This is a genomic window from Gallintestinimicrobium propionicum (assembly GCF_025567525.1).
Lineage (GTDB): Bacteria > Bacillota > Clostridia > Lachnospirales > Lachnospiraceae > Gallintestinimicrobium > Gallintestinimicrobium propionicum.
Map to the genome: position 1 here is coordinate 1 of NZ_JAOQJY010000016.1, position 57,671 is coordinate 57,671.

Below are 57,671 nucleotides of genomic sequence, written 5' to 3' on the forward strand. Positions count from 1 at the left end.
CGTCCCTCTACCCGTTGATTACCTATTATCTGAACAGGCTGAATGACTGGGGGCTTTGCTTCCGGCGGTGCAAGGTCTGTGGAAAATATTTTCTGGCAAAGAGCCAGCGGTATGAGCTGTGCAGCGACAAGTGCCGAAAAGCACAGGCGCTTCAAAACAAGCGGGAATTTGACGAGAGGTCAAGAGAAAATAACTATGACCTGCTTTATAAAAATGAATGCCAGAACTGGCGCAACAAAATAAACCGGGTAAAAAATACCGCAGGCTTTCCGGCTGACCGTCTGGAAAAAATACAGGCTTCCTTTTCCGACTTTAAGAAAGAAGCCTTACAGAGAAAAAAGGCTGTAAAAACAGGAACGGCCAGCCCGAAAGAATTTACGGACTGGCTGTATCTGCAAAGTAATGTAATTGTGGAACTGACAGAATATTAAATTTTTTCTCGTTGTGAGGTTTCTGTGACATTTTGCTGATACTATAAAAAGAAAAAGGATGTGATACTATGCGAATACTGGTTGTTGAAGATGACCAGCTTTTGAATAAGACATTAAGCTATAATCTGTCGGCTGTCGGATATTCCGTGGATGGGGCTATGTCAAAGGCTGTTGCCATAAGATTTCTTGAAAAACAGGATTATGATTTAATCGTTTTGGATGTCAATCTGCCAGATGGGAACGGGTTTGATATATGCCATGAGGTAAAAGAACGCCGTCCTGATACCGCCGTGATTTTTCTAACCGCAAATGATATGGAAAGCGATATGCTGAAAGGATTTGAATTGGGCGCAGATGATTATGTAACAAAGCCCTTTCCTATCAGCGTGTTCCAAAAGAAAGTATCTGCTTTACTGAACCGCATTTCAGCACAATCCGGCGGCGATTTCTACGATGACGGGAATTTGTATATCAATTTTTCCGAATTATCAGCCTGTCTCGCAGGACAGCCGATTACCCTTACATCGTTGGAATATCGTTTATTAAAAGTGCTGACAAGAAATTCTCAAACTGTCCTGACACGTCAGGTATTGCTTGAAAAGCTGTGGGATGTAGATGAAAATTATGTGGATGAACACGCACTTACCACAACGATCAGCCGCATCCGCAGTAAAATTGAAACGAACCAGCATTCCTACATCAAAACCGTTTACGGTATGGGCTATATGTGGATTGGAGGAGCGCAAAAATGATTTCAAAAAAACTCTCCTTAAATAAAGTCTGCATAATACTGGCAACTACCATTTTACTTTTATCCGTGGTCATGTTTTCGGTTCTATATATCCTGACAAAAGAAATGTCTGTGGTATTTTGTAGCATGGCGTTCTGTCTGCTTTTTCTGCTTTGTGTTACTGTTTTTGTGATACTGATACGGCGAAAGCTGACTTTGTTTTCTGAAATACTTTGCTGCACCTTAGACGAAATGATGAATGGAAAAATAGATATATCACAAGTTGCCGAAGAAGAAAACCTATTTTATAAAATCAATCATCGGCTGGTGCGTCTTTATGAGGTTATGCAGGAAAGCAAAAACAGCGTTGCCAGTGAACGAGCTGACTTACAGGAATTGATTTCCGATATTTCTCATCAGGTAAAGACACCGATAGCAAACTTAAAAATGGTAAATGCCACCTTATTAGAACAAGAAGTGCCATCGGATAAACAGCGGGAATTTCTGCTTGCCAGTGGCACACAGCTTGATAAACTGGATTTCTTAATGCAGGCTATGATAAAAACATCCCGGCTTGAAACGGGTGTTATCTCACTTGAAAAGAAACAGCAGCCCATTTATGATACTCTTGCTATGGCTCTGGGTGGTATCTTTCTGAACGCTGAAAGGAAGCACATACAAGTTGAAGTAAACTGCCCGGAAACATTGGTTGTTTCCCATGACCGCAAATGGACGGCAGAAGCCCTATTTAACATATTGGATAATGCAGTTAAGTACACGCCGGAGTACGGTTCTATCCGTGTTTGCGTTGAAAGCTGGGAAATGCACCTGAAAGTCAGCATCACTGATACCGGCAAAGGTATTCCCGAAAACCAACAGGGAGCAATTTTTAGGCGCTTTTATCGGGAAGAAAATGTCCACGATATAGAGGGAATCGGCATTGGGCTGTATCTCGCAAGGGAAATTATTAGCTTGCAGAACGGTTATATACAAGTAACTTCTCAAGTAGGAACAGGCTCAACATTCTCCGTTTTTCTTCCCCATGAATAACCTGTTTTTTTGAAATGTCACAGGATTGTGACATTTCAGGGCAATTTATTATGTCGGCTGTGACATTTCTGTGAGGATTGCCCTTTATAATGAAGCCATCACAAGAAAGGATGGTGTTCTCTATGAGCATTTTAGAAACAAAAAACTTGAAAAAATACTATGGCACCGAGCCGAATATCACAAAAGCTCTGGATGGTGTAACTCTCACTGTCGAACAGGGAGAATTTGTTGCCATTGTGGGAACTTCCGGCAGCGGAAAATCCACATTGCTCAATATGATGGGGGGCTTGGATGTTCCCACTTCCGGTAATGTAAAGGTCAAGGGAAAAGATTTGTCAGGGCTGAACGATGAACAGCTTACGATTTTCCGCAGACGCAATATCGGTTTTATTTTCCAGAACTATAACCTTGTTCCCGTTCTCAATGTATATGAAAACATTGTTTTGCCCGTAGAATTGGATGGCGATACAGTAGATAAAAATTTCATGGACGAAGTTGTGCAAATGCTGGCACTCGGCGATAAGCTGCAAAATATGCCGAACAACTTATCCGGCGGTCAGCAACAGCGTGTAGCGATTGCTCGCGCCCTTGTCTCAAAGCCTGCCATTATATTAGCCGATGAACCAACGGGCAATCTTGACAGTAAAACAAGCAGCGATGTATTGGGACTGTTGAAAGTAACAAGCCAGAAATTTCATCAAACGATTGTGATGATTACCCACAATAGCGAGATCGCCCAGCTTGCAGATCGTATTGTCCGCATTGAGGACGGGAAAATTGCAGAATAAGGGGGGCAAAAACTATGAATGATATTTTATTTGGAAATAGCAATCGCCCTGTTATCAAAAAATTATCCAACCGTTATTTCAAAGCAGGAAAGAGTAGAAATATCATTGCAATTATTGCAATCGCTCTAACTACTATACTCTTTACAACCATTTTTACATTAGGCTCTGGTTTGATAGATACCGTTCACGACCAAAATATCAGAAAACAAGGTGGCGACGGTCAAGCGGTTTTGAATTATATAAGCGATGAGGTTTTTGATAATATAAAAGGCAATGAGATGATTGAACAGATTGCCTATACAAAGGCAGTGTCTTATCATATCAATAATCCCGGACTGGAAAAATGGCGTGCTGATATGTGGTTTATGGACGATACTGCTTTGAAGTTTGCACGGTATGAGCCAACAACGGGACACCGTCCTGAAGCAGAGAATGAAATTATGGCTGATACCAAAACGCTGGACGCACTTGGTATTCCTGCTGAAATCGGAGCAACCGTAACTTTGGACTATCAAATTAAAGGAATTTCATATTCAAAGAATTTTGTACTATGCGGATTTTGGGAAACAGACAGTCTAAGTAATATTGGACGACTTATTGTTTCTAAAGCCTTTGTTGACAATAATTCTGAACTTTTAACATACACCTATCCCGAAGATAATGACTATTCCGGCGTAGTCGCCGCTTATGTTATGTTTCATGGAAACGGAGCTATCGAATCAAAATTACATCAGCTTCTTGCTGAAACGGGCTATACTTGTGATACTATGGGCGGAAGTCCATCAGATGACAATTATGTGATCGCTCGTGTTAGTCCTGCATATCAAGGCAGTAACTTTTTAGAAAATCCAGCTTTATTGATTTCGGGGATTGTTGGCATACTTTTAATTATGATAACAGGGTATTTGATTATATATAATATTTTCCAAATCTCTGTCATTCAAGATATTCAATCCTACGGACAGCTTAAAACTTTAGGCACAACAAAACGACAAATAAAGAAACTTATCAGCAAACAGGCTATGTTACTTTCCTTTATCGGTATTCCATTCGGCTTGCTAATTGGTTTCTTTGTTGGACGAGCACTAGTACCATTTTTAATGAACGGCACAGTTTATGCTTCGGACGCAGGAGTAAAAGTAACTGCTAATCCAATTATTTTTATCGGAGCTGCTTTATTTGCACTTGTTACAGTGATTATTAGCGTAAATAAGCCTGCCAAAATAGCAGGTTCAGTATCGCCTATTGAAGCAATCCGCTATACCGAAAATGACGCAACAGCATTTCAAGGCAAAAAGACGTCTAATAAAAAGTCTATACATGGAGCCAAAATTCATCGCATGGCATTATCAAATCTTGGTCGGAACAAGAAACGTACAATTTTGGTTATTATTTCTATGACTTTGAGTTTGGTATTATTCAACACTGTATTCACACTTGCAAGCGGCTTTGATGTGGAAAAATATGTAGAGAAATTTGTAAACAAGGATTTCATCATCTCTACTGCGGATTACTTCAATTTTAAGTTTGGAAATAGCGACAGCAAAAATGACCTTTCCACTTCTTTTATTGAAGCAGTTAAGCAAAATCCGGCATTTGATGAGGGTGGCGAGTTATATACTACAAAGATTTTGGAAGAAGCATTTTCTGTCGAGAATGGAGTTACCTCAAATTATAACAAAGACGCTGAGGGAAATCCTTTGGTTCAATTATATGGAGCAGATGATTTTTTACTGAACTCAATGGATGTTATAGAGGGAACGATTGATTGGGAAGCATTAAAATCCGGGAACTATGTACTGTATGCCCTGACCGCTGATGACAATGGAAACATTATTGATGACCCTAATATTCATGTTGGCGATACACTTCACTTCAATCATGTACAAATGAACGGACTTTCCAGTAGTATAGATAATAACTTTGACTGCAAGGTTATGGCAAAGGTGCTAATCAATGAAAACACCGATACGATAAGAAGTACCGGATTTGCAAAGTTCTATATGCCGACGGATGTTTTCTTACCTCTTTGCGAGCAACCTCATTTGGTTAGCTTCCCATTCAATGTAGTTGACGGTATGGAAGCTGATATGGAGGAATTTTTGAGCAGCTATGTTGAGGACATTGAGCCGAGTATGAATTACGACTCTAAACAAACGTATATCAATTCCTTTAATGATTTAACCTCTCTGATTATTACCATAGGGGGAGCGTTAAGCATTATCATTGGCTTAATAGGAATTACAAATTTTGTAAACTCTGTTCTTACCAGCATTATTACACGAAGAAAAGAACTTGCCATGCTTCAAAGTATTGGTATGACAGGAAAACAGCTAAAGAAAATGCTGTCATTTGAAGGCTTATACTATGCTGCGGGAACAGTTGTTGCGTCAATCGTATTTGGTTCTCTGGTATCGGTTATCATTGTAAGAGCAATTTCAAATAGCATTTGGTTTTTCACTTATAAATTTGTTATTTTCCCTATGTTTGTTATCTATCCATTTTTGATTGCGCTAACGGTTATTATTCCGGCAATCATATATCGAAAGATCGCAAAAACAAGTATTATAGAACGGCTTCATCAAAACTAAATAATATAGAAAAGCTGGAAGCAAAATTAAGTCTGCTTCCAGCTTTTTTGTATTTGCTATTGTATGTGGTTGACTAAGGAATATTGTTTAAGCGTGAGTTTGTGATATTGGGTGTGGTATCTTTAACTATGGGAAACTCCTGTTTCGTATTTTGAAAGTGTCTGTCTGCTTATACCAATCTTTTCGGCCAGCTCATCCTGCGAAAATCCATGCATTTTACGCAGGGATACAAGGTTGTCTTTAAACATCTTTTTTCTCCTTTTTCAGTCCTAATACACACCAACAAATAATCGGTATCCTTCTGATGATTTCATACAAAAGCAATGCTCCTGCAAATGCACTGATTCCCACAACTATATAGACAATTCCTTCCGGAAGTTCTGATGTAAAACTTCTAAGGTAATAAGCTGCACAAGCTAATGGAAGATAATGAAAAACATAAATTCCCCAGGATTTTTTTAACATCCATCTTGATACTTTGTTTTCCGCATTCCCATATTTTTTCATAAATGCCAAAATCGCAAGAATTGAAAACCAACAATAAATACAGGCAGGCAGATTATTAAGCACAGGAGCTACCGCATAATTTTCACCAAAATAATATATTGTGTAGAATATTCCTGTTGCACCAGCCACAATCAAAAAAATCCCCCACCATTTACTTAAGCGTTCAACAACCTCATCATGTGAAAAAATAAAATAACCTGTAAAAAAACAGAACCCGTAAATTCCAAACCGGTACACAGTTACTACCGGCGTATTAAGAACTTGTGAGAATCCATATACACAGACAGTTAACAAAACCATCAGCCATACTGGTGTTTTTTCTCCTTTTTTCCAGATACGATCCCTTTCAAATTTTCTCACCAGCAGCAGAAGCATCGAAAAAATCCATAACACCTGTATATACCAAAGAACGCCGATTCCTGATATAGCCATGATCATATACCGAACTATTCCTGGAACTGACTCAAAACTTTCCAAAGCACCGTTGATTTTCATATTATAATATCCCAATATCCATTGAAAAACAAAAAGTCCAACGGTGGAAGGAACCAACAGCTTGCGTGTTTTATCTCGAATAAATTCTTTTACATTATGCTTTTCCATATAATATCTGACTGTCATACCAGACACCGTAAATAACAAAGCCATCATCCAGGGATATACAAAATATTGAAAAGCATCCTGCAGCTGCTGTTCTTTAAACGGACCGATTACTCCAAACGGCTGGACACCGTTATACATATAAATCACGTGATAAATTACAACAATGCAGACCGTGATCCAGCGAATATTATCCAGATATATTCTTCTTGTGTTATCCATATTTTTCCCACCTTTGCAATTATTTTTAACATATTTTAGCATATAAAAAGTGGCCTTACGACCAACTTCCCTTAACATTATCTACTCAATTTTGTTAAAAATCGTTGCATTATGCTATCCCTTTATTCACAGCTTATTCTATTTCTTCTCATAAAAAAGATGCCAGGATTTCTCCTGACACCTCACAGTTGGTCTTCTTGCCCTACCTACGGCTGCCTGTGAATGTCAGAAATCAACTTCTGTGCATCATAGGTCACTCCTCTTTCATTTGCGTGAAATTTTGTTTATCATATTCTGTTTGCCTTTCGTGTATGCGACCCTGTCATCTGCATACTTACTTTCAAGTTCTTCCTTTAATTTTTCATACTGCAATGCCACATTCTCATTGGCATTAAGATAATCCCTGAAATGAATATAATTCTTCCATTCGGTTCCGTTCCATTTTACAATATGAATATGATGTGTTCTGATATCCGCCTCCATATTACCCATTACATAGAGCAATTGACATTCTACATCTGAACCTCGATAAAATATTCCCTCTTGTTACTTCTGATCTATCTATTCTGACCATCCCTTATAAATGGTTCCTTGATTTCTTTACTTAACAACTGACTGTATGCTTCTACCTTACGAAATGTGTTTCCTAACATTTCCCGATTCCTATATTCTCTAATAGCTTCCATATCAAACTCCGCATATAAAATCCCCTCTGTCTTATCGTCAGCCAGCAAAACTGTGTTATCAACACAGTTTCCATTTCTATCCCAACAAATGGGATTAAATGCACAGGAACATCCAGCATTATCTCCATTCGGATTTGCCATAGCAACTGCGACCATATTTTCATATGCTCTTGTAGAAAGTGCACTTACTCTTGGCTGCATAGAACCACAATCATTCGGTACAAGAATAACCTCTGCACCTTTCAGCATCAGTATTTTTGCGCTTTCCGGATACTCTCTGTCATAACAGATCATAATGCCTAATTGTGTTCCTTCAAAATCGCACACCTTAAACTCTTTCCCTGACTCAACATTTTTTTCATCTGCAAAATCACATGTATGTACTTTAGAATACTTCATCAATATATTACCCGATTTGTCGATAACAAAGGCTGAGTTCTGCGGTTGTTTATTGCCTTTTGTAAACGCAGTAAGTACTACGCCTACTTTATATTTTTTAGCATTCTCACATATTTTTGCAATTCTTAGATCATCATCTGCAATGCTTTTTTCATATGACATAGGCAAATCATATCCTGTAATAAAACATTCCGGCAGCAAAAGAATATCTGCCTGGTTTTCCGAAGCCTCTTTCATTGCCATAATGATACTTTCAATGTTCTTATCTATTTGTGCATGAATGGCACGTTTTTGTAATATTGCAACCTTAAACATTTTTATTTCCTCCTTGAAAAATTCCACTTCCCTGGAGAAGTTGATACCCTTGTTCTTTTCATCTCTTTACGCCAATCTCAATATTATGACTGCAGAATTCTTCACCGAGCATTTTTATCCGCATGCTATCTACCCTTAAATTCCTTCTCTATATGACAATGTTCCTGTTTGGCAGCCAACTTAAAACTGTAAAGCGGACATTCAGATTCCGTTTTCGCTTCTTTCTCAGGAACACAGGTTGCGTTACAACTGCTTTCAAAGTCCAGTTCGATAATATATGGCATCCAATCTATAATTCGCAGAAAATCTTCACAGCCAAAATTATTATCATAAAAATTCAATATCGTACTAAGGGCAGTACCATGGGTTCCTATAACAATATCTTTATCCGTATTATCTGACAAAATCTCATTCAGTGCCTCTATGTTACGATTTTGCACCATAGCAATAGACTCTCCGCCTTCTTCATGATAATTATGGTCAGCCCATCGTTTCCGGAACATTCCGTGGTTGTTTCCATCAGGTCCCTTTTCACGCTCCCTCAATCTCTCATCTGTTATAATCTCTTTTGTGAAAAAATCTGCTGCCTCTGCAATGGTTTCCACGCTACGTTTATACGGACTGCAATAAAACGCATCTATTTTCTTATCCTTCAAAAATCCCAGCACAATTGCAGAATCTTTCTTACCTTCTTCCGTCAAAGGTCTTGTCCTGTCATCTTCCCAATCGTGTTCCGGCTGCGCGTGACGGACGAAATAAACTCTTGTCATTTGATCAGCTCCATTCCATCTACCATTACCTTTACAGGCTTTCTCTTAGGAATAATCCTAACCGTTCCATCACCTGCTCATCTCAAGTATTCTTTTACTTCCATCTGTAATTCGTCACTGAAGTCTGATAAATCATCATATGTAATTACTTTCAGTCTAATAAGCCGAACAATATCCCATATCACCTCTGACTTACTCATCTCCATGATAACTCCCGGATGACGCTTATCCTCTTTTATCCGTTTTTCAAGTTCCCAGAATTTATCTGATGCAGGCTTTTTATCATCATTTAGAAAATTTACATACTCTTTAACAAGACCTTCCATATAATTTTCCTGCCAGTCTGATAATCTTTCTCGAAATAATTTCCAATCCTTTTTGCTTATGTTCATGATTTTGAACCTCCTCAGTCTCATGTTAGTCTCAACAAACAATTTCAGAAATGAAACTGACTTGAGACTACAACTTTATAATCCACCTGAAAATGCCAGTACTATCGCATTTTGCTATATCATAGAGTCTCACTCAGTCTCAAATCTCGTGAGACTTTGTTGAGACTAACTCCGGAATATCCTTGAGTGAAAGTTTGGGTGCCACAATGAGTGCCATATTTACTGTCATTCACTTACTTAATTTTCCATTCTCCACCATTATCCGGACCTTTTCGTTCTATGATATCTTTATCCTTTAATTCTGATATATATCTAGCAATTGTTCTATCCGTAACGTCTAAGGCTATTCTTAATTCATCAATAGAAATATTCGGGATTTTCGAAATCATTTTTAGGATCTCACATGCTTTAGCAAGCTTCTTCTTAGAATACTCTGGCATTAACTTCTTAATTTTTTCTTCCGAAATTTCTATGACATTTTCTATGACATTTTCATTCACCTGTGTTGCATAATTAGTGCCATAATTCAGATTATACAACGTTAATGTAAAATCATCATTATCCGCCTCAAAGACTGGCATCTTGGTCTCATCAAATTCAACCTGTCCCTCATAGTCTGCCAATATCTTCTTAAATCCACTGCCTCTACGCTCCATGCATTTCAAGCGGCTGAATATATCAGCTAATATCGGATTTCTTCTCTTTGATGGAATTTTCAATAAATCTTTTCCTTCTAAAGATATCCCGCTTACGTAAACGCACCATAGCAAGTACCTTGACAATCTTAAGCCACTTTTGCGGCCTGATATAAATTTTATTTTCGAATGTTTTCCGGAAGCGCTGGTAACCATGGGAGCAGTTCTTCCAGAAATTTGCGGTCTGTGTCTTCCATGTATTCCGAGATTACGGTCAGCAAATGTTCAAAGTACTCGTAGGATTTTAAATTGCTTGCCTTTGCTGTTTCTGCAAGACTGTAGATCACAGCAGAAGTCTTTGCTCCGTTTATGGTATCAATGACCTGTCAGTTTTTTTTCCAATGCAGAAGCCGCGGATCGCACGTTCTGAGGCATTATTATCCATCGGAACATCTCCATCTTCCAGGAACACCCGCAGATATTTTCCCTGGTTCAGAAGGTAAGTAAATGCAGCTTCCAGCTTCCCTTTTACCACGATCTGTTCTTTTTTCTGTTTCAGATGCAATGCCACTATAATTTCAACAGATTCATTACCAGTTTTACCATCACTTCTTTTTCTTCTGGTTTTGATTCTGCAATCATCAATGTAATTGCTACTAACGTTCCATCACTGAGTCTCTTCTCTCCATCCAAGAACAACTCATTGTTCTTGTCTAAAAATTCCAAGAACAGTGATGCGGCAATTCTTTTACAACCATCTGCATATGGATGATCCTTTATCATAAAATACAATAGATTCGCCGCTTTCTCTTCCAAGGATGGATACGCATCCTGTCCGAATACACTCTGGTAAACTGCGGCAATAATTCCTTGTACCTTACCAGTCTCTTTTTCTACACCAAATACATCTGTTTTAAAAGAATCTTTCATCTGACCAACCATCTGAACACACTCTTCATAAGTAATGCGGTATACTGGAGTACTTCCCTTTGGCTTACTTAATGCCTGGTGGTCATATTGATCCAGAAGAATCAATGCATCTGTGTATTCATTCACAGCTCTGAGCACATCTTTCTCCTCTATATCAAGTGCATCTGCAAGCATCCTTGACTGAATATCAACTGTTTTCTTAAGCGCCTGAAGGCGCTTTTCATTGATTGCATAGCCTTTCAAAATAAACTGTTTAAGAACATTATTTGCCCATTTTCTGAAAGCTATACCTCTTTTAGAATTAACTCGATATCCGACAGACAAAATCATATCCAAATTATAAATTTTGGGTTTTCGTCCCCCTGTACTTCTGTCGGAAAAACCGACAGAAGTCTCATCCAGTTCTCCTGAAGCAAGAATGTTTGAAATATGTTCGCTTACTGTAGCGTGTTTAACATCAAACAACAGTTCCATTTGTTTTTGCGTCAGCCAAACGGTCTCCTGTTCAGGATTGATTTGAACTTCTATATTAACATCACCATCTGTAAATAATACAATTTCATTCTTCATCCTTTAGTTCCCCTCCATGAATATTTCCCGATAACATTTCTAATGTAGATTTTACTGTACTTTTCTGATTCAGTCCATTCTTTAGCCTCAACTTAATTACCTAAAAAGAAGATATATCCATTTCAGCAGATATATCCTCTTCACATTTTAAAATATTTAATAACTAAAACTTCCCACACCAATACGGTGTGTTGAACCCTGAAAATTCAATATCTCAGCCAATAAAAAAGGCATAAACCTGCTCCGTTTGGTATAATGGAATTGACTAGAAACCATCTTTACAAAGGAGATTTATGCCATGTCCAGTATACCACAAAACTATTTCGTTGAGAACGACTTAATTGACTGTATTCAGAGATTTTTTCCCAAATCGTTATATATTTATTGTTTTCTGAAACGAAACCTGTGATGCTCTGATTTTTTTAGGATACACGTCCTTATACCTGTAAATACTCATAATAATTCCTACCAATGCATAGCACAATAAAATATTACTTCTGCCAATGGATAAAAATGGCAAGAAGGAGGATGCTGGTGGAATTATCCCCAAAGCACCTAACAAGTTTAATAAAATATTTAATAAGATTATCATTCCACAACCAAATCCCATAACCATGCCAAGTTCATTTTTTTGTTTAATAGAAGCTCCAAAAATAAACATTACAAGTGCTGCCAAGACAGCAACAACAACGATTCCGGCAATACTTCCATAGCTATTGAGAATATAAGAAAAAATGTAATCACTATTAAACTCCGGTAAACTGCCAATCACATCATTTCCGCTATTACCTACAAACAAAATGTCTTTGCTAAATGTTCTTAGTATTGAAGTAAGATAAGCTCCTTCTCCTGAAGCAGAAAAAAAGGAGTGAATCCTTGCTTCCTGATACTCTGCCAACAAATGAAATGTGTACATCACAAACAACAACATAATAGGCAAAAACATGAAAACTGCCCACAGACTAACAATTGTCTTTTTTACCGATATTTTGAACCACCCCTTTAGAATAGCCACCGTAAGCTGAATCAACATACTAATCATCATAATTATCGCAACAATAAGATTCGGCATTCGAAAAGTGATAAAAACAGGAATAATCAGACAAACTATCGACTTTAACAATGCAGAAAAACCACCATCTCTATATTTATATAAAATTGCTCCATAAATTGGTACATAAAACATCATCAGCGAAGTAGCAGAGATTCTGAACATTCCAAATCCGAGTCTGTGATACTTTTTCTGTAAAATAATCTAGGCAAGGTCCTTCTATGATAAAATAATTATCATTAGGAGGGCCTTTTATTATGGCAAGACAAAAGAAACCTGTACACAGAGTACAAATGACCGATGGTAAAAGAAACATCATTCGGCAGCTTCTCGAAGAATACGATATCGAGACTGCAGAAGACATCCAGGATGCTCTCAAAGATCTCTTAGGTGGCACCATTAAAGAAATGATGGAGGCCGAAATGGATGATCACCTTGGATACGAAAAGTCCAAGCGTTCTGACAACGATGATTATCGTAACGGCTATAAACATAAGCAGGTAAACAGTCGGTATGGTTCTATGGAAATCGAAGTCCCACAGGATCGAAAATCGACCTTTGAACCACAGATTGTGAAAAAGCGTCAGAAAGATATTTCTGATATTGATCAGAAGATCATTTCTATGTATGCAAAGGGAATGACCACTCGCCAGATCTCGGAAACAATCGAGGATATCTATGGTTTTGAAGCATCAGAAAGTTTCATATCTGATGTGACAGATAAAATACTTCCTCAGATTGAAGACTGGCAGAACCGTCCACTGGATGAGGTATATCCGATCCTTTACATCGATGCAATCCATTATTCTGTACGGGATAATGGAATCATTCGTAAACTTGCAGCTTATGTCATTCTGGGTATTCATACAGAGGGCAAAAAGGAAGTCCTGACCATTACAATCGGTGACAATGAAAGTGCGAAATACTGGCTTTCAGTCTTAAATGAACTGAAAAATCGAGGAGTTAAGGATATCCTGATCATCTGCGCCGACGGCCTTACAGGCATTAAGGAAGCGATTGCAACAGCGTTTCCCAAAACAGAATACCAGAGATGTATTGTTCATCAGGTAAGAAATACTCTGAAATACGTTCCGGATAAGGATAGAAAAGCCTTTGCTACAGACTTAAAAACCATCTATCAGGCTGCTGACGAGCAGAAAGCTCTGGCTGCCTTAGACCGTATAACTGAAAAATGGACTCCCAAATACCCGAATTCCATGAAGCGTTGGAAGGACAACTGGGATGCTGTTTCACCTATTTTTAAGTTCTCAACCACTGTCAGAAAGGTCATTTACACGACAAATGCGATAGAATCACTGAATTCCACCTACCGGAAGCTGAATCGCCAAAGGAGCGTATTTCCAAGCGATACCGCCCTGTTAAAAGCCCTGTATTTGTCCACTTTTGAGGCTACGAAAAAGTGGACTACCACAATCCGGGATTGGGGCCAGGTCTATGGAGAACTGAGTATTATGTACGAAGGACGCTTACCTGAATAATCAAAAGACAGCTTAAAAAGACAGGCGGGAAACCGCCTGCCCTTGACATTCCTGTAAGCAACTGTTATATATAAAACAAGGGCGATAAGCCTAATCCGTAAGCTTATTGCCCTTAATTATCATAGAAGAATCTTATTTACAGAGATTTTCTCATACACTCAAATCCGAAAGATGAAGGAGGCAATTAAATGATTAGAATACTAAATTTACTTGTATTAATTCTAAATACTTTTGTATTAATAGCAGGACAATTTCCAAATGATGTTACAGATACACAAGAATACAGAAATCTTGTGTATATACTTATTATTGCACTTATCTTATTGATTCTAACTGATATTTTTCAGGGTATTTCTGAATTCATACTCTCATTTACACGCTATGAAGAAAACAAAACCTTGATTTCTTCTGCAGTAGGTATTTTTCTAGCCCTTATTACTTCATATATTCTATTCAATCTGCCAATGATACAGACCATATTGAATGCAATAAAATAATTCCATATATGAATTTCATAAAAAAATCAGTTTAATGAAAGGAATAAATAGGATGCGTAGACAAGATTTTCTAAACAATTTTGGGGGATACTACTTAATGCTTGAGAAAAAATTAATGACTACATTTAATTATGTAGGGTTATCTACTTCAAATTTTTCTACATTTTCAAATGAATATGCCTTATTAATACAAAGTATTGGTGCAGAATTAGACTCTTTCTTTAGAGACCGTTTCAAGTTTTGTGTAAACGTTAAAAACTGATATAAGATTTGTGAATAGTTACAAATGGGCAGAGCCGGTTTTCCGGATTCTGCCCATATCTGCATTATACAGTAGTTTTTAGGCATGTCAATAAAACCTGCCTAAAATTGACTGTTTTACAGGTTCCGTCCTGCCAGACGTTCTTCAAAATAAATTTCAAGCTGGGAATGGATCTGTCCCCAGTCCTGCCTGTGACCGGTCCATTTTTTCATGATATCCATGGTTGCCAAATACAGCATTTTCAAAAGGCTGTCATCCGACGGAAAAACCGTTTTGCTTTTGGTCACTTTCCGGAGCTGACGGTTGAAGCCTTCAATGGCATTTGTGGTGTAAATCAGGCGTCTTACTGCCTCTGGATATTTGAAATAAGTGGACAGGATTGCCCAGTTATCATTCCAGGATTTATAGATTTTCGGGTACTTGGAATCCCATTTATCTTTGAACAATTCTAACTCATTTAAAGCTGTTTCTTCCGTTGGAGCTGCATATACAAGCTTCAGATCAGCCATCAGTTTTTTGATGTCTTTGTATGAAACAAACTTTGTTGAATTACGGATCTGATGGATGATACACTGCTGAATCTCTGTTTTTGGATAAACAGCCTCGATTGCCTGTGGAAATCCATTTAAACCATCAACGCATGCGATCAGGATATCCTCAACGCCTCTGTTTTTTAATCCATTCATGATAGAAAGCCAGAACTTCGCACTTTCGTTCTCTCCAACATACATTCCAAGGACATCTTTTTTTCCGCTCATGTCGATACCAAGAGCAATGTAAACCGCACGTTTTACGATACGTCCTTCGCTGCGGACATGATAGTGGATCGCATCCATAAATACTACAGCATACACTTCTTCCAGAGGACGTTCCTGCCATTCCTTTACAATCGGCAGGATTTTGTCTGTGATCCGGCTGATTGTGCTATCAGAAATATCAATATCGTATAATTCACGCATGTGGGATTCAATGTCTCCGGTGGTCATTCCTTTGGCATACATGGAAAGTATTTTTTCTTCCATGTCCTGAGTTACGGTATTTTGATATTTTTTAATCAGCTGTGGTTCGTAATCACCGTTACGATCCCTTGGGATCGCCACATCCATATCTCCATAACTGGTGTGCATGGTTTTGCTGGAATGACCGTTTCTGCTGTTGTCTGTTTCTTTGTTACGATAATCATACTTGGAATATCCTAATTCTTCATCCAGTTCCTCGTCCAAAGCACCTTCCAATAGGACAGACATCATGTCACGCATGATGCCATTTACATCGGTGCCGTCTTTGATGCTGATATCATTATTTTTCAGATAATCACGCATCATTTCTCTCATTGCTGCTTTTTGTGGGCTGTCTTTTCTTCTTGCCATAAAAATAACCTCCAAACTGAGTAATTTTATCTTACATCAGTTTGGAGGTTTACACAAACTTTGGGATACTCCCGCCGCACGTTAGTGCGACAGCCCCATGTTCTATCAATATATCTGATAGCTCTCTATTTACTTTCATATTCAGAATTCTTTGTGTTCCCACAACCGAGGTCTAACGCTACAACAACAGTTACTTTCCTCACAAGCTCTTTTTCCCTGTGATTTTCACTAATTTTGTTGAAACTGAAAAACTCTACAAAGTGCGTAAATTCAAGGATTTCTACATATCCTTTCTGTGTAGTCCCACCACAATCTCCACATGTCATGTACTTATGAACATACTTACCCATCATACGTTCATTTACAACTAACACTAAAAATCTATATAATCGCTTTAATAATTCCAATAACTCCTGTTATGGTCCAACATCAAAAGATTTTCTATTTCACAGCTCAAATTATCTTCCATAGTTATCCCTTATTTCTTCACTGCATACATTTCTCTTAATAGATTAGTAACCTCACTTGGTTTTATCTCATCCTTATGAAACAGAAAATCCATTGTTGTAACATAACCAAGATTAGGCATTCCATTGTTTTCCCTACTCAGTTCTTTTAATTTATCATCTTTATCTATCACAATCTGTATTTCGGGTGATATATAATAATTCTCTGTATATTTAAAAATCCAGTAATTAATAAGCTCTAGTTTCTTCTCAAGAGACATACAATTCATCTGATGATGCAGTCTTCGATATAACCTATCTCGTCTATGATAAAAAGCATAAACAATCGAATAGTCATTCATCGGAAACACACCTATATGAATGTTTTGCATCCTTACCTCTGGTCTCATATCATAAATATTATTTATCTCAATACCTTCTGTATCTTTTGGTAATGCTACTAATGTTTGTGTTGAAATCGGAACTACATATGGAATTTTTTCCCACATGATAATCTTAAAATTATTGCAAGAATTCTTATACAAAACATCCTTATATAAATTCAATTCATCCATATAATCTTTATTATCAAGTTGCTGTATTTCTTCCATTACTTCAACATTTTGCAAAATACCTTTCTGTTTTCCTTTTTGATATATTCTTTTTTCCTGATTTCGTTTAGAAAGCATTAACAAAATATCCTTTAATGCTATTTCTGCCAGCATTTTTTCTGTCGGTATTTCTTGTAAGGCATCTACATTTTCATACTCTTGAAACAGCTTACTATCGCAATCTCGACAAATAAAATGAAAAGTTCCCGAATTACTTATACCTTTTTCCTTGTCTACAACAGGTATTTCAATCAACTTATTTGCATGATATAGTTTACCTGCTTTAGCAATATTCTTGAGCACCATTTTAGGTACAGAATGAGAATTACAAAAACTAGTCTGTTCTTTTCCACAAAGAATACATTTTTCTGGTTTTGTCTCTTCTTGGATTTTTCTCATAAAATCATTTATATCTTTTTTTATTTTTATTTCATCTATTTCTTCCGGTATATCAAACATAGGCATACTTTCTCTTGCTCGCATTACTCAAAATGTATAAAATTCATTGATATTTTCCACACACCTTCATTCTTAGCATTTCTTTCATAACTTCCTCTATCTGCTTTGCCTTATCAAGACATACAAAATAAAAATTATTAATTATTGAGAATAATATCTATTATATCTTTCTTTCCTTTAGTGTACAATCCCCTATTATCAGCATACTTACTTTCCAATTCTTCCTTCACCCTCTGATACCGCAAAGCCATATTCTCATTAGCATTTAGACAATCTCTAAAATGAATATAATTCCTCCACTCAATTCCATTCCACTTCACAACATGAATATGGTGTGTCCTGATATCCTTTTCCATATCACCCATTACATAAAGAATCTGATTTTCCACATCCGAACCACGATAAAAGATTCCTTCCTTCTGTAACTGCTCATTATATGACATTATTTTCTCAAAATCAGTTACCCCAACGGCAATATCAATAATCGGTTTTGCTTTAATTGCCGGTATTGCTGTACTTCCAATATGCTGTATATCAATAGCATCATCTCCTAATATAGATTTAAATATTTTGATTGTTTGAATGGCAGCCTCATCCCACTGTTTATCATGTGGTTCAAGCTGCACTATTCCCCTTTTTAATCCTAATGACATAGCAATCTCCTTAATATTACATCACAATTTCACTGTCGAAATATTGTTTCTGAAAATGAATCTGTCTCCTGATTTCTTCCTTTGAAAAAGTCATTCCGTCAGGCACAACTACCCACTTTTCTTCTATATCATCTTTTCTCCGAACAATGGCAATAATTTTACCTGTAAACTTCTTTACTGGGTCATTTACACCTAATATATAAGCGTCCTGCTCTTCTCCATCTAGTGCCATAACTCCTTCAATGTCACCATAATTTATTGGATAATACATATCCTTATATTCAGGATGATAACTTCCTAATGGTCTATAGACTGTGACAGTTACTGTTGCTCCAATTATAGAATTATTTTTTACCTGTAAATACTTCTCTATCAATTTCGGCTGTATCAACGGATATGTCCAGTTCTCAGGCAACTCATTCATAAGCACAACTTTCTCCATTTCGCTATGTAATTCTTTCGCAAATTCAGTTATCTCTGCAAAACAAAGCAGTCCAAACGTTTCTTCACCGGTATCATTTACTCTAGTTTTACCTGTCACCGAATATACGCATATTGGTTTTATCTCAAATTTGATAGCTCCAGTCTCTTCCTGCAACTCCCTTTTAGCTGTTTCAAAAATATCCTCCCCATCTTCTCTATGCCCTCCCGGCACTTCATATGTATCTCTTTCTTTATGCTTGCAAAATACCCACTTGCCGTTACTCTGTGAGATAATTACTGCAAATTTCAATAGTTCGTCATTAACTGTATCATAAAATCTTACTTCCACCATATTTCCTCTCCATGTACATATCTATAATATTTCATTCTCAATAAAATCCGCAATTCCCTCTTCGTCATTTGAACCAATTACAATATCCGCTCTCTCTTTTACCTCATCAATCGCATTCCCCATTGCAACACCTGTTCCACATAATTCAAGCATTCCGATATCTGCATAATCATCTCCAAATGCAATAATTGAATCTGTACTAAATCCACATACTTCCGTAATCTTCATAATTGCGTTTTCTTTCGTCACATTCTTTTTTGTAAACTTGTACCAAAATCCATCAGAGAAACGAATACAATCACAATCAGAGAGACTTCGAGCCAGCTTATCTGCCTTATCTTGATTAAATATCTCGACACACATTTTTAATGAACATTCGTTAAAATCTGAAAAATCTGTATAAATACTATCTCCCCAACTCTTATCTAACTTCTTAGGATCTATTTTATAATTCCAATAATGTGCATCTATTGTATCTATCGTAATTTCGCAATCATTTCCACAAATATTTCTTGCCATGTCAATCATCACATTCGTTTCTTCTTCGGAAAATTCTGCCCTATAAATATATTCTGTTTTGTATTTTACTAATGCCCCTCCACTCGATATTAAAATATCGGGCATCAATTCATTTAAAAATACCAAAGAGTTTTGCTCACTTCTGGAGGTGGAAACACCTATCAATATATCATTTTCCCTGCATTTTTTTAGAGCTGATAATGTTCTTGTTGATATTGTTTTTTCACTCTGTAATAAAGTTCCGTCTAAATCAAATAAAAGAAGTTTGCATTTCTTCATATCATTTTTTCCTTTTCATTCTTCTGAATAATTACATTTGCATCAATTACTCTCCCCACAAATAGAGCCAAACTAGAGCCATTTGATAAAACAAATGCCGAAAGCCTGCATATACAATGGGGTCCCTCCTCTGCTACGCAGCGGTCCTCCCCATTGTCATGAATACAAGCTTTCGGCATTTTAATTTGTTTATTCCAGTTCAATCGTCCCAGGCGGCTTACTCGTCAAATCGTAGAGTACGCGGTTGACGCCTTTCACCTCATTGATGACGCGGGTCATAACTTTGAACAGCACGTCAAACGGGATTTCTGCAGCTTCTGCGGTCATAAAATCAGATGTGATGACTGCGCGCAGCGCAACTGCATAATCGTAGGTTCTTTCATCGCCCATAACGCCAACAGAACGCATGTTGGTCAGCGCTGCAAAGAACTGTCCCAGTCCTTTGTCGCAGCCTGCTTTGGCAAGCTCTTCGCGGTAGATAGCGTCTGCATCCTGAACGATGCGAACTTTCTCCGGAGTCACCTCGCCTACAATACGAACACCCAGACCAGGACCGGGGAACGGCTGACGGTATACAAGGTATTCGGGAATGCCAAGTTCCAGACCGGCACGACGAACCTCATCTTTAAACAGAAGACGCAGCGGCTCGATGATTTCCTTGAAATCAACGCAGTCCGGAAGACCGCCTACGTTATGATGAGACTTGATCACAGCAGATTTACCGAGACCACTCTCGATTACGTCCGGATAAATCGTTCCCTGTACGAGGAAATCCACAGCACCGATTTTCTTTGCTTCTTCTTCGAATACTCGGATAAATTCTTCTCCAATAATCTTACGTTTTTTTTCAGGATCAGAAACACCCGCCAGTTTGGAATAGAAACGTTCCTGTGCGTTTACGCGGATAAAGTTTAAGTCGTACTGACCGTCCGGGCCGAATACAGCTTCTACTTCATCTCCTTCGTTTTTACGAAGCAGACCATGATCTACAAACACGCAGGTCAGCTGCTTGCCGACCGCCTTGGACAGCAGAACTGCTGCAACAGAAGAATCCACACCGCCGGAAAGTGCACACAGCACCTTGCCGTCTCCAACCTTTTCACGGATCTGGTGGATCGTTGTCTCCACGAAAGAATCCATCTTCCAGTCGCCTGTGCATCCACAGATATCATATACGAAATTGGAAAGCATCTTAGTGCCTTCCTGAGTATGCATAACCTCCGGATGGAACTGTACTGCATACAGCTTCTTCTCTGCATTTTCCATTCCTGCAACCGGACACACTGGTGTATGGGCTGTAATTTTGAATTTCTCCGGTGCTTTTTCAATATAATCGGTATGACTCATCCAACAGATCGTGCTGGGGGATACATTTTTAAATAATGCAGATTCTGTATCCACTGCAACCTCAGTTTTACCATATTCGCTGACAGGCGCAGTTTTTACGCTGCCGCCCAGCATATAGGACATAAGCTGTGATCCATAACAGATTCCCAGAATCGGAATACCCATTTCGAATATCTCTTTCGGGCATCTGGGGGAATCCTCTCCGTATACACTGTTGGGACCACCTGTAAAGATGATACCCTTAGGGTTCATTTCCCGGATCTTATCCAGACTGAGCGTATAAGGATGCACTTCACAATATACATTACATTCTCTGACTCTTCTGGCAATCAGCTGATTGTACTGTCCGCCAAAGTCAAGAACAATAACAAGTTCCCGATCCATTCGTCTCCTCCTCGAGTTAATTTTGAAACAACAGGGCCAACAGTCTGAAAAAGTGTACCCGCACTCCATGACCACTGACCTGATATCATCATAATGAACAATTATAGTTGGAATCCCCTGTTCTGTCAAAGGTTTTCCATGCCGTTTCCTTTTCTGATTTACGAAAAAGATCGACCATCGCACCGATTAATCATTCACCATCTAAGGTCAGTGCAATTCGGTAACCTTATTTCAACTTTTTTGCGCAAAATGCTCCCATTTATGTCCCTTATATCGGAGCACATAGAAGATTTCCCGCACAACCCAGTCGATAAACATCGCCATCCAAATGGAAACCAGGCCAAAGTGACAAACATAAGTGAATACGTAAGCAAGCACGACTCGAAATACCCACATGGAAAAAATAGCAACACTCATCGGCCAGACTACATCGCCTGCTGCCCTCAGTGTATTCGGAACGCCAAACGCCGGCATCCAAAGAAATGCACTTGCAACCGCATGGATCCGTACAATCTGAATCGTCAGCTGAGCTGCATCCGGTCCGAGATTGAAAAAGGTTACCAGTATCGGAGCTGACAGGTAAAGAATGATCGACAGACAGCCGATCCCGATCATCGCATCCCTGCAAAGACGTCTGGTATAATAACGCGCCTGGTCATATCTTCCTGCGCCAACGCATACGCTGACTACCGATACGATCGCAAGGTTGATGGCAAAGCCCGGCAGGTTATTCCAGTTCGCAATTGTGCCCGTAACCGCATTTGCAGCGATCGCAGAAGTCCCCATTGTTGCGACTGCACTCATAACGAGAATTTTACCCAGCTGGAACATGCTATTTTCCAGACCGTTTGGAATCGCGATATACAGGATCTTCTTAATCAGACTGCCATTAAACTTCCAGGTAATCTGCCCGCAGAGGTTGATTTCTTTTTTGGTTTGGAACATCAACAAAAAAATCACAACTGCCGCTACATATCTGGAAATGGTAGTCGGGATCGCAACGCCTGCTACGCCCATGTGCAAACCATAAATGCAGATCGCATTGCCGACCACATTGATTACATTCATCAGCAAGGATACCCACATCGTCACCTTTGATTCGTTCATCGCCCGAAACAACGCCGCACAGGAATTATATATAGCAAGTGCAACAAACGAATACGTCGTGATAATCAGATAGGTCTTGCTCGCCTTCATAACGTCATCCTCGATTTTACCGAACATCAGACGCAGCAGCGGATCATGTGCCGTTATAAAAATAACGGAAATAACGAACGCGAGCAGTGTGGCGAACAATAAGATCTGCCATGCCGACTTACATGCGTCCTCTCTTTTCTTTTTCCCAAGGAAATGTCCTGAAACGACTGCACCGCCGGTTGCCAGAGCAGAGAACACATTGATCAGCAAAATGTTGACCGTGTCTACCAGTGAAACGCCTGAAACCGCCGCTTCTCCCGCCGCAGAAACCATAATCGTATCCGCCATTCCAACAGCAATTGCAAGAATCTGTTCAATGATCAGCGGTATAATCAGCTTCCGCAGATCCTTCCCCGAATAAAGCATTTTCCCCTCCATCCCGCAAAATATGCGGTTTTTTATTTCTCATTTGTCTGGCTTTTTCCCTTACGCTGAGTATAGCATATTTTCCCTGTCCCCGTAATATCTTGTAAAAAATGTTCTTTAGGGGATTTTATGAAAGAATATATTGAAGAACGTGCCCTGGCAGTAGCCGGCTATATTATCGAATCCAACGCGACCGTCCGACAAGCTGCCCGTCAGTTTGGAATCAGCAAATCCACTGTACATAAAGATATCACGGAACGTCTGATGCAGGTCAATCCGGCTCTGGCAAAAGAAGCCCGAAAGGTACTCGATATCAACAAATCCGAGCGCCATATCCGCGGCGGTATGGCAACCAAGGAAAAATATGAGCACGAGCATCTGCTGCACGCCTGCCAGAGAGCCGTATCCTGAATTTGACAGCACTCACCGCAGCAGTTCCAACAGTTCCTCGCGGGTCAGACCCTGCGCCTGCAGGCTCTCCCCTCCGAGGATTCTGTCTGAAAGCTGCAGCTTGCGTTCCTGCAGCTCCACGATTTTCTCTTCAATCGTCCCTTTGGCAAGAATCCGGTAAACATTGACCACATTTTTCTGCCCGATCCGGTGTGCACGGTCCGTCGCCTGATTCTGTACTGCGCTGTTCCACCACGGATCGAAATGGATCACCACGTCTGCCGCCGTGAGATTCAACCCGGTTCCTCCCGCTTTCAGAGAAATACAGAATACCGGAACTTCATCGTGCGCAAACGACTCCACCATTTCGATTCTCTTTTCTTTCGGAGTCGCGCCGGTCAGCATGTGGCTTGCAATCTTTTCCTCCTCCAAAATCCGGTACAGGCGTTCCAGCATCGTTGTAAACTGAGAAAACAGGAGTACCTTGTGCCCGTTTTCCACTGCGTTTCGGATCAGCCCACGCACAAGCTCTGTCTTTGCAGATCCTCCTTTATAATTATCATACAAAAGCGCCGGATCGCAGCAAAGCTGTCTAAGGCGCGTCAGTTCCGCCAGAATTTCGATCTTATCCGTCCGGATTTCCTCGTCGGATTTTTCCTCCAGCATCAGCTTCATACGTCTGACATGGGCATCATACAGCTCCTGCTGCTCCCCATCCATATCGGCATACAGGTTTTCCTCCAGCTTGTCCGGCAAATCCTGCAGCACTTCTTTTTTCAGGCGCCGCAGGACGAATGGACGGATCAGCCGCTGCAGCCGCTTCGCAGCGTCTTCGTCCTTATGCTGGACAATCGGCTGTTCCAGCTCTGTCCGAAACCGCTGATAGCTGTACAAATACCCGGGCATGAGATAATCAAAAATGCTCCACAATTCACTCAGCCGGTTCTCTATCGGTGTACCCGTCAGCGCAAGCCGGAATCCGGTCTGAACCTGCTTGACTGCCCTCGCCGCCTGCGTTCCGTGATTTTTGATATACTGCGCTTCATCGATCACCTCGCAGAAAAAATGAAGCTCCTGATAGTCTGTGATATCCCGACGGAGCAGATCATAGGACGTAATCAATACATCCACTTCTTTCCAGCGATCCAGAACTTCCTTGCGCTGCTGAACATTTCCCGTTACCATATCCGCTTTCAGCGAAGGCGCAAACCGTTCCAGCTCATGCTTCCAGTTATAAACAAGTGACGCCGGACAGACGATCAGGCTGCATCCGGTGTGCTCTACTAATAGGAAGCTGATGACCTGCAGCGTTTTTCCAAGCCCCATATCGTCCGCCAGAATTCCGCCGAACTGGTTACTGTAAAGCATTCCAATCCACGCGGCACCGGCTTTCTGATATTCCCGTAAAATTCCTTTTAAAGAGTCCGGCACATATTCCTTTTCGAAATCCGGATTCTGCAGCTTCTCGATCCGACTCGCGAAAGATACATCCCGAATCACCTCCATCATGGCGTTTTCCTGCAGCGTCTCATCCAGATACAGCATCCGGTACGCCGGAACCTCGATTTTGTCCTGCATCAGCTGCTTATCTGTCAGCTGCAGCGCCTGGCGCACCTCCTGCAGGGATTCCAGACCATTTTCTTCCATATTTACAAAGTCGCCGTTCTTGAGCCGGTAGAATTTTCGTTTCCGATCATAACGGGACAAAATTTCCATCAGCTCTTCCCTCGGCATATCCTGAGAAGACACTGTCAGCTCCAACAAGTCGCCGCCCATGGAAATTCCAACGGATACGCCGTGCGACGGCAGAACCCGCACTTTTTTCAGTGCGTCGGAAACATACACCTCACCGATTGCAGAAAGCTGCACGATTCCTTCTGTCAGGAGACGGTAAAACAATTCATCGTCCTGATAAATAATCATTTCTTTTTTCAGATCATCATAAGTGTTGCAATAGGAGCTTAAAATCCGCGCTGCTTCCGACTCGCTGACAAGATCCCGCCTGTCGATATCCTCTATCAAATCGTATACACTATACTCCCGTTCTCCATAGCAGGCGATTGCACGACAGCTGACCATTTCCTCCTGCGGCATATCCAGATAAAACCGGAATTTTACTGCCGCCAATTCCGTTTGCTTTTCCCCGACTCCTTTGATCTCGCATTGAAAATGTTCTTTTAATACCGGCATCAACTGTCTGAAAAATGCCGGCAAATCCTCTTCCTGCAAAAAAGCCGTCCGGTTCGGGAGCTTTTTCATACAGTCCAAAAATTCGGTCACTTCTCCCAGCCCTTCATTGGAAACCCGATAAATCAGTCCGTCCTTAAAATACACCTGATCCCGTTCACAGGCATATCCGAACACATTTTCCAGGGAAAGCTCTGCACCGCCTTCCGTTCCCGTCAGCTGCAGTCTGCGTTCCAGCGCTGCGTCCGTGACATGCCAACTGCTCTCCGTTCCATCCAGCTGTACGGAAAATACCCGGTTTCCCATCGCGTCCAGAAATCCATCCAGTCCCCAGCCATCCAGCACGATCGTCCGAGCTTTCGGAAGCGCCGCCCGATACAGATAGGAATAACCGCTCGTCTGCAGATATGCCTTTTCATAACGGCCAACCCACTGCTCCAGAAATTCCACAAGCGGCCGCGATTCTTCGGTAAAGCTTCCTTTTATATGAACAAATTCCAGACTTTTTCCATAGGAATAGCTGCTTTGCTCCCGAAGCGCACGGATCATGGAAAAAATATCCTTTACAATATACATCCTGCCGATCCCGATCCGAAATTCCGCCCGGCATTCACGCGTATCACAAATAAGAAGCGGCTCCAGCCGCACCTTCCCGAAGCTTTCTTCCTGCAGAACCGGAAGCATATGCCGGGCAGTCTGTTTCTGCAGAAGCTCTTTTAACTGTCTGGTCGTCTTCCGCTTCGGAACACCGGCAAGAAGCATGCTATCGCTTCTGGAGGCTGTAGTATTTCCCGGGGATCTGCGATTTTCCTGAATCTTTATCCCGTCCGCAGCTTCACCGATTTCTTTCTGGAAGCCTTCCAGCCCACGCTGTTTCAAGAACTCCGGCAGGCTCATATGCTCTTCTTCCACCCGGTCCGGATTTTCCAGATAATACAAAAGCACCGCCGTACAATGCTTGCACAGACCCTCATAGGAATAAAATGCAGGGCAATCGCACCATGCCTCCTGCACGCTGTCTTCTTCCTCATCCAGCAGGATCCTCACGTTATAAAGATTTCTCCCGCTCCCTTTGACGTCCGCCTGAATCTGCCTGCCTTTTTTCGTAGTTTTTATCTGAAACCGCCTGATCTTGCCCTGCCGCCAGATATCTACCCCTCTGGAATAAGAATACCCTGCCAGCTTTCGAATCTGTTCCCGTGTGATCATGCTGTAAGCCTCCGCTCCCGCTGTCTGCGGTTCGTTCCTGCTGCCCCTGCCGATGGCTGCGATGCAGCTTGACTGCGATGCAGCTCGACTGCATTGTGCTCTCGCCAACCTCATCCTTTTATTATAGCAAGGAACTTTCTCTCCTACAACATACGCCGCGGGATTTCCGGAAAATTTGGTATTACAGTTCACTCGTCCCTTACGATTTTATGAACTGCTCTGCGCTTCTGCTTCCAGCAAAAGCCCAAAATAAACTGCCTGCCGTCTGAAAAAGGAGGTATCTTCCAATATTTCATGCTCCTGATGGTACCCCTGCGGCACGATCAGGGAATCCAATTCTGTTCCGAGATAACTGCTCAGCGCATAAAAATTGTCCAGTGATGGCAATGCTTTGCCCTGAAACCAGTTATAGATAGACTGCATCGCCGCCAGCCCCAAAAATTGTTTGATTTCTTTTGCCTCGATATTTTTCTTAATACAGGCTTCTTTTAACCTCTGTCCTGTCCGTAACACATCGATAAGCGGATATCCTGTCATTTCTGTCCCTCCTTGCTGTCTCTCCATCTTCTCTGTTTTGCCCTTCTCCCGTTTGTTTCCTTTCTGTCTGCTTTTGTTATTGTAACTGTTCCGTACCCTCACAGTTACGCGCAAAAATCCATTTCAAATCGGCTGCGCCGATAGGATTTTTGCCTTCTCGTCTAAGTTCTCTTACGGTCAGCGCAGTAAATGCGCAGACCTGCGGAACAATTACTTGTTATTTTCTATTTATTCTGCCGCATTGCATGTCCCATTGTACGGACTCGCACCAAAAGATTCGTTACAGCTTACTGGAAAAGACCCGCCGCACAGCCATGCGGAATTCCCGCGCCCGGACAGCGCTGACCGTTCTCATGGATTTCAACCCGTCCGGCAACTCCGGCAGGTCTGTATCATCAATCAAAATTTAAACTATCTTTCTATCTTTTCTACCAGACTAAATTCTGTTTGCTTGGGGCACAACTACCGGGGAGGGTAGTGTGTCTGGGGTCCGTTTTGGGAATTTCGTGCGGAGGGTCTGAGCAATCCGTTTTGTTATACGTATCATTCTGTCCTATTGAGGAGGATGTGCACTACACATTGTCTAAAGCCAATGGGCTTCCTGCTTCGCAGACCTCTTCAAAGTTTTGCATCCACCTCCAAACAGGCGCGGCGGATTCAGGTCTCCTGCTGCTACACTTCAATCCAGGTCGCAGCATTTGACAGCGCAAGCTTCGTGTCCAGCTCCAGAAGTAATTCTTCCCTGCTCTCCTGAATCCTTTCTGTCAGACTGCGGAGCTTCGACAGCTCCTGTGCAGAAAGGATAGGCTGCGGCGGCTTGAGCTGTCCAGCGTTGGCACGGCTGCCTTTCTCCTGCCCGGCGCTGCCTCTTCCTGCAGACGGATTCTGCAAAATCACTACATTTCCTTTCAGTGCCGGGCGGCGTCCAGACGGATTCTGACCGTGCTTGGAAAACGTCTTCTGTTTTTTCAAAATGCTTTCCAAGCGATTCGTCAACAGCTGTTCAAATGCAGTGTCTGCTGTCTCTTTATCGTTCAGGCGGCTGCGCAGGGCGACTGCCTCCGAGACGGTCATATAGCCGCGCGAGGTATCCAGCCATGTCTCTCCGTTCGATATGGCGACCGCGCTGCAGATCGAATCATACCGGAGGATCAGGGCCTGGATCTGCTGCAGGGCAGCATCGAGGTGCGCACCGCAATGCGCACTTGTCCCGTCAGATACCGCACCATGCCCTATGTTGCCAGACACAGCTGACTGTGCCTGCTTTCTGCCTGTCTTGGACGCGTCGAACCGCGCGCTTCTCCGTTCTGCAAAAGCGCCGTCCGTGCCTGCCTCCCTTCCCAGCCGTCCGATCTTCTTCGTGATCCGCTTCTTTAAAAGTTCGCGCTCCTTCAGCGCCTCTGTCACCGTCATCCTGCTCTTCATCGTCATCGCCCCTGTCTGCATTGTGAACTCCCCATCGCCTTATGCCAGTGGGATTGCGGCAGCCTGTTTTTTACTCTGTTATCATTTTATTCCAGATTTTTACGTCTGTCATCCAGTTACAAACTGATTGACAAACTGATGTTCTGTACGTTAAAATATTTTTTTACGATACCTTCCGCTGATTCGCAGCTCAGCTTTCCTGCGAAAAGAGACACGCGAACTGCGGCACATTTTCCGGGTCGATTCTTGTCAAAAATTTCGCATTCCTATATACTGATATAGGATGATGCAGGATTGTGAGAATGCGCAGCACAGAACACTCTACAGACCTCAAGGTCGGGGCTTTTGCCATGTTGCCCACGGACCCATCCGGCATCATAGATATAAAAAACCACTCCGCAAGGATTGCCCTGCATGGGATTGTCACTGCTGCAGGACAGAATGAGAGGTTATATGATACAGCTTCAGACAAAATTCAGTCGGCAGGTCGATGAACATAACGTTCTCCCGGAATATCCGCGGCCGTCGCTGGTTCGTACTTCTTATTTGAATTTAAACGGGCGCTGGGAATGCGCCTTTTCCAAAACACCGGAAATCCCGCTTTCCTTCGATTTGAGCATTCTGGTCCCCTTTTCCCCGGAATGTCAGCTTTCAGGCGTTTCCAGACAGCTAAAGCCCGGCGAATATCTCTGGTACCGCCGCACCATCACCCTCGCAAAGCCACAGCAGGATAAGCGCATCCTGCTCCATTTCGGCGCTGCAGACCAGACGGCGGAGGTCTTTGTCAATCGGATTTCTGCAGTGCGTCACTGCGGCGGCTATCTGCCTTTTTCTGCAGATATCACGGATTATCTCCAAGAGGGCGACAACGAACTGATCGTCCGGATTCAGGATGAAAGCAACACGTCCTGGCATGCGCGCGGCAAGCAGTCCTTAAAGCCCGGCGGCATGTTTTATACGGCGCAGAGCGGCCTGTGGCAGACGGTCTGGATGGAAATTGTTCCAGTCAATTATATAGAACAGATTTTTTATCACACCGACTATGATCAGGGACTCGTCCACTTAAAAGTGCTGACACAGCATTCCGCCCCGGTCGAATGCGTGATCTCCGGCAAAGACATGGAGCCGGTCTGCATAAACGGTATGACCAACTCCGAGCTGATCGTTTCCCTGCCCGATTTCCATCCCTGGACACCGGAAGACCCGTTTTTATATCTCGTCAGCCTGAAAAGCAGCGCCGACCGCGTATCCAGCTATTTTGCGATGCGAAAATGCGATATCCAGACTGCGCCGGACGGCACACAGCGCTTTTTCTTAAACAATAAACCGTATTTTCAGGCGGGTGTGCTGGATCAGGGCTACTGGCCGGAAAGCCTCTACACCGCACCGACGGATGAAGCGCTGATCGCCGATATTTCGCGGATGAAGGAGCTCGGCTTCAACATGCTGCGCAAACACGCCAAAATCGAGCCCGAGCGTTTTTACTACCACTGCGACCAGCTGGGCATGCTCGTCTGGCAGGATATGGTAAACGGCGGTTCCGCCTATAAACACTGGTTCGTCACCTATCTGGCGACTTTGATGAACTGGAACCATATTTCTTTTTCCGACGATGAAAAGCACGCCGGTCTGCTCTCCCGGCTCCATCCCGAGGGAAAAGACGAATTCCGGCGCGAAATCACAGAAACCATCGCCTTTTTGTACAACCATCCCAGTATCGTCGTCTGGGTTCCATTTAATGAAGGCTGGGGGCAGTTCGACGCGCTCGCGGCCTGCGAACAAATCCGCACCCTCGATTCCTCCCGGTTGGTCGATCACGCAAGCGGCTGGTTTGACCAGAAGGGCGGCGATATTTTGAGCCTGCATTATTATTTTCTGAAATTAAAATTCAAACCGGAAAGCAAACGCGCGGCGGCGCTGACCGAATTCGGGGGATATTCCCTTTCGATCCCCGGACACAGCTGCTGTAAAAAAGTATACGGCTACAAAAAATTCAACTCCACCGGTACGCTGACCTACGGCTATATCGACCTGATCCGACAGACGATTCTGCCCGCTGTCAAGAAAGGCATCGGCGCGACCGTGTATACACAGCTTTCCGACATTGAAGAGGAAACAAACGGAATTTATACTTACGACAGAGAAATCTGTAAAATTGACCCCGACACGCTCCGCAAATGGAACCGGGCGCTCAAAGAAGCTGGAGAATGTAAAACATATGCCGACCATACTACCGATCACTGATTTTCTTGACCCGCAGCTGGACATCTATGCCCGTCTTTCCGAAAATCAGCTGTTAAACCGCTGCGACCCGCAGAATGGAATTTTTATTGCTGAAAGCCCAAAGGTCATCGAACGCGCGCTGGACGCCGGCTGCATCCCGATCTCTTTTCTGACGGAGGACAGACATCTGGAAAATCAGGCGCTTCCGTTTCTGGAACGCTGCCCGGATATCCCGTTTTTTTCCGCCCCATTTGAGGTGCTCACACAGCTGACAGGCTTTGCCCTGACCCGCGGTATGCTCTGCGCTATGAAACGTCCGAAGCTTCCCTCTGTGGAAGAGCTTTGTCAGGCTTCCAGCCGTCTTGTTATTCTGGAAAATATTATGAACCCTACCAACATCGGCGCAATTTTCCGCTCCGCTGCCGCTCTCGGCATGGACGGCGTACTGCTGACCTCTGACTGCTCCAACCCGCTTTACCGGCGCGCGATCCGTGTCAGCATGGGAACCGTTTTCCAGATTCCCTGGACCTTCCTGGACAGCAGCTGGCCGCTTCCGGGGATTTCCGAATTAAAAAATCACGGCTTCCACACCGTTTCAATGGCGCTTCGCTGTGATTCTGTTTCGATTGATGATCCAAAACTTTCTTCCAAACAAAAGCTCGCTGTCATCCTCGGCTCCGAGGGGGAAGGACTGTTGGATGAAACCATCGACAACTGCGACGACACCGTCTGTATCCCGATGTTCCACGGAGTGGATTCCTTAAATGTTGCCGCTGCAAGCGCAGTCGCATTCTGGGAGCTGGGGAAAAAATAAACCAGGTCTCAAGGCAGCCCGTCGCGCGCCTCAGTTCAGCAAGAGATAATCTGCTGTTCAAACCGTATCAAAATGGTTCAAAAACCCCGGAAAATCAAGGTTTTCCGGAGTTTTACTGTATCTAAACTCAGCTGTATGGTTTGACCAAATTTGAATAATTGAATATAAATTTGATGCAGCACTCAGTATAAAATGACTAGGTGCTTTTTGTCCATACAGAATTGGATATGTACTAGGAATTTGACTGAAGAAAATGTTTTGCCCGTGAATGTGAAGCCAACATAACAAAATAAAAACAGATGAGAAAGAGTGGCAGTAACCATACCCCAATCCATTGTCCGAGAATACCGAACACGGCTGGTGCCAACATAATCCCCAGATACGAAGCTGCCATCTGTATTCCCATAATGTTTTGAGAAATATTTTCTCCAAAATTCTCAGGGGTTAAATAGTTTAAGTTTGGAAATAACGGCCCGTTACCAAAGCCGATCAAGAAAAAGCCTATAACGGATGTTGTCAGGAAAGGCATAAAGAGCAAGAGAATTCCTGCACCAAGAACAATTTGCCCCAATCGAATGATTTTCCAGCTATGTAGCCGCACAGCTAATAAACCGGAACAAAATCGTCCAAGCGTAAGGCCAATATAATATAACATAACTACTTGAGCCGCGTTGGCAATCGGCATATTTTTATTTTCAACGAGAAATGTACTGCACCAATTACCACAGGTATATTCTATTCCGCAAGATGTTATAAACATACAGCAGATTTCTTTGACTCCTGGCATCCGGACCATTGTACGAAAAGAAAGACCGGATGCATGGCGTACAGAAGCAGAAGATACCGAAATCTTAGTTTTGCCCCAAAGGGTTATTGTGGCTATCAATAATAATAGAATTGCAAATTGAATACTGGCGGCAGTTTGGTACCCGGTGCGCCAGTTTCCTTGTGATCCAATAATTTTTGATAAGATATATGGGCTGGCCGATACACCTACACCGTAGAAACAGTGTAAAAAGCTCATGTGTATTGCGGAATAATGGAGGGCAACGTAATTGTTAAGTGCAATATCGATTGCTCCTGCGCCTAATCCAAGAGGTAAGGCGCAGACGCATAACAAGTAAAAGTTATTAGAAAAGGAAAATAGCAACAACGCAATTGCCGTTAATGCCGTGCTGAATATACAAATAAATCCAGTTCCAAATCGAGCAAGCAACCGTGAACTTAAAAGACTGGAAATAATAGTTCCGCAGGATATTATGATTGTTACAAAACTTCCATAGGAAATGGGCAAAGTTAGTTCAGAGTAAATAGCTGGCCAAGCTGTCCCAAATAGTGAATCAGGAATTCCTAAACTAATAAACGCAATGTAAATAACAAGTAATAAGAGCGTCGTCATTTCATATCTCCTTGTTGTTCAGAGTGATTTATACATTTTGTCTTTTTGTACGACTTTTAGCATCGCCGATTTTAAGAATAAATCCTACTGGACAATCAGATTATGGAATAATTTTTCTATTTATCGGCGGCAAGCCTGCAAAAGCACCTTACCACACCAAAACCTCACAGCCATCCTCTGTTACCGCAACGGTAACCTCCCACTGTGCGGACGGCTTGCCGTCATCTGTATAAATCGTCCAGCCATTATCGGCGTCCTGATAAATTTCAGCTGTTCCAGCATTTACCATCGGCTCAATCGTAAATACCATTCCGGGTACCATCAGCATTTCTGTCCCCTTTGGCGTTACATAGCTGACAAAGGGATCTTCATGAAATTCCAGTCCAACGCCATGTCCGCCGATATCCACAACGATACTATAGCCGTTTTCCTTTGCATGACGGTTGACCGCATCCGCCATATCCCCCAGAAATGTCCACGGTTTTACCGCCTTGATGCCCTCTTCCACGCACTCCTTTGCAACCCGCACGAGCTTTTCCTTATCCGGCGTCGTCTTTCCGATGATAAACATTCTCGAAGAATCGGAGAAATATCCTTTGTAAATCGTAGAAACATCGACGTTAATGATATCGCCCTCTTTTAAGATCACGTCCTCACTTGGAATACCGTGGCATACCTCGTCGTTGATGGAAGTGCAAACGCTCTTCGGGAATCCCTCGTAGCCGAGCGGAGCCGGGATGCCGCCCAGTTCGCGGGTCTTGTCGTCAACCCATTTGTTGATCTGCTCTGTGCTGATTCCGGCACAGATATTCTCTGCCACATAATCCAGAACGGCGATATTCACTTTACCGCTCTCCCGGATGCCCTCGATCTGCTCCGGCGTCTTGATTATATCATGTCCGGGCACGATATGTCCTTCCAGCTCAAAGCCATGAATCTTTTCATCAAACCGCATGTGGCAATTCTTGTACTTTTTGCCGCTGCCGCACCAGCACGGGTCGTTACGTTCCAGTTTCTTACTCATTTTCTGTGTTTTCCTCCAGTTCTCCGGCTTCAATTCTGGCAGCTTTTTCTTCCAGATACATCCACCGCTCCATTTTTTCTTCGAGCTTTGCAGAAGCCTCTTCCTTTTGCTTCGACAACTCGTTTAAACGGACAAAGTCCGTCGCCGCCTTCAGAATATCCTCGTCCAGTCGACAGACCAAATCTTCCAGATCCGCCATCTCCTGTTCAATCGTATCATAATCCTTCTGTTCCTGATAGGTAAATTTCAGCTTCCGCGCAGGCTTTTTCCAGGTTGCCCTTGCAGACTCGCCCCTTTCCCCTGAGGTTTCTTTTCTGCCGCCGTTTCCGGCTTCTGTTATACTGTCAAATTCCTGCGTCTCCATACTTTTACGCAGCGCATAATCGCTGTAATTGCCTTCGTACTGCTGCAGATGTCCGCCCTCTTCGAAGGCGAAAATCCGGCTCACCGTCCGGTCGAGAAAATACCGGTCATGGGAAACGATGATGACGATCCCCTCAAAATGATCCAGATAATCCTCAAGCACTGTCAGTGTTGTGATGTCGAGGTCGTTGGTCGGCTCATCCAAAATGAGAACATTGGGCGCGCCCATCAGCACCCGCAGCAGATTCAGCCGCCGTTTTTCCCCACCGGAAAGGCGCCCGATCTCCGTATACTGCTCGCTTCCTTCAAACAAAAAGCGCTCCAGCATCTTCGCCGCAGACACGCTTCCCTCCGTCGTCGGCACAAATTCCGCAACCTCACGGACATAGTCAATCACGCGCATATTCGGATCCATATGCGTCACTTCCTGCGCATAATAGCCGATTTTCACAGTCTGTCCGACGATAATTTCACCACTGTCGGGCTGTTCCTTTCCGGTCAAAAGCTTCATCAGCGTCGTCTTTCCGCATCCGTTTGCGCCGATAAACGCGACACGGTCATTTTTCAGAAAAATATACGAAAAGTCGTGAATCAGAATTCTGTCCCCGTATCCCTTTTCCACATGACGGGCTTCCAGGGTCGTCCTGCCAAGGCGCGTGGAAATGCTGCCGAGCTCCACCTGTCCGTCCGTCTCCGGCGCCTTGCGATTTTTCAGCTCTTCATAGCGTTCCAGACGCGCTTTCTGCTTTGTCGAACGCGCCCGCGCACCGCGCTGTACCCATGCAAGCTCTGTCCGAAGGGTATTCTGGCGCTTTAGCTCCGTTGCCTGTGCCATTTCTTCCCGCTGCGCCTTTAATTCCAGATAACCGGCATAGTTCGTGTCGTAAGAATAAAGCTTTCCCTTGTCGACCTCTGCGATCCGATTGCACACACTGTCTAAGAAATACCGGTCATGAGTAATCATCACCAATGCCTCTTTGCGCTGTTTTAGCTGCTCCTCCAGCCAGTCCGCCATTTCATGGTCCAGATGGTTCGTCGGCTCGTCCAGAAGCAAAATATCCGCTTCCTTTAATAAAACGCTCACCAGCGCAAGGCGTTTTCTCTGTCCACCGGATAGCTCGCCCGATTTCTGGTCAAAATTCGAAACGCCCAGCTTCGTCAGCATCGTTTTCGCCTTTGTCACAAGCGCCGCCGCATCCTGATGATCCCGCTTCTCTGCCTGTCCGGATTCCGGTCCGGACAACTCCCTGTGTCCTGCCAGCACACAGTCAAGGGCCGTCATTTCCGGATCAAAGACCGGATGCTGGGGCAGATAGGCGATCACCGCATGGTTCGCTTTCGTCACTGTACCCTCGTCCGTCTCTTCCAGCCCCGCCATGATTTTTAACAGCGTGGACTTGCCGGTTCCGTTGATGCCGATGATCCCGACCTTTTCGCCCTCCTGTAGAAAAAACGACGTATCGTCAAACAGCTGCCGTCGGCTGTATGATTTTGATAAATGTTCTATGGAAAGTAAATTCATTGCAATCCTCATTTCTGCTGCGGTCATTTTGGTCAGTTTTCTCTAACTTCTGTTCACGAACTGCCAGAACGCCATTTCTATTATAATTCTCCCCCTGCATTCGTGCAAGAAGTTGTTTTTTTCCATTGTTTTTCCATGGCAAAACGTGGTACAGTGCACTCGTAGCTTACTCATAGCTTTCTATGGATAGATTTTCTGCTCGCAGAAAAATCTATCTGCAGGAAGCTGCGAATGGCGCGACTGTGTAGGCAGATTTCCCGCCCGCAAAAAATGTATTTACGAAAGAGGTCACTCCCATGCAACAGGAACAATCCATTTCCAGTCAAAATTTGTCCGATTCCCGGCTCAGCCGCTTCGGATTCCATTCTAAAAAGCCGTCCGATTCCGCTTTTTATAAGGCATTTTTTTCCATGTATCCGCTGCTCGTCCTGCAGAATGTCGTGACGCTTTCCGTCAATCTCGCCGACAACATGATGCTCGGAGCTTACGGTGAATCCGCACTGTCCGGTGCTGCAGCCGTCAATCAAATTCAGTTCGTCTATCAGTGCCTGCTTACTGCCCTGGGCGATGGACTCGTCATGTTCGGCAGCCAGTATTGGGGCAAAAAGCAGCTTTCCCCGCTGCGCAAAATCGCCGCATCCGCCATGCACTTCGGGCTTTTGCTTTCTGCAGTTTTATTCCTGCTGGTCAGCATTTTCCCGATACAGGCGCTTCGGATTTTCACGACGGATTCCGCCATCCTCGAACAGGGCGCACAGTATCTGAGTATTATCCGTTTTACTTACCTGTTCTTTGCAATCACACAGATTCTGCTCGCAACCCTTCGAAGCGTGGAAATCGTCGGCATTGCGTTCCGGCTTTCCTGCATGGCGCTTCTTGTCAATTGTTCGATTAACTATCTTCTGATTTTCGGTCATTTCGGATTCCCGCAGCTGGGCATCCGCGGTGCGGCGATCGGCACGCTGACCGCCCGCATATTGGAGGTTATCGTTCTGCTTGTTTACCTTTTCCGCAGCGCAGGCAAAAAGCTCGGGCTGCATTTTTCCAATTACTTCCATGTCGATCCGGTTCTGACGAAGGATTACCTCAAAACAACAGCCCCTATGCTCGTCACGAATGGACTCTGGGGCGTCAATACCGCCCTGCAGACCGTTATTTTAGGGCATATGACAGCTGCTGCCATCGCGGCAAACAGCGTTGCCTCGACCCTTTACATGCTCATCAAATCCACCGCCGTCGGTGCTTCCTCCACAGCCTCCGTCATGATCGGAAAAGCAGTCGGCTCCGGTGACATCCCGCTGACAAAACACTATTCCAAACTGCTGCAGCGTCTGTTTTTATGCATTGGTGTACTGTCCGGCATTACACTGTTTTTCATCCGTATCCCGATCCTCTCGATCTACGATCTGCAGCCTGCCACAAAGGAAATGGCAAATACTTTTCTCATCATCCTGAGTGTCATCTGCGTCGGCATGACTTATCAGATGCCCACCAATAACGGCATCATCCGCGGCGGCGGGAACGCACTTTTCGTCGTCAAAATGGACCTGATCAGCATCTGGTGCATCGTCCTGCCGCTGTCGTTTTTCATGGCGTTTGTGATGCATGCATCCCCGACCGTCGTGGTCTGGTGCCTGAACGCAGATCAGATTTTTAAATGCGTGCCCGCCTTTCTGGAATCCAACTACGGCAACTGGATTCGGAAGCTGACGCGGGACGAGTGAGGGCGCAGGCTTGGTGCAACGCCCCACGCCATCCGGCAAAGACACAAAAAACCCGGAGCAGAATGTCTTCTCAGCAAATATTTGCCAGACAGCATCCTGCTCCGGGATTTTTTATTCGCATATTGGCATCGGACAGCCGCACTTCTTTCAGCCGCCCGATGCTACGCATGACACGCGCAGAGCCATTTGACGGCAAGCTGCCGCTTCAACCGCCCTGCCTGCGCCGCCCGCTTGCGCTGTTTACGCGTTTACTTTTTCTACACCGATGGTAACGGTTTCTCCGTTGACGTTCCACTCCTTGCTGACTGCAAGTGCTTCTTCGCCAACAAACGCATCTGCCAGAACCTTGCCGGCGATCATTGCTTCATTCCGCGCAACAATGCCTTCTACCTTCTCATTGCCGCAGACAGAAACCTTAATGTGATCCATCACTTCAAAGCCTGCATCCTTACGCATAGTCTGGATCTTGCTGATGACTTCGTATACAAAGCCCTCTTCCAGCAGTTCCTCAGACAGGTTGGTGTCCAGAACGACTGTCATGTAGTTATCTGCCTCAGATACATAACCGGGCTTCTGAGCCATATCGATCAGCAGGTCTTCTTTGGTCAGCTCCACTTCTGTGCCGTTCACGTCGAATTTCAGTGCTCCAACGCTTTCCAGCTCATCCATTGCAGCATTTCCATCCAGCCCATCCAGATGCTGTTTGATACCGCCAAGCTGTTTGCCGTATTTGGGTCCCACGGTGCGCAGCTGAGGCTTGAAGGTGTATGCCGTAAAGTCACGCACGTCATCTGTGAATACTACCTTCTTGACATTTAATTCGTCTTCAATGATTTCCTGATAGAAATCAGACAGCTGCTTGTCGGCTTTGACAAACATCGTGCCGATAGGCTGACGGTTCTTGATGTTTGCCGTGTTGCGGCACGCACGTCCCATAACGACGATTTCCAGAACCTCTTTCATATCCTCTTCCAGCTTCTCATCGATCATAGCGGTATCCACGGTCGGGAAGTCGCACAGATGAACGCTTTCCGGAGCGCTTGCATCTACGCTGCAGACGAGGTTTCTGTAAATATCCTCTGTCATAAACGGGATCATCGGGGCTGCAGCCTTGGCAGTTGTCACAAGCGCTGTATACAGTGTCATGTAAGCGTTGATCTTATCCTGCTCCATGCCCTTTGCCCAGAAACGTTCCCGGCTTCTTCTTACATACCAGTTACTTAAATCATCCACAAAATCCTGCAGTGCTCTTGCAGCTTCCGGGATACGGTACTGATCCAGGTTTTCATCCACAGCCTTTACCATAGTATTGAGTCTGGACAGAATCCATTTATCCATAACGGAAAGCTTATCATATTCCAGAGTGTGCTCTGCCGCATTGAAATTATCGATATTTGCATACAGTACAAAGAACGCATAGGAGTTCCACAGCGTGCTCATAAACTTACGCTGACCTTCCATAACCGCCTTGCCGCTGTAGCGCTTCGGAATCCAGGGAGCGGATACCGTATAGAAATACCAGCGGTTTGCATCTGCGCCGTATTTTTCCAGAGCTTCGAAAGGATCTACCGCATTGCCCTTGGACTTACTCATCTTCTGACCATTTTCATCGAGAACGTGACCCATAACGATAACGTTTTCAAAAGGAGAGCGGTTAAACAGCAGCGTAGATTCCGCCATCAGAGAGTAAAACCAGCCTCTTGTCTGGTCAACAGCCTCGGAAATGAACTGTGCCGGAAACTGTCTCTTAAATACATCCTGATTTTCAAAGGGATAATGATGCTGTGCAAAGGGCATTGCGCCGGAGTCAAACCAGCAGTCGATTACTTCGGGAACACGGTGCATGGTACCGCCGCACTCCGGGCACTTCATTGTGATCTCGTCGATATAAGGACGATGCAGCTCTACAGTCAGCGCCTTTTCGTTGCCGGATTTTTCAAACAGCTCCTGACGGCTGCCGATGGATTCCATATGTCCGCAGGAGCACTCCCATACGTTCAGAGGAGTTCCCCAGTAACGGTTTCTGGAAATACCCCAGTCCTGTACGTTTTCCAGCCAGTCGCCGAAACGTCCTTTACCGATAGATTCCGGAATCCAGTTTACAGTATTGTTATTTGCAATCAGTTCATCGCGGACTGCCGTCATGCGGATGAACCAGGATTCTCTTGCGTAGTAGATCAGGGGCGTATCGCATCTCCAGCAGTGAGGATAGCTGTGCTCAAACTTCGGAGCCGCAAACAGCAGGTGCGCATCCTCCAGAGCCTGCAGGACAAGGGGATCTGCTTTCTTTACAAATACACCCGGCCAGGGAGTTTCTTTGGTCATATCGCCTTTACCGTCTACCAGCTGTACGAACGGAAGATCATATTTTCTGCCTACGTTTGCATCGTCTTCACCGAATGCAGGTGCGATATGAACCACGCCGGTACCATCTGTCAGGGTAACGTACGTATCGCAGGTTACATAGTAGGCTTTCTTATTCTGTTTTTTACAGATATCCACTGCACAATCAAACAGCGGCTCATACGCCTTGTATTCCAGATCTTTACCGGTGTAGGTTTCCAGCACTTCATAGGCGGGAGCTTCCGGATTTTCCGCATTCAGCTTGCCAAGAACAGTATCCAGCAGAGCTTCTGCCATATAATAGGTATAGCCGTCAGCAGCTTTTACCTTGCAGTATGCTTCGTTCGGATTTACGCAGAGTGCAACGTTGGAGGGCAGGGTCCACGGCGTGGTTGTCCATGCCAGGAAATAAGCATCTTCGCCGACTACCTTGAAGCGAACGACTGCAGAACGTTCCTTGACATCCTTATAGCCCTGCGCAACCTCCTGTGCAGACAGCGGTGTTCCGCAGCGAGGACAGTAGGGAACGATCTTAAAGCCTTTGTATAACAGGTTTTTGTCCCAGATCTGCTTTAATGCCCACCACTCGGATTCGATATAGTTATCATCATAGGTGATGTAGGGATTGTCCATATCTGCCCAGAAACCAACGGTATCGGAAAATTTTTCCCACATACCCTTGTACTTCCAGACGCTTTCCTTACATTTATCAATAAAAGGAACCAGTCCGTACTGTTCGATCTGATCCTTGCCGTCCAGACCCAGCAGCTTTTCCACTTCCAGCTCAACCGGAAGTCCGTGGGTATCCCAGCCTGCCTTACGGGGTACATAATAGCCCTTCATGGTGCGGTAACGAGGAATCATGTCCTTGATAACACGGGTTTCCAGATGTCCGATATGCGGCTTGCCGTTTGCAGTCGGAGGTCCGTCATAGAATGTGTAGGTCGGACCCTGCTTGCGCTGTTCCATACTCTTTTTAAAAATATCATTGTCACGCCAGAACTGCTCAACGTTCTTTTCGCGTTCCATGAAATTCAAGTTTGTGTCAACTTTGTTGTACATGGCTTTGTTCCTTTCCTTTGAATAAACTGATGCCCTCGGGTCGCGCATGCGACATGATTCCATTCCGCCGCAGTGCGATCTGAGCTTTTTTATCGTCTGAAAGACGATAAAAAAGCCCCGCCCCTGTAAAGGGACGAGGCACTTGTTAGTGACTTCGTTTCACCACCCGTTACAACATACGCCCGCTGCAAATCAACTCTGCCGGGAAATATGCGCTCCGATAACGCCGGAAACTGACGTTGCTGCCTACCAGATACCCTGATCCTGTGTTTCCTGCAAAAGCTTCTGCTCTTTGGAAACCGGATCTGCCCCGGATACCGTTTGACCGCACAACTCGGAAGGGATTTTCAACCAACTCTACTCGCACCGGTCTTGCACCTGCACCGGCTCGCTGCAGCTTTCAACGATGGCTTACTGTCTTCGTCACAGTTTTTCTTTTTTATAACCTGTTTCTATGAGGCTGGAATGCGTGTGCATTCCGATGCCATAGATTATAAAACCCGAATTGCGGCATTGTCAAGCGGAATGGGAAGATTTTCCTGGAGCAAACGGCACATTTAAAGTGATTCTCTGATTTTATCTTTTTTTAATCAGATTTTCACACAATCGACACAGTTTTGGACTACATTAGTATTTATCAATAGGAACGAACCTTCGCGAAAACGAACCGCTCGCTCGGAAAAGAGGACTACTATGAGTGATCAGGGCAAAATTGAAAAAATCCACAAACTTGATACGAAGCATAAAACAGCTTCTATTATTAAACTGATGGAGGGTAAGCATTCCGATGCCGAAGTGATCTGCGCAGCACTGGAAGCGCTCGGCGACATTGCCGACGAGGATTCCCTCAATGAGATTACACATTATCTGGAACATGAAGATCCTGCGATCCGTACCAAGGCATGTTGTGTTGCTGCGAAATTGAATACGGATTATTTAAATACGCGTGTCCGTTATCAGATGTCCCAGGAAAAAGATCCTGAGGTCAAAAAAGCAATTCAGGAAGCTCTGGATCATGCAGGACACATTGTTGAGCCTTAACATTGGGCTTTTGAGACAGACATTCTCTTATATTCGGTGCAGATTGAACTATTTCAACCTCACACTACTTTCTCCTTTCAGGGCGTCGGAAAACCGGCGCCCTCTCCTTTTTTCCGGGAGCGTGAGCTGTTAGGTGGATTTCCGGAACCAACCTCACGGCGCAGCGCCGGGCAGAGAGGCAGGTTCTTCGCGAAAAGCATTCTCTGCAGACATTCGGCACCTTCAAGAATACCGCATTTCGAACAATTTACATTTTCCCCATTCCGATATACAATGATGCCAGGGTCAAAAAGTCTAAGCCCACATGAGCTTGCTCATAGGTGGGTGAAAGACCTTTTGACCCGCCCCCGATAGGAGCATAAAAGTGGGATGATAATCCCACGATATGCGACTATCGGGCAGGATTGTGGGAGTGCGCAGCACGGAACAATCCGCAGGCATCAAGGTCGGGGGCTTTTGACCCCGACATCATACAATACTGTTCAGATAAACCACTACCACCCGAAAGGAGGTTCTTCATGGAACCCATCTCCTCCCTGCAGGCCGAAGAAGCCCGCCTGCGCTCCAAGCTTGCAAACAATCCTTTTTTCTCCAGTGCAAGCAACCTCTTCCAGTTTCTTCGCTGGATGCTTATTTCAACCCTGACCGGACTCGTTGTCGGATCTGTCAGCACTATATTTAATTTTGGGCTGAAATTCGCAGTCGATTTCAGACATGCCCATCTCTGGGTTGTGCTCTTTTTACCTGTTGCCGGACTTGCCATCGTATTTCTGTATCGTTTTTTTCACTATGAAAATAATGCCGGCACAGACACTGTTATCAACAGCATCCATAAAGAAGCTCATATTCCGCTTCGCATGAGCTTTCTGATCTTTATTTCCACCATCCTGACCGTTTTGTGCGGCGGCTCCGTCGGACGTGAGGGCGCTGCCATGCAGATTGGCGGCAGCATCGGGGAACAGATCGGGGAAAAGCTCCGTTTTAATGAAAAGGATAAAAAAATCATGCTCATGAGCGGTATTTCCGCTGCCTTCTCCGCCCTGTTCGGAACCCCTATGGCAGCTGCTTTTCTCGCAATGGAAATCGCCAGCATCGGTATCATGTACTATGCGGCGCTCGTTCCCTGCATCTGGGCTTCCCTGACTGCCTATATGCTTGCCAAAGCATTTCACGCTCCCTTTGAAAATCTTGCGATTTCATCGGATGTCACGTTAAACCTCGGCGGTTCCGCCCGCGTGATTTTGCTCGCCGTCCTGTGCGCGTTTGTCAGCATCCTGTTTTGCAAAACCATGCACGTCATCAAGGCCCTTTATGCCAGATTTTTTCCGAACCCGTTTGTTCGCGCATTTACAGGCGGTGTCATTATTATCCTGCTTTCGCTTCTTTTGCGCACCGACGACTACTTCGGTCCTGGCATGAATATCATCGAACGCGCCTTACACGGAGAAACTGCGGCATTTGCCTTTCTTTTGAAAATTCTTTTCACCGCACTCACCATCGGTGCAGGCTTTAAAGGCGGCGAAATTGTACCCTCGTTCTTTACCGGTGCAACATTCGGCTGTCTGTTTGCCATTCTGACAGGTGCAAGTGCTCCGCTATGTGCCGCAATCGGCATGGTTTCTGTTTTCTGCGGCGTGACAAACTGCCCAATCACCGCGCTGTTGATCAGCTTCGAGCTGTTCGGCTTCGACCACGCTTATTACTACCTGATCGCAATCGCCGTCAGCTACATGCTTTCCGGATATTACAGCCTGTACCACGCACAGACGATCGTGTATTCGAAATTTGAAAACAGTTATGTAAACCGGCACGGAGAGTAAGAAATGCAAATACGCTGTAAAGGGGATCTGTGTTTTATGTTTCTCCTTTGTATTATTTTCACAAAATATAGATTCTTCGTTGCTTTCCCTCCGCTCATCCTCTACAATAAAATCAGGATTTCATACAATAGAATGCACGCTCTGCGAATATTCTATCGTCATGAATAAAATACAAAGGAGTATTTCATATGAAAGAAACAAAAGATTCCTCCCAACGGCTCAACAAAGCGGAAAAGAGCTGGATTCTCTATGATGTGGCTAATTCCGCTTTTATTATGATCGTTACTGCGACAATCCCCATCTATTTCCGCAGTCTGGCAGAGGGCTCCGGCATGAGCGGCACCTCCGCCACCTCCCTCTGGGGCAGCGCAACCAGCATTTCCATCCTGATCCTCGCCCTGCTTTCCCCCGTTCTCGGTGCAATTGCAGACTACGAAAATATGAAAAAGAAAATTTTCACGATCTTTTTCGTCATCGCCATCGCCGGAGGCTTCCTTTTCACATTCGCACCCGGGTGGCTGTCCTTTTTGATTTTCTTTATCATATCCAGGATCGGCTATGCCGCCTGCAACATTTTTTATGATGCTATGCTCATCGATGTTACGACAGATGAGCGGATGGACCGGGTTTCCACCTGCGGCTATGCATTCGGCTATATCGGCAGCTGCATTCCCTTCGTTGCAGGACTGCTCCTGATCTTAAACTGCGATACCATCGGTCTTCCTATGGTTACGGCAACACGGATTTCCTTCGTCATCACGATGGTATGGTGGATCATTATGTCGATTCCGCTGTACAAAAATGTGCACCAGCAATATTCCCTGCCTCATGAGCCCCATGTTTTTGCTGCTACCTTTAAACGCCTCGGTGCAACCTTTCAAAAGCTGGCAAAAGACAAGCGGATGCTGTTCTTTATCATAGGATATTTCTGCTATATCGACGGTGTTTACACAATTATTTCCATGGCAACCACCTATGGCGGAGAAGTCGGCATCGATTCCAATGCTATGGTTCTCGCCCTGCTTTTAACCCAGTTTGTTGCCTTCCCCTGCTCCATCTTGAGCGGAACACTTGCCAAGAAGTTCGGCTCCATGCGTATGATCAAGATTTTCATCGTCATGTACATGGCAATCTGCCTGTTCGGCTACGGACTTGACACCGAGCTGGAATTCTGGATCCTGGCGGTTTCTGTCGGTATCTGTCAGGGCGGCATCCAGGCACTGTCCCGTTCCTACTACGGAAAAATCATCCCGAAGGACGAATCCAGCGAATACTTCGGCTTCTTTGACGTATTCGGCAAGTTTGCGGACTTCTTCGGCCCGCTGATCATTTCCTTCTGTGCATACTTTTTCCACAACTCCAAATACGGCGTGCTGTCTCTGATCCTCCTCTTTGCGGCCGGACTGATCCTGATCACACTTTCTGAAAAACAACCGACTGCAGCTGAGTAAAGCAACAAAACAATAGAATGCACGCTCTGCGAGTATTCTATTGTCATGAATCAACAGCCACCGGAACGGTCCCAAAAGACGTTCCGATGGCTGTAAATTTTTCTCTATCCGTTGCCCTCAAACTGAGAGTATGTTAAAATAATTCAGATCATTCACAATCACAAAACCGGGGCGGTCTGCTGTTTTGCCCGTTCCGCAGTAAACCTGAGGGCAGCCGGAAAAGAGGCACAACACTTTTTTCACACCAGCTGCTCCGAAATGGAGAAAAGATTGAAAAATAACATTTTTCAATCGCGAGCTTTGTGTCTGCGCGCCCTTGACACAAACTCGACATACGCAAAAAGCGTGCGCAGAAATGAGAGAAAAACATGGGAAAACAGAATCTTACCCTCATGACCGACCTATATGAGCTGACTATGATGCAGGGATATTTTCGCAACAAGGATCGTAACGAAACCGTTATCTTTGACGCATTTTACCGCAATAATCCGATGGATTCCGGTTATTCCATCTGTGCAGGCCTAGAGCAGGTAATCGATTATGTCAACAATCTACATTTTGAAGACGACGATATTGCTTATCTGCGCAGCCTTGGCATCTTCGGGGAAGATTTTCTGAAATATCTGCGTGACTTCCATTTTTCCGGTGATATTTACGCGATCCCGGAAGGCAGCATCATGTTTCCCAGAGAACCTATGATTAAGGTTATCGCGCCGATCATGGAAGCACAGCTTGTCGAAACCGCCATTTTAAATATCATCAACCATCAGAGCCTGATCGCGACAAAGACTTCCCGGGTCTGCTTCGCAGCCCGTGGAGACGGCATTATGGAATTCGGTCTGCGCCGCGCACAGGGTCCGGATGCCGGAACCCTCGGCGCAAGGGCTGCCATGATCGGCGGCTGTGTCGGCACGAGCAATGTTCTCGCAGGACAGCTTTTTGACGTTCCTGTCAAAGGCACACACGCCCACAGCTGGATCATGAGCTTTCCGGATGAGTACACTGCATTTAAAACCTATGCAGATATGTATCCTTCCGCCTGCATCCTGTTAGTCGATACCTACGACACCTTAAAATCCGGCGTTCCGAATGCGATCCGCGTGTTCACCGAGATGCGTGAGGCAGGTATTCCCCTCACCTTTTACGGCATCCGCTTAGACAGCGGCGACCTCGCCTATCTGTCCAAAAAAGCCCGGAAGATGCTCGATGAAGCCGGCTTTCCGGACGCTGTGATTTCTGCTTCCAACGATCTTGACGAATACCTGATCGACAGTTTGAAGGTACAGGGCTGTAAAATTACGTCCTGGGGCGTCGGCACTCATCTGATCACCAGCAAAGACTGGCCGTCCTTCGGCGGCGTTTATAAACTCGCTGCGATCCAGGATGCACAGAGCGGTGAATTTATCCCCAAGATCAAGCTTTCTGAGAATTCCGAAAAAATCACGAACCCGGGCAACAAGAAAATATACCGGATTTATGAAAAAGATACCGGAAAGATCAAGGCCGACCTGATCTGCCTTGTCGACGAAACCTACGATGAAAACGAACCCCTTGTCCTCTTTGACCCCAATGAACCCTGGAAAAAGACGAAGCTGTTGCCCGGTACTTATGAACTGCGTGAGCTGATGGTTCATGTCTTCGACCACGGTAAATGTATTTACCATTCTCCGAAGGTCATGGACATCCGCGATTACTGCCAGAAAGAACTGGAAACTCTCTGGGAAGAAACCCGCCGTCTGGTCAATCCCCACGGCGTTTATGTCGATCTTTCCCAGAAATTATATGATATGAAGATTAGCCTGCTCAACCAGATGAGTCAGGTATAAAAAAACCGATGGAGGAACCCATGCTGAAAATTATTACAGATTCCGCCTCCGATATGCCTCAGTATATTGTAGAGCGTTTTAATCTGCACGTTATTCCGACCCCTGTTGTTATCGACGGGGTAGATTATTTAGACGGTGCGACCATCCACACGAAAGAATTTTATGAAATTCTGGATGACGTCAGCCGCGATATCAAAACCTATCACATCAATCCCGCTATGTTTGAGGAAGCGTTCCGCCCCTATGCAGAACATAACGACAGCGTGATCTATCTATGCTTTTCCACCGGAATCGCAGGCACCTTTAATGCCGCTAACATCGCAAAGCAGAATATCCTTGAGGACTATCCGGATTTCGATCTGACCATCGTGGATTCCAAATCCGCTGCCATCGGTTTTGGTCTGATCGTATATAAGCTGCTGCTTTTACAGGAGGCCGGTGCAGACAAAGAAAAGCTGCTGCGCGCCGCAAATTTTTATGTCAACCACATCCAGCATGTTTTTACTGTCAGCACACTCCGTTATCTGATCAAGGGCGGCCGCCTTTCCAAATGGAAGGGAACCGCAGGAGAGCTGCTGGATATGAAGCCTGTTCTGATCGTTGACAAGGACGGCAGCCTGCAGGTATTAAAAACCATCCGCGGCCGCAAAAAATCCCTAAAAGCCCTGATCGAATATGCACAGGAAAACATTGCAGACCCGTCCCGTCAGATCATGGGCATCTGCCACGGGGAAGATCCCGATTCCCTGCAGTATACCAAAGACCTTCTGCTGCAGGCTGTTTCTCCAAAGGAGCTGGTCGAATCCACCATCGGCTGTGCCATCGGTGCACACACCGGACGCGGCATCATCGGCATCGTGTTCTTCGATGCGATGGATGACGAATTCGATGTGTGAAGCCGCCAAGAACAGCTCTGCTGCAGCGCAATCCTGGTGCCATGCAGAACATTTCGGCATATGACAACCGTATCTATTGATATGATTTGACAAAAAATTATCCCCATATCCAAACCACTGTCTGAACAGGTATCCACATTTTGCGTGGCCTGTCAGCAGCGGCGGATATGGGGAGTTTTATTCAAAACAACAAAGTTCTTTATTTGAAAATTTTTTGCATCTCCATGTATCGTTTTAACAGAAATGTACAAAAATATGGAAATGTAATGATATCATCGCTGATCCCAATATTTCCAGTTGTAAATTTTATTCCATGTCTGATATCGGGATAAGTATCGCTTTTTATCAGTTGTGCCATCGATTTTGAACGATTGGTATTTGATTTTACTTCTACCGGAATCAGTTCATTGGAGCTACGGATAAAAAAATCCTCTTCCAATGTAGAATTTTCTTTCGAGTAATAGTATAGCCCATATCCCTGCTTTATAAATGCTTCCGCTGCAAAATTTTCATAAAGTGCTCCTTTATAGACACCCAGATTTTTATTTGCCCTCAGATCTACCTGTGCCTCATCATCCAGACTTGCTACCAGTAAGCCGGTATCCGAAATATATACTTTATATTTGTTTTCACAGACATTTCCTCTCAGAGGAAGTTCCGGAAATTGCAGACAATCGCATAAAGTGATCAAACCGGCATCTTTCAACCATTCTACACAGCCCATGTAATCTTTTGAACGGGCTCCTTTTACGATCCTGGAGTATTGGAACTTTTTATTTTCTTTCGCCAGCTGCGCCGGAATGGAGCGGTAAACGCTCAGAATTTTCGCTTTATCCAATCCTTCTGCATATTTTATAATATCGTTTTCGTAATCTGTCAAAAGCTGTCTCTGTAATTGCAGGGAACCTTCGAATGTTCCTTTTGCAATGTAATTGGAAACAATCGCAGGCATGCCACCCAAAATGCAATATTCCAGAAAAAGATTTGAAAAAGTGTTTTGTTCCGATGCTGAAAATGGTGTGCCGGAAAGCATGTGCTCAAGCATATCGGATATAACCTGTTCCTGATATCCTTTTGCCCATAGAAACTCTTCAAAATCCATAGAATACATCTGATAATCGGTTTTATAACCGACGCTGATGCTGGCAATTCGATGATATTGCACACCAAGCAGGGAGCCGGAACATATAACGTCATATTTGCCGTTTTCTTTGAAGAATTTGAGAGACGTAGCAATTTCCGGAAAGTCCTGGATTTCATCAAAAAAGAGTAAAGTTTCACCTGTATCGAAATGTTTGGAAGGATCGATTCTGCTGATCAGTTTCAAAATATTATCTGCCGAAAAGCCCTCGTCAATGATTGTTTTATAAGCCGGTTCTGTAATAAAGTTTATTTCAACTAAATTTTTATAATTTTCTTTTGCAAACTTTCGAATCGTTTCGGTTTTTCCGACCTGCCTTGCTCCTTTTATAATTAAAGGATACCGATCAGGATTTTTCTTCCAGTTTCTTAAAAAAGTATCTGTTTTTCGAATCAAATAACTCATAAGGTGTACCTCCGACCGTATCTTTATTTTATAGTATACACCATTTTACACTTTTATGAGCGTATTTTTTTCTAAAAATACATTTTTATGAGCGAATTATAATGATAAGATTACATTTTTATGAGTGCGAACTCCCCATATCCAAACCACTGTCTGAACAGGTATCCACATTTTGCGTGGCCTGTCAGCAGTGGCGGATATGGGGAGTTTTTATATTCTTTTATATTTTCGTTTACCCGATCTCCACCGGCGCGCCATGGTTTAATCTGGATTCTTCCGCAGCGAACGCAACCAGATGGCTGTTGATCGACTGCTCCAGCGAGGTGATACCCTGCGGTTCCTTGCCGGTCGTGATCATTTCCAAAAATTCCAGAACCATTCTGACGTCACCGCCGCCATGTCCGCTGAAATCCGTCGCAAGCTTCGTCACATCAATCACCTCTCTCGGCTGTCCAAACAGTCCGATTTCGATAATATTTTTTGTCATATCCGCTGTGATATCGCCTTTTGTTCCCATGATCTTACAGTAACGGGAAGCGCCGTCACTCGTAAATCCGCTCATGGAAAAGCTGATGTTGCTGCCGTCGGTGTTTTCAATATTCGTGATCTGATGATCTACAACGTTGTTGTCGCAATGGAATACACAGCGTCCGTAAGGTCCTGTCTTGATCGCTTCATAGATGCTTTCCTCTGTCGGATGAATTGCCAGAACGTCAACCGGCCATTCGGTGTTGCCCTGTGCGATGCCGGTACGCTTGTTGGTGATATAAATTTTTTCCGCATCAAACGGACAGTTTCCTTTTGCCTTACAGCCGTCCATGCAGCGAAGCGCAGCACCCTCCGGTGCACAAGCTTCCTTGAAGAAATAAGTATCTCCCATCGAGGACACGCGCTTTGGCGTCTTGTCCGCCAACCACAAATACAGGTCGAAATCGTGACAGGTCTTCTGCAGACACATGGGGCTGGTCGTATTGCTGTTTCTCCAGTTGCCGCGCACGAAGCTGTGGGCCTGATGCCAGTAGCCGACGTTCTCGATGGCCTGAATCGTTACGACGTCGCCGATGGTTCCCTCAGAAATGATCTCTTTGATCTTCGAGAAAAAGGGCGTATAGCGCAGCACATGACAGACTACGATTTTTCTGTCGTACTTGCGGGACGCTTCCAGCAGCTTGTTACAGTCCTCTGCACTGGGGGAAATCGGCTTCTCCATCAGGATATGGTAGCCTTTTTCCAGCGCCAGCAGCGCTTCCCGGACATGATCCTGATCCTGTGTGCAGATAAAAATCGCATCTGCCAGCTTCGGCTGCGCCAGAAGTTCTTCCGCACTCGTAAAGCAGCGCTCCTTCGGTACGTTGTACTCTTTTGCAGCTTCCTCTACACAGGCAGGATTGATGTCCGCCAGTGCTGTAATCTCCATTAAATCCGGATATTGTTTGGCAATCGGCGCATAAGTTACTCTTCCGCGGCTTCCAAGGCCGACAATTGCAACGGTTGTTTTCATGGCGTTTTCCCCTTTTCCTTTTGTGTTTGTTTTCCAAAACCAAATGACACCGTCGGCGTCGCCTGGTTTTGGTGCGTCAATACAGTATAACATTTTTTATTCGTAAAGAGAATCTAACGTAAGCAATAAAGCATCTTCCTCTCCTCTTTTTATTTAAAACATTTTTATTCAAATCATTTTTAATAAAATTGATCTGAATAAAATAGGTCATAGAAAAGACTTTCTTACAACTCATTTTCATCCAAAAAACCCGCGGCATCCTGACATCAAACCTCAGGAATCGCCACGGGTTTCTTCTTTTTATCTTCTACAGGACACGCCTGACAAACGCTCCCTCAGGCATCTGGTATCGTAACGGTTTACTTCAGTCCTGTTTCTTCACAGTATGTCTGCCACTGTGCTGCCCAGCCTTCTCTTGCGCTGTCCAGCCCTGCTGCCTTTACTTTCTCCCGGAAGGTTTCAACAGCTGCATCCACGTCGTCTACCAGACCGTTCTGCAGAGGAAGCAGATATTCGCTTACTACATCATCGATTGCTGCCTTTTCTGCAGAATATGCGCTGTAATCCTCAGAAAAACCGCTATAAGGATCTACACTCGGCATACCTTTTTCTTCACAAATCTTTCCATAATTGTCAAACATCTCCTGCAGCAGCTTTCCGCCTTCGCCGTTGGGCAGCTTGTACTCCGGATTTCTTAAGGACCATGCATTTAAGCCTTCATAACCGAAGTCAGAGTTCAGACTCTGATACAGGCCATCCGAGGTTACCTCATAATCCTCGCCCTCGATGCCATACTGAGTCAGCAGGTTCAAATCCTTATCGGTTGCCAGAAGCTCGAGAACCTTCATCGCTCTTTCCGGATTTTTGCAGTCTTTGGTAATTGCAGTTGCATCTGCAGTAGGGGTTGTGGACCATACCTTACCAGCAGCTTCACCAAATGTAAAATATGCGGTTTTCCAATCCGGGTGATCTGCTTTCCATGTTTCTACACGGGTTGCGTATTTGTTCGGGTTCATACCGAAAACTAAGGCTACACACTGACCGTTATCGTACTGTTCGCCTGCATCTGTTGTGTTGGAAAGAATACTTCTGGACCAGTAGCCCTTATCCGCCCAATCCTTCAACAGCTTCATATCCTCTACGAACTCGTCAGAGAACCAGTAATCCTCAACTTTCGTCGGGTCTGCCATTTTCACACGCTGACCATATCCGCTCTCGATTCCCACAACCGGATCATCCTCATATGCTAAAATACCCTGGGGATTCTGCGCAAGCAGTCCCTGGCTGGGATCCTTTTCCTGAATGCCCTTTAAGTATGCTTCCAGATTTTCGATGGAATCCGGCACTGGAAGATCATATTTTTCTCTCAGATCTTCGCGGTACTCAATTCCTCCGGGTGTGTACTGCTTCCAAAGGCATGGAATGGTCATGATCTTTCCGTTTACACGACAGCCCTCCAGCGCTGCGGGGTCGATCTGAGCTTTATAATCAGGAGATACCTGATCCAGCAAATCATCCAGCGGTAAAAATGCACCGCTCTGTGCCAGCTGTCCGAAATTATTCCAGCTTGCGGTATAGATTAAATCTACACCGCCGGTGGTCAGCTGCAGCTTGTATTTTTCACCCCAGTCTGTCCATGTAGAAAACTGAAAATCTACGGTTGCATTTGCCTTTTCCAGCAGGATCTCATTGATCTTATCCTCTACGCGATCCAGCCCTGCCGGTGCGTCACCAAGCAGATAAAATACCAGGTCAACCCGTTCGGAATAATCCAGCTCCTTTGCCTGTGCTGTGGTTTCCGTCTCTTTTGTGGCAGCCTCTTCACTCTGCACTGCAGCCATAGTTTCCTCGTAGCTTTCCCCAAGCTGACTATCTGCAGTCTGCTTATTGCCGCAGCCCGCCAACATCGTAGCGGTCATTGCAGCTGTCAATAGTACACTTACAACTTTTTTACGCATATGTTTCCTCCCTTTCCTGCGTTTCCGTATGATCTACGGCATTCCTCTTCTTCCTGAATTTTTATATCTATAAAAACGGATGCTCCGTTTCTATATACAGCTTCTCAGCCTTTTACCGCACCGACTGTAATACCGGATACGAAATACCGCTGTACGAACGGATAGAATAACAGCACCGGTCCGGTTACGATGACCGCCATCGCCATTTTCATCGACTGCCCCGGTATGCTCTCGATCTGTGCCGTTGCTCCGACTGCAAGATCCTTTAATGCGGTCGTAGAGCTCAGCATATTATAGAGATAAAACTGCAGCTCATAGGTATTGGCATTTGTGGAAAACAGGGACGACCGATACCAGTCATTCCAGTAGCCAAGCGCCAGGAACAATCCCACTGTTGCAAGACCGGGCTTTAATACCGGCAGGACGATTCTGATAAAGATCGTAAAGGGTCCCGCTCCATCGATTTTGGCAGATTCCGCAATCGCATCCGGCACGCTGCTCTGAATAAATGTCCGCATCAGGATCACAAGAAATGAGCTCGTGATGCCGGGAAACCAGATAACAAATGCCGTTCCCTTTAAATTCAGGACATTCGCATACAGCAGATACCACGGAATCATACCGCCGCCGAAGATCGTGGTAAAATACATCATAAAGGTCACAATGTTGCGGTACTTGAACTCCTTGCGGGACACAACATAGGCTGTCATTGTCGTCATAAACAGACCGACTGCCGTACCGACAACTGTGTAATAAATCGTCATTTTATATGCCTGCAGAATAGACGCAGGATTTTTAAAAATGACCTTGTAGGCCTCCAGGGAAAAAACCTTCGGCCACAGGCTATAGCCCTCCCTCACGATCACTCCGTTATCCGTAAACGAACCGGATACTACCAGTAAAAACGGCAGCACACAGACGATCGAGACAATGGCGACCAGGGAATATGCCAGTATGTTGAATACAATATTGCTTGTGGAAGGTTTGATCTTACTTCCTGTCTTTTCTTTTTGCATTTTCTCCTCGTTTCTGCGCACGCTTTTTGCGCATGCCGAGTTTGTGTCAAGTGCGCGCAGACACAAATCTCGCGATTGAAAAATTTTATTTTTCAATCTTCTCCTCTCCCTTAAAATAATGCGTACTCAGAATCTTTTTTCTTAATCGCCCAGTTCGTCACCATAACGACCACAAATCCGAAGATCGACTGGAAGAGACCCGCTGCAGAACCAAGGCCGATGCTCAGCGGCTGTCCGACCGTAATCCGATATACATAAGTGTCCAGAATGTCTGTCACGTCATACAAAAGTCCGTTGTTTCCGACGGTCTGATAAAACAGTTCAAAATTACCTTTCATGATGCTGCCCAGAGAGTAGATCAGCAGGATAATAAATGTGGGCTTGATCTGCGGCAGCGTAATGTAAAGGATTCTCTTGAAAATATTCGCACCGTCTACTTTTGCCGCTTCATACAGCTCGTTATCAATGCCCATGATCGTCGCCAGATAAATAACCATACCGTAGCCGACGGATTTCCACATGTAAAACAGGGTGATCAGAAACGGCCAGTACACCGGTGTGTTGTAAAAATCGATCGCCGTCCCTCCCGAGGAACGAATCATGTTATTGATCGCACCATACTGATATTCCATCAGGCTGTAGACCATGACCTTTAACATAACGTAGGATACGAAGTAGGGCATAAACATCAGCGTCTGTCCGGTCTTCTTAAACCATTTTACCGTCAGCTGGCTGATCAGGATCGCAAAGAAGATCTGAAGCACATTTCCAAGCCCGATAAAGACTACGTTATATAAAACCGTATTGCGGATCAGTCTGCCCATCTGGGACTGGAACAGAAATTCGAAGTTTTTCAGTCCTACAAAGGGGCTTGCCCACAGACCGTCTGAAAAATTAAAGTTCACAAATGCAAAGTAAATACCGATCATCGGCAGGTAGGAATTGATCAGAAAGAACACACACAGCGGGATCAGCATCAGAAACAGTACCCAGTTTTTCTGAAATTCTTTGATCAGCCCGTGTTCATGGCAGCGGATCCTCTCCTTCGCCTCCATCCGCTTGATCAGTCCATAGGCTGCAAGCGCCAATATCAGTTCAACTGCCAGGATCCACGATCCGGAAAAGCCCTTCATTTTCACCACATTGTTGGAATACAGGACAAAACCGTAAGAGCCAAACACCAGAAGTGCTGTCAGAAGTGTCGAGGCCTTTCCGATCACATAAGTATGAAGCTCTCCCTTCCCATCGTCCCCTTTGCTGTTGCGACAGACCTTCCAGATATACAGAAGCTCCAGATACCAGGTTGCAACCAGCAGGATCAACAGCAGCATCGCATACAATCCGAAAACGCCTTTTCCGGAATTTTTTACAAATCCCAGCAGGGAAAAAATACTGTAGCTCGAATACAGGCTGCCTGCTGCTTCTCTTGTAATCCCCAGCTTAGCAAAAAGCTTCGGAATATTTACCAGCTGGATCCAGTCCATAAAGGGTAGGGACAGAACAAGCATCAGTCCATTCATCAGTGCCGTCACCAGCAGCCCTGTTTTTCTCCCCGTTTTCTCCTGTTCCAGACATGTATCCAACGTCAGAAGCATATTCTTTGGTTTCATAATTTCCTCTCTATTCTCCTTTTTTATTTCCCGCAATGAAAACCTTTCGGTAAAAGATCCCTGTCTGTCACGCGTTTTCCCAAAATGCTCACTACTTTTTTGCACCTATTCGATCTTCCCTTTTTATCTGCAAAAAAGCTTCTGCCGGAGGGCGGTGTAGTAACATTGCTGTCATTTTTTATCTTTTTGTTGCTTTCCTTATGCACTTTACTCATTCATCATAATCTCCGCCTCCGTTTTTCACTATACAAAAAGCTTGCGTATATGTATAAAAAAGTGCTATCATCATCTTACAATAACTCAAACCAGAAATGAGGTCAGAAATGCTGGAAAATTATGTTGCCCTATCCATAACGAATATTTTAGCCATGCTGCTATTAGCTTTTGTTGTCGGCAGAAACAACCTTCTGAACCGTAAAATGAAGCGTTTTTTTTCCACTGCCATTTTTTGCACGATACTTGTCATCCTTGCGGAAATCGGAACCTCTGTTTTTGGACAGCCGGTTGCCTCTTTTAGTCTCCCGAATATGTTTTTTAATGTGCTCGGCTTTTCACTTTCTCCATTTATTACCATTTCTCTTGCATTTGTTTTTAACCATAAAAATTACAGAAATATATTTTACCTGTTCCTTCCAGCTGTTACCAACATGCTTTTGGCTATGCTCTCGCCAAAATTCGGTCTGATATTTTCCATTTCTCAGCAAAATGAATATTTCCGCGGACCTTGTTTTTTTGTTTATGTTGCCGCTTATATCTGGAGCATGACCATACTTTTTAAAGAAACCTTATACATCGCCAAGCGTTATCAAAACAAAGATTGCTTTGCACTGCTATTGCTGTTTTTGTTCATTCTTGGAGGAACCTCTATACAGGTTCTGTTTCCATCCATTCATACAACCTGGTCCTGCGTTTCCTTATCCCTCATCCTTTATTATGCGTTTTTTTGTGAGTTGAAAGAGAAGCACGATATCCTGACCGGTCTGTTTAACCGCCGCGCCTATGAATATGAAATCCAGCATCTGGAGTCCCTGGGTTATGGGGCGATTATATTCTTTGATGTGGATGATTTCAAAAAAATCAATGACCAATTTGGGCACCAGTATGGAGACCAGTGTCTCAGCACGATTGCCGGTTTGATACTGAAGTCTTTTTCAGGCATCGGATTTTGTTACAGGATCGGCGGCGACGAATTTGGTGTATTATCTGATAAAGCAGATGAAATTGATATTTTAAATGCAATCAGCCTTTTTATAAATAATTTAAATTCCAGCCAGGAGCAGGACTGCAATCTTCCTCTGGTTTCTATGGGATACAGCATTTATCATAAATCTGAAGGCAGCATAGAGCAAGCGATTTCAAAGGCGGATGCCCAGTTATATCGATACAAAAAACTGCACAAACAAGAAACAAAAGAACCGGGCAAAACCAATTGTAACTTTTCCTGCTCTTTGAC

At 44.2% G+C, this 57,671-nt stretch carries 47 protein-coding genes and 3 pseudogenes (1 of these 50 running past the window's edge); 18 read left to right on the forward strand and 32 right to left on the reverse strand.

Translation table 11 applies throughout. The features are described 5' to 3' along the window. From OCV62_RS11990 to OCV62_RS12010, 5 genes and pseudogenes are all read left to right on the forward strand, one after another. A pseudogene (locus OCV62_RS11990) lies at positions 1–431 on the forward strand (hypothetical protein); the annotation flags it as partial. Positions 432–499: 68 nt separating this feature from the next. Next, on the forward strand, positions 500–1,183 hold the full coding sequence (locus OCV62_RS11995) for a response regulator transcription factor (RefSeq protein ID WP_004849790.1): 684 nt from the start codon (positions 500–502) through the stop codon (positions 1,181–1,183). Then, positions 1,180–2,211, forward strand: a complete 1,032-nt coding sequence (locus tag OCV62_RS12000; RefSeq protein WP_055056215.1) for a sensor histidine kinase — start codon at positions 1,180–1,182, stop codon at positions 2,209–2,211. The genes OCV62_RS11995 and OCV62_RS12000 overlap by 4 nt, the downstream gene beginning before the upstream one ends. A gap of 122 nt (positions 2,212–2,333) precedes the next feature. Next, positions 2,334–2,999, forward strand: coding sequence for an ABC transporter ATP-binding protein (locus tag OCV62_RS12005; RefSeq protein ID WP_055056216.1), 666 nt, complete (start codon positions 2,334–2,336; stop codon positions 2,997–2,999). 14 nt (positions 3,000–3,013) lie between these two features. After that, a complete protein-coding gene (locus tag OCV62_RS12010) occupies positions 3,014–5,590 on the forward strand; it encodes an ABC transporter permease (RefSeq protein WP_055056217.1) in 2,577 nt (858 codons plus the stop codon). Between the two features lie 122 nt (positions 5,591–5,712). Here the strand turns inward: OCV62_RS12010 and OCV62_RS12015 are convergent, their stop codons facing one another. The 10 genes and pseudogenes from OCV62_RS12015 to OCV62_RS12060 form a co-directional block, all read right to left on the reverse strand. Further along, a complete protein-coding gene (locus tag OCV62_RS12015; protein WP_262586953.1) occupies positions 5,713–5,838 on the reverse strand; it encodes a helix-turn-helix transcriptional regulator in 126 nt (41 codons plus the stop codon). After that, entirely contained in the window at positions 5,831–6,919 is a 1,089-nt protein-coding gene (locus OCV62_RS12020) for an acyltransferase family protein (protein ID WP_262586955.1), read from the reverse strand. Before OCV62_RS12020 ends, OCV62_RS12015 begins: the two co-directional genes overlap by 8 nt. 264 nt (positions 6,920–7,183) lie before the next feature. Further along, a complete protein-coding gene (locus OCV62_RS12025; protein ID WP_262586957.1) occupies positions 7,184–7,411 on the reverse strand; it encodes a GrpB family protein in 228 nt (75 codons plus the stop codon). Between the two features lie 65 nt (positions 7,412–7,476). Next, complete coding sequence (locus tag OCV62_RS12030; protein ID WP_262586959.1) at positions 7,477–8,319, reverse strand: carbon-nitrogen hydrolase family protein; 843 nt, start codon at positions 8,317–8,319, stop codon at positions 7,477–7,479. Between the two features lie 125 nt (positions 8,320–8,444). Continuing rightward, positions 8,445–9,089, reverse strand: a complete 645-nt coding sequence (locus OCV62_RS12035; RefSeq protein WP_262586961.1) for a histidine phosphatase family protein — start codon at positions 9,087–9,089, stop codon at positions 8,445–8,447. A 69-nt stretch (positions 9,090–9,158) separates the two neighbouring features. Beyond that, positions 9,159–9,481, reverse strand: a pseudogene (locus tag OCV62_RS12040) (hypothetical protein). Between the two features lie 233 nt (positions 9,482–9,714). Beyond that, entirely contained in the window at positions 9,715–10,332 is a 618-nt protein-coding gene (locus tag OCV62_RS12045; protein ID WP_262586964.1) for an ATP-binding protein, read from the reverse strand. Continuing rightward, positions 10,296–10,666: pseudogene (locus OCV62_RS18820) on the reverse strand (IS66 family transposase); the annotation flags it as partial. The pseudogene OCV62_RS18820 and the gene OCV62_RS12045, both read right to left, overlap by 37 nt. 20 nt (positions 10,667–10,686) lie before the next feature. Beyond that, the gene (rhuM, locus tag OCV62_RS12055; RefSeq protein WP_262586966.1) at positions 10,687–11,616 is read right to left on the reverse strand and encodes a virulence protein RhuM/Fic/DOC family protein; all 930 of its coding nucleotides are present in this window, start codon (positions 11,614–11,616) and stop codon (positions 10,687–10,689) included. A 373-nt stretch (positions 11,617–11,989) separates the two neighbouring features. Beyond that, positions 11,990–12,832, reverse strand: coding sequence for an FtsW/RodA/SpoVE family cell cycle protein (locus tag OCV62_RS12060; protein ID WP_262586968.1), 843 nt, complete (start codon positions 12,830–12,832; stop codon positions 11,990–11,992). A 92-nt stretch (positions 12,833–12,924) separates the two neighbouring features. Between OCV62_RS12060 and OCV62_RS12065 the strand changes: the two genes are divergently transcribed. From OCV62_RS12065 to OCV62_RS12075, 3 genes are all read left to right on the forward strand, one after another. Further along, positions 12,925–14,166 (forward strand): IS256 family transposase, encoded by a 1,242-nt coding sequence (locus OCV62_RS12065; protein ID WP_262586969.1) that lies wholly within the window; start codon positions 12,925–12,927, stop codon positions 14,164–14,166. A gap of 188 nt (positions 14,167–14,354) precedes the next feature. Continuing rightward, on the forward strand, positions 14,355–14,663 hold the full coding sequence (locus tag OCV62_RS12070; RefSeq protein ID WP_055940454.1) for a hypothetical protein: 309 nt from the start codon (positions 14,355–14,357) through the stop codon (positions 14,661–14,663). A gap of 34 nt (positions 14,664–14,697) precedes the next feature. After that, positions 14,698–14,925, forward strand: a complete 228-nt coding sequence (locus OCV62_RS12075; protein WP_262586973.1) for a hypothetical protein — start codon at positions 14,698–14,700, stop codon at positions 14,923–14,925. A 116-nt stretch (positions 14,926–15,041) separates the two neighbouring features. Here the strand turns inward: OCV62_RS12075 and OCV62_RS12080 are convergent, their stop codons facing one another. The 8 genes from OCV62_RS12080 to OCV62_RS12120 form a co-directional block, all read right to left on the reverse strand. Further along, entirely contained in the window at positions 15,042–16,259 is a 1,218-nt protein-coding gene (locus OCV62_RS12080; protein ID WP_262587051.1) for an IS256 family transposase, read from the reverse strand. 161 nt (positions 16,260–16,420) lie between these two features. Then, entirely contained in the window at positions 16,421–16,702 is a 282-nt protein-coding gene (locus OCV62_RS12085) for a hypothetical protein (RefSeq protein ID WP_262586975.1), read from the reverse strand. A 71-nt stretch (positions 16,703–16,773) separates the two neighbouring features. Continuing rightward, complete coding sequence (locus OCV62_RS12090) at positions 16,774–17,811, reverse strand: hypothetical protein (protein ID WP_262586977.1); 1,038 nt, start codon at positions 17,809–17,811, stop codon at positions 16,774–16,776. Between the two features lie 137 nt (positions 17,812–17,948). Then, positions 17,949–18,464, reverse strand: a complete 516-nt coding sequence (locus OCV62_RS12095) for a GrpB family protein (protein WP_262586979.1) — start codon at positions 18,462–18,464, stop codon at positions 17,949–17,951. Positions 18,465–18,480: 16 nt separating this feature from the next. Then, the gene (locus OCV62_RS18170) at positions 18,481–19,239 is read right to left on the reverse strand and encodes an NUDIX hydrolase (RefSeq protein ID WP_317258849.1); all 759 of its coding nucleotides are present in this window, start codon (positions 19,237–19,239) and stop codon (positions 18,481–18,483) included. 21 nt (positions 19,240–19,260) lie between these two features. Then, the gene (locus OCV62_RS12110) at positions 19,261–20,037 is read right to left on the reverse strand and encodes a Cof-type HAD-IIB family hydrolase (protein WP_118583662.1); all 777 of its coding nucleotides are present in this window, start codon (positions 20,035–20,037) and stop codon (positions 19,261–19,263) included. A gap of 189 nt (positions 20,038–20,226) precedes the next feature. Beyond that, positions 20,227–21,768: a glutamine-hydrolyzing GMP synthase gene (guaA, locus tag OCV62_RS12115; RefSeq protein WP_021915155.1), complete on the reverse strand. Its 1,542-nt coding sequence runs from the start codon at positions 21,766–21,768 to the stop codon at positions 20,227–20,229. A gap of 231 nt (positions 21,769–21,999) precedes the next feature. Then, positions 22,000–23,331 carry an MATE family efflux transporter gene (locus OCV62_RS12120; RefSeq protein WP_021915156.1) on the reverse strand — a complete coding sequence of 444 codons (1,332 nt, stop codon included), beginning with the start codon at positions 23,329–23,331 and terminating at the stop codon, positions 22,000–22,002. A gap of 129 nt (positions 23,332–23,460) precedes the next feature. Between OCV62_RS12120 and spoIIID the strand changes: the two genes are divergently transcribed. Next, the gene (spoIIID, locus tag OCV62_RS12125) at positions 23,461–23,742 is read left to right on the forward strand and encodes a sporulation transcriptional regulator SpoIIID (RefSeq protein ID WP_021915157.1); all 282 of its coding nucleotides are present in this window, start codon (positions 23,461–23,463) and stop codon (positions 23,740–23,742) included. A 12-nt stretch (positions 23,743–23,754) separates the two neighbouring features. Here the strand turns inward: spoIIID and OCV62_RS12130 are convergent, their stop codons facing one another. The 4 genes from OCV62_RS12130 to OCV62_RS12145 form a co-directional block, all read right to left on the reverse strand. Then, the gene (locus OCV62_RS12130) at positions 23,755–27,117 is read right to left on the reverse strand and encodes a DEAD/DEAH box helicase (protein ID WP_262586984.1); all 3,363 of its coding nucleotides are present in this window, start codon (positions 27,115–27,117) and stop codon (positions 23,755–23,757) included. A gap of 207 nt (positions 27,118–27,324) precedes the next feature. Next, positions 27,325–27,654: a helix-turn-helix domain-containing protein gene (locus OCV62_RS12135; protein WP_021915159.1), complete on the reverse strand. Its 330-nt coding sequence runs from the start codon at positions 27,652–27,654 to the stop codon at positions 27,325–27,327. Positions 27,655–27,934: 280 nt separating this feature from the next. After that, on the reverse strand, positions 27,935–28,057 hold the full coding sequence (locus OCV62_RS12140; protein ID WP_262586987.1) for a hypothetical protein: 123 nt from the start codon (positions 28,055–28,057) through the stop codon (positions 27,935–27,937). Between the two features lie 269 nt (positions 28,058–28,326). Further along, positions 28,327–29,100: a hypothetical protein gene (locus OCV62_RS12145; RefSeq protein ID WP_262586988.1), complete on the reverse strand. Its 774-nt coding sequence runs from the start codon at positions 29,098–29,100 to the stop codon at positions 28,327–28,329. Between the two features lie 432 nt (positions 29,101–29,532). On the opposite strand from OCV62_RS12145, the gene OCV62_RS12150 reads away from it, so the two are divergent. Both OCV62_RS12150 and OCV62_RS12155 read left to right on the forward strand, forming a co-directional pair. Next, positions 29,533–31,323: a glycoside hydrolase family 2 protein gene (locus OCV62_RS12150; protein ID WP_262586990.1), complete on the forward strand. Its 1,791-nt coding sequence runs from the start codon at positions 29,533–29,535 to the stop codon at positions 31,321–31,323. After that, on the forward strand, positions 31,298–32,116 hold the full coding sequence (locus tag OCV62_RS12155; protein ID WP_021915162.1) for a TrmH family RNA methyltransferase: 819 nt from the start codon (positions 31,298–31,300) through the stop codon (positions 32,114–32,116). Before OCV62_RS12150 ends, OCV62_RS12155 begins: the two co-directional genes overlap by 26 nt. A gap of 232 nt (positions 32,117–32,348) precedes the next feature. On the opposite strand, the gene OCV62_RS12160 is transcribed toward OCV62_RS12155, so the two are convergent. The 3 genes from OCV62_RS12160 to OCV62_RS12170 all read right to left on the reverse strand — a co-directional run bounded on the left by OCV62_RS12160 (position 32,349) and on the right by OCV62_RS12170 (position 36,424). After that, positions 32,349–33,515: an MFS transporter gene (locus OCV62_RS12160; RefSeq protein ID WP_118496770.1), complete on the reverse strand. Its 1,167-nt coding sequence runs from the start codon at positions 33,513–33,515 to the stop codon at positions 32,349–32,351. Between the two features lie 148 nt (positions 33,516–33,663). Further along, the gene (locus OCV62_RS12165) at positions 33,664–34,539 is read right to left on the reverse strand and encodes a methionyl aminopeptidase (RefSeq protein ID WP_021915170.1); all 876 of its coding nucleotides are present in this window, start codon (positions 34,537–34,539) and stop codon (positions 33,664–33,666) included. Further along, positions 34,532–36,424 carry an ABC-F family ATP-binding cassette domain-containing protein gene (locus tag OCV62_RS12170; protein WP_262586993.1) on the reverse strand — a complete coding sequence of 631 codons (1,893 nt, stop codon included), beginning with the start codon at positions 36,422–36,424 and terminating at the stop codon, positions 34,532–34,534. The genes OCV62_RS12165 and OCV62_RS12170 overlap by 8 nt, the downstream gene beginning before the upstream one ends. Before the next feature lie 410 nt (positions 36,425–36,834). Between OCV62_RS12170 and OCV62_RS12175 the strand changes: the two genes are divergently transcribed. After that, positions 36,835–38,148 carry an MATE family efflux transporter gene (locus OCV62_RS12175; RefSeq protein ID WP_262587055.1) on the forward strand — a complete coding sequence of 438 codons (1,314 nt, stop codon included), beginning with the start codon at positions 36,835–36,837 and terminating at the stop codon, positions 38,146–38,148. A gap of 240 nt (positions 38,149–38,388) precedes the next feature. Here the strand turns inward: OCV62_RS12175 and ileS are convergent, their stop codons facing one another. Next, entirely contained in the window at positions 38,389–41,553 is a 3,165-nt protein-coding gene (gene ileS, locus OCV62_RS12180) for an isoleucine--tRNA ligase (protein WP_262586994.1), read from the reverse strand. A gap of 693 nt (positions 41,554–42,246) precedes the next feature. Here ileS and OCV62_RS12185 point away from each other — a divergent pair. The 5 genes from OCV62_RS12185 to OCV62_RS12205 all read left to right on the forward strand — a co-directional run bounded on the left by OCV62_RS12185 (position 42,247) and on the right by OCV62_RS12205 (position 48,587). After that, positions 42,247–42,594, forward strand: a complete 348-nt coding sequence (locus OCV62_RS12185) for a HEAT repeat domain-containing protein (protein ID WP_021915175.1) — start codon at positions 42,247–42,249, stop codon at positions 42,592–42,594. A gap of 518 nt (positions 42,595–43,112) precedes the next feature. Next, on the forward strand, positions 43,113–44,414 hold the full coding sequence (locus tag OCV62_RS12190; protein ID WP_262586997.1) for a chloride channel protein: 1,302 nt from the start codon (positions 43,113–43,115) through the stop codon (positions 44,412–44,414). Positions 44,415–44,602: 188 nt separating this feature from the next. Further along, the gene (locus OCV62_RS12195) at positions 44,603–45,865 is read left to right on the forward strand and encodes an MFS transporter (protein WP_262586999.1); all 1,263 of its coding nucleotides are present in this window, start codon (positions 44,603–44,605) and stop codon (positions 45,863–45,865) included. A 368-nt stretch (positions 45,866–46,233) separates the two neighbouring features. Beyond that, on the forward strand, positions 46,234–47,691 hold the full coding sequence (locus OCV62_RS12200) for a nicotinate phosphoribosyltransferase (RefSeq protein ID WP_262587001.1): 1,458 nt from the start codon (positions 46,234–46,236) through the stop codon (positions 47,689–47,691). A 20-nt stretch (positions 47,692–47,711) separates the two neighbouring features. Further along, positions 47,712–48,587: a DegV family protein gene (locus tag OCV62_RS12205; protein WP_262587004.1), complete on the forward strand. Its 876-nt coding sequence runs from the start codon at positions 47,712–47,714 to the stop codon at positions 48,585–48,587. A 199-nt stretch (positions 48,588–48,786) separates the two neighbouring features. Here the strand turns inward: OCV62_RS12205 and OCV62_RS12210 are convergent, their stop codons facing one another. The 6 genes from OCV62_RS12210 to OCV62_RS12235 all read right to left on the reverse strand — a co-directional run bounded on the left by OCV62_RS12210 (position 48,787) and on the right by OCV62_RS12235 (position 56,792). Continuing rightward, positions 48,787–50,133 carry an ATP-binding protein gene (locus tag OCV62_RS12210; protein ID WP_262587006.1) on the reverse strand — a complete coding sequence of 449 codons (1,347 nt, stop codon included), beginning with the start codon at positions 50,131–50,133 and terminating at the stop codon, positions 48,787–48,789. Between the two features lie 232 nt (positions 50,134–50,365). Then, positions 50,366–51,634 (reverse strand): Gfo/Idh/MocA family protein, encoded by a 1,269-nt coding sequence (locus tag OCV62_RS12215; protein ID WP_262587008.1) that lies wholly within the window; start codon positions 51,632–51,634, stop codon positions 50,366–50,368. A 359-nt stretch (positions 51,635–51,993) separates the two neighbouring features. Continuing rightward, positions 51,994–53,592, reverse strand: a complete 1,599-nt coding sequence (locus tag OCV62_RS12220) for an extracellular solute-binding protein (protein WP_262587010.1) — start codon at positions 53,590–53,592, stop codon at positions 51,994–51,996. Positions 53,593–53,696: 104 nt separating this feature from the next. Further along, positions 53,697–54,608: a carbohydrate ABC transporter permease gene (locus OCV62_RS12225; RefSeq protein ID WP_262587011.1), complete on the reverse strand. Its 912-nt coding sequence runs from the start codon at positions 54,606–54,608 to the stop codon at positions 53,697–53,699. 110 nt (positions 54,609–54,718) lie between these two features. Then, a complete protein-coding gene (locus tag OCV62_RS12230) occupies positions 54,719–56,218 on the reverse strand; it encodes an ABC transporter permease (protein ID WP_262587013.1) in 1,500 nt (499 codons plus the stop codon). Positions 56,219–56,552: 334 nt separating this feature from the next. Next, a complete protein-coding gene (locus tag OCV62_RS12235; protein ID WP_262587015.1) occupies positions 56,553–56,792 on the reverse strand; it encodes a hypothetical protein in 240 nt (79 codons plus the stop codon). A gap of 187 nt (positions 56,793–56,979) precedes the next feature. On the opposite strand from OCV62_RS12235, the gene OCV62_RS12240 reads away from it, so the two are divergent. Continuing rightward, on the forward strand, positions 56,980–57,671 hold the 5' portion of the coding sequence (locus OCV62_RS12240) for a GGDEF domain-containing protein (protein ID WP_262587017.1). Its footprint extends 19 nt past the window's final position; only the first 692 of its 711 coding nucleotides appear in the window; its start codon is at positions 56,980–56,982; its stop codon lies beyond the right edge, outside the window.

What these genes read in the sequence shown, in the direction of transcription:
- OCV62_RS11995 (WP_004849790.1), top strand. Translation starts at nt 500, where the DNA reads ATGCGAATACTGGTTGTTGAAGATGACCAGCTTTTGAATAAGACATTA.
- OCV62_RS12000 (WP_055056215.1), top strand. Translation starts at nt 1,180, where the DNA reads ATGATTTCAAAAAAACTCTCCTTAAATAAAGTCTGCATAATACTGGCA.
- OCV62_RS12005 (WP_055056216.1), top strand. Translation starts at nt 2,334, where the DNA reads ATGAGCATTTTAGAAACAAAAAACTTGAAAAAATACTATGGCACCGAG.
- OCV62_RS12010 (WP_055056217.1), top strand. Translation starts at nt 3,014, where the DNA reads ATGAATGATATTTTATTTGGAAATAGCAATCGCCCTGTTATCAAAAAA.
- OCV62_RS12015 (WP_262586953.1), bottom strand. Translation starts at nt 5,838, where the DNA reads ATGTTTAAAGACAACCTTGTATCCCTGCGTAAAATGCATGGATTTTCG.
- OCV62_RS12020 (WP_262586955.1), bottom strand. Translation starts at nt 6,919, where the DNA reads ATGGATAACACAAGAAGAATATATCTGGATAATATTCGCTGGATCACG.
- OCV62_RS12025 (WP_262586957.1), bottom strand. Translation starts at nt 7,411, where the DNA reads ATGGGTAATATGGAGGCGGATATCAGAACACATCATATTCATATTGTA.
- OCV62_RS12030 (WP_262586959.1), bottom strand. Translation starts at nt 8,319, where the DNA reads ATGTTTAAGGTTGCAATATTACAAAAACGTGCCATTCATGCACAAATA.
- OCV62_RS12035 (WP_262586961.1), bottom strand. Translation starts at nt 9,089, where the DNA reads ATGACAAGAGTTTATTTCGTCCGTCACGCGCAGCCGGAACACGATTGG.
- OCV62_RS12045 (WP_262586964.1), bottom strand. Translation starts at nt 10,332, where the DNA reads ATGGTTACCAGCGCTTCCGGAAAACATTCGAAAATAAAATTTATATCA.
- rhuM (WP_262586966.1), bottom strand. Translation starts at nt 11,616, where the DNA reads ATGAAGAATGAAATTGTATTATTTACAGATGGTGATGTTAATATAGAA.
- OCV62_RS12060 (WP_262586968.1), bottom strand. Translation starts at nt 12,832, where the DNA reads ATGTTCAGAATCTCTGCTACTTCGCTGATGATGTTTTATGTACCAATT.
- OCV62_RS12065 (WP_262586969.1), top strand. Translation starts at nt 12,925, where the DNA reads ATGGCAAGACAAAAGAAACCTGTACACAGAGTACAAATGACCGATGGT.
- OCV62_RS12070 (WP_055940454.1), top strand. Translation starts at nt 14,355, where the DNA reads ATGATTAGAATACTAAATTTACTTGTATTAATTCTAAATACTTTTGTA.
- OCV62_RS12075 (WP_262586973.1), top strand. Translation starts at nt 14,698, where the DNA reads ATGAAAGGAATAAATAGGATGCGTAGACAAGATTTTCTAAACAATTTT.
- OCV62_RS12080 (WP_262587051.1), bottom strand. Translation starts at nt 16,259, where the DNA reads ATGAGAGAAATGATGCGTGATTATCTGAAAAATAATGATATCAGCATC.
- OCV62_RS12090 (WP_262586977.1), bottom strand. Translation starts at nt 17,811, where the DNA reads ATGTTTGATATACCGGAAGAAATAGATGAAATAAAAATAAAAAAAGAT.
- OCV62_RS12095 (WP_262586979.1), bottom strand. Translation starts at nt 18,464, where the DNA reads ATGTCATTAGGATTAAAAAGGGGAATAGTGCAGCTTGAACCACATGAT.
- OCV62_RS18170 (WP_317258849.1), bottom strand. Translation starts at nt 19,239, where the DNA reads ATGGTGGAAGTAAGATTTTATGATACAGTTAATGACGAACTATTGAAA.
- OCV62_RS12110 (WP_118583662.1), bottom strand. Translation starts at nt 20,037, where the DNA reads ATGAAGAAATGCAAACTTCTTTTATTTGATTTAGACGGAACTTTATTA.
- guaA (WP_021915155.1), bottom strand. Translation starts at nt 21,768, where the DNA reads ATGGATCGGGAACTTGTTATTGTTCTTGACTTTGGCGGACAGTACAAT.
- OCV62_RS12120 (WP_021915156.1), bottom strand. Translation starts at nt 23,331, where the DNA reads ATGCTTTATTCGGGGAAGGATCTGCGGAAGCTGATTATACCGCTGATC.
- spoIIID (WP_021915157.1), top strand. Translation starts at nt 23,461, where the DNA reads ATGAAAGAATATATTGAAGAACGTGCCCTGGCAGTAGCCGGCTATATT.
- OCV62_RS12130 (WP_262586984.1), bottom strand. Translation starts at nt 27,117, where the DNA reads ATGATCACACGGGAACAGATTCGAAAGCTGGCAGGGTATTCTTATTCC.
- OCV62_RS12135 (WP_021915159.1), bottom strand. Translation starts at nt 27,654, where the DNA reads ATGACAGGATATCCGCTTATCGATGTGTTACGGACAGGACAGAGGTTA.
- OCV62_RS12145 (WP_262586988.1), bottom strand. Translation starts at nt 29,100, where the DNA reads ATGCAGACAGGGGCGATGACGATGAAGAGCAGGATGACGGTGACAGAG.
- OCV62_RS12150 (WP_262586990.1), top strand. Translation starts at nt 29,533, where the DNA reads ATGATACAGCTTCAGACAAAATTCAGTCGGCAGGTCGATGAACATAAC.
- OCV62_RS12155 (WP_021915162.1), top strand. Translation starts at nt 31,298, where the DNA reads ATGCCGACCATACTACCGATCACTGATTTTCTTGACCCGCAGCTGGAC.
- OCV62_RS12160 (WP_118496770.1), bottom strand. Translation starts at nt 33,515, where the DNA reads ATGACGACGCTCTTATTACTTGTTATTTACATTGCGTTTATTAGTTTA.
- OCV62_RS12165 (WP_021915170.1), bottom strand. Translation starts at nt 34,539, where the DNA reads ATGAGTAAGAAACTGGAACGTAACGACCCGTGCTGGTGCGGCAGCGGC.
- OCV62_RS12170 (WP_262586993.1), bottom strand. Translation starts at nt 36,424, where the DNA reads ATGAATTTACTTTCCATAGAACATTTATCAAAATCATACAGCCGACGG.
- OCV62_RS12175 (WP_262587055.1), top strand. Translation starts at nt 36,835, where the DNA reads ATGTATCCGCTGCTCGTCCTGCAGAATGTCGTGACGCTTTCCGTCAAT.
- ileS (WP_262586994.1), bottom strand. Translation starts at nt 41,553, where the DNA reads ATGTACAACAAAGTTGACACAAACTTGAATTTCATGGAACGCGAAAAG.
- OCV62_RS12185 (WP_021915175.1), top strand. Translation starts at nt 42,247, where the DNA reads ATGAGTGATCAGGGCAAAATTGAAAAAATCCACAAACTTGATACGAAG.
- OCV62_RS12190 (WP_262586997.1), top strand. Translation starts at nt 43,113, where the DNA reads ATGGAACCCATCTCCTCCCTGCAGGCCGAAGAAGCCCGCCTGCGCTCC.
- OCV62_RS12195 (WP_262586999.1), top strand. Translation starts at nt 44,603, where the DNA reads ATGAAAGAAACAAAAGATTCCTCCCAACGGCTCAACAAAGCGGAAAAG.
- OCV62_RS12200 (WP_262587001.1), top strand. Translation starts at nt 46,234, where the DNA reads ATGGGAAAACAGAATCTTACCCTCATGACCGACCTATATGAGCTGACT.
- OCV62_RS12205 (WP_262587004.1), top strand. Translation starts at nt 47,712, where the DNA reads ATGCTGAAAATTATTACAGATTCCGCCTCCGATATGCCTCAGTATATT.
- OCV62_RS12210 (WP_262587006.1), bottom strand. Translation starts at nt 50,133, where the DNA reads ATGAGTTATTTGATTCGAAAAACAGATACTTTTTTAAGAAACTGGAAG.
- OCV62_RS12215 (WP_262587008.1), bottom strand. Translation starts at nt 51,634, where the DNA reads ATGAAAACAACCGTTGCAATTGTCGGCCTTGGAAGCCGCGGAAGAGTA.
- OCV62_RS12220 (WP_262587010.1), bottom strand. Translation starts at nt 53,592, where the DNA reads ATGCGTAAAAAAGTTGTAAGTGTACTATTGACAGCTGCAATGACCGCT.
- OCV62_RS12225 (WP_262587011.1), bottom strand. Translation starts at nt 54,608, where the DNA reads ATGCAAAAAGAAAAGACAGGAAGTAAGATCAAACCTTCCACAAGCAAT.
- OCV62_RS12230 (WP_262587013.1), bottom strand. Translation starts at nt 56,218, where the DNA reads ATGAAACCAAAGAATATGCTTCTGACGTTGGATACATGTCTGGAACAG.
- OCV62_RS12235 (WP_262587015.1), bottom strand. Translation starts at nt 56,792, where the DNA reads ATGGTAATAAATGGAGAAAGTGAAAAGCCGAGCACATTAAAAAACATA.